The sequence below is a fragment of the Rathayibacter sp. AY1F2 genome, assembly GCF_002930885.1.
Lineage (GTDB): Bacteria > Actinomycetota > Actinomycetes > Actinomycetales > Microbacteriaceae > Rathayibacter.
In genome coordinates this window covers 173015-228686 of sequence record NZ_PSVG01000004.1, presented here as the reverse complement: position 1 = coordinate 228686, position 55672 = coordinate 173015, and the positions used below count along the sequence as shown (strand labels likewise).

Genomic DNA, 55672 nt, shown 5'->3' with positions numbered 1-55672 from the left:
GCAGGAACTGCAGGCTGTGGATCACGCCCTCCATCGTGAGGTGGAAGTGCGTCGCGATGAGGTCGGACGAGGCGGCGGCCCAGAGGACGGCGTAGAAGCTGACTCCGGCGGCGCCGATCGCGGTGCGGGTCGCGGCGTTGCGCGGGCGGTCGAGCAGGTGGTGCTCGCGCTTGTCACCGGTGATCCACGCCTCGAGGAACGGGTAGAGCATGACCACGGCGATGAACAGTCCGAGACCGACGAGCGGGATCAGGATGTTGAACGACAGGGTTCCGATGCCCGGGATGGCCCACTCGAGTCCCGGCGGGACGAGGCGCAGGGCGCCGTCGGCGAAGCCGATGTACCAGTCGGGCTGGGTTCCCGCGGAGACGGGCGAGGGGTCGTACGGGCCGTAGTTCCAGATCGGGTTGATCGTGAACAGCGAGGCGATGAGGACGACGACGCCGAAGACGATGAAGAAGAATCCACCGGCCTTCGCGGCGTAGACCGGCAGCACCGGGTAGCCGACGACGTTCTGCTCGGTCTTGCCCGCACCGGGGAACTGGGTGTGCTTGTGGACGACCACGAACACGAGGTGCAGGGCGATGAACGCGAGCACCAGCGCCGGCAGCAGCAGGATGTGCAGCGTGTAGAGGCGGCCGACGATGTCGGTGCCCGGGAACTCGCCGCCGAAGAGCAGGAACGAGATCCAGGTGCCGACGATCGGGATGCCCTTGACCATGCCGTCGATGATGCGGAGGCCGTTGCCCGAGAGCAGGTCGTCGGGGAGCGAGTAGCCGGTGAAGCCCTCGGCCATCGCGAGGATGAAGAGGACGAAGCCGATGACCCAGTTGAGCTCGCGGGGCTTGCGGAACGCACCGGTGAAGAAGATGCGCAGCATGTGCAGGCCGATCGAGGCCACGAACAACAGCGCCGCCCAGTGGTGGATCTGCCGCATCAGCAGGCCGCCGCGGATGTCGAAGGAGATGTCGAGCGAGGACGACATCGCCGCCGACATCTCGATGCCCTTGAGGGGCAGATAGCTGCCCTCGTAGTGCGTCTCGACCATCGAGGCCTGGAAGAAGAAGGTGAGGAACGTGCCCGACAGCAGGATGATGACGAAGCTGTAGAGCGCGACCTCGCCGAGGAGGAAGGACCAGTGGTCGGGGAAGATCTTGCGACCGAACTCCTTGACGACCGCGGAGATGCTCGTGCGCTCGTCGATGTAGTTCGACGCCGCTCCGACGTACCCCTTCTGGAACTTGCCGGATCCGAGGATGACGCCGTCCTCGGGCTCCGCGGGGGAGCTGGAGGGGCGTGAGGGGGTGGTGGTGGACATGTGAGTCATCGCTCCCAGAAGGACGGTCCGACGGGCTCCGTGAAGTCGCTTCTGGCGACCAGGTAACCCTCGGCGTCGACGGTGATGGGGAGCTGCGGAAGCGGACGCTTCGCCGGGCCGAAGATGACGGCGGCCTCGCGCGTGATGTCGAATTGCGACTGGTGGCACGGGCACAGCAGGTGGTGGGTCTGCTGCTCGTACAGCGCCACGGGGCAGCCGACGTGCGTGCAGATCTTGGAGTAGGCGACGATTCCGTCGTAGTTCCAGGTCTCGCGACCCTCACTGACGATGAGGTCCTCCGGCTTCAGGCGCATCAGGAGGACGGCGGCCTTGGCCTTCTCCTCCAGCTTGCCCTCGGCGTCGTTGAGGCCCTCGGGGATGACGTGGAAGGCGGATCCGAGGGTGACGTCCGATGCGAGGATCGGCGCTCCCGACGGGTCCAGGGTGAGCCTCGTGCCCTCTTCCCACAGGGTGGTCTTGAGGAGGGCGACGGGGTTCTGGTCCTGCGGGCCGAGGCCCCGGAACAGGATCACGGCGGGCAGGGGGAACACGACGAGGGAGGCGATCAGGCTGTTCCGGACGAGGGAGCGGCGGCCGAAGCCGGACTCCTTGTCGGACTGGTCGAAGATCTCGAGCGCACGGGCGCGGGTGGGCTCCGCGCTGCGGACGGGGTGGCGGATGTCGATGCCCTCGTGGTCCGACATCAGCTGCTTGCCCCAATGGACGGCGGCGATGCCGATGCCCAGGAGCGCGAGGGACATGCCCAGGCCGATGAACAGCGTGTTCAGCCGGACCGACGCGACGTCCTCGGTGATCGGGAACGCCATGTAGGCGGCTACCGCGAAGATCGAGCCCGCGAAGGAGAGGTAGAAGAGCGTGTACACCGTGCGCTCGGCACGCTTCTCGACCTTGGGGTCGAGGTCGGTCATCCGGGGGCGGTGCGGCGGGAGGCCCGGGTCCTGGACGCGGTCCCGCGTCACGACCGCGGTGCCGGCCGGAGCCGTTCCGTGCCCGGTGGCCGACGAGGTGGCGAGGTCCGTGCCACCCTCATCGTGCTCTGCCATGGTTCTCCTTTTCACGCCGTGTCGGCACCAGTCGGTGCCGTGGGTCAGTCGCGCCCGTCAGGGCGCTGCAGTCGTCTAGTTGGATCGGGCGGTGATCCACACCGTCAGGGCCACGATCGCGCCGAGGCCGAAGATCCAGAGGAACAGGCCCTCTGCGACCGGCCCGAGGGAGCCGAGCGCGAATCCGCCCGGGGACGGGTTGGCCTCGATGTACTTGAGGTACGAGATGATGTCGCGCTTGTCCTCGGGCGAGATGTTCAGGTCGTTGAAGACCGGCATGTTCTGCGGGCCGGTGACCATCGCCTCGTAGATGTGCGCCTCGGTCACGCCGCCCAGCGGGGGAGCGAACTTGCCCTCCGTGAGCGCGCCGCCGGCTCCGGCGACGTTGTGGCACATCGCGCAGTTGATGCGGAACAGCTCGGCGCCGTTCGCCGCGTCGCCCTGTCCGTCGAGGACCTCGCCCTCGGGGATCGCGGGGCCGGGGGCCAGCGACGCGACATAGGCGGCGAGCTCGCCTACCTGCTCGTCGGTGAACTGCACCGGCTTCTCGAGCGCCTGGGGGCCGTGCATCTGCATCGGCATGCGTCCGGTGCCGACCTGGAAGTCGACCGACGCCGCGCCCACTCCGATGAGGGAGGGAGCGTTGTCGGTGCCCGCGGCGTCGAGGCCGTGGCAGGTGGCGCAGTTCGCGGCGAAGAGCTTCGAGCCCTCGTCGATCGTCTGCTGGCTGGTGGACGACGTCTCGGCGGAGGCGGACGTCGCGACGCCGACCGCGGCGTAGGTCCCACCGGTGAGCCCGAGGCCGATGGCGATCAGGGCCAGGGTGGCGAGCGGGTGGCGGCGACCCTTCTTGGCTCGGCTCTTCGTCTTCGGGGAGGCCATCGAGGCGTCCTTCCTGCGGGGGTCGGGAGTGGAGTGGGGCATCGGCGGGCGCGTCACTTGAGGAAGTAGATGACGGCGAACAGGCCGACCCAGACGACGTCGACGAAGTGCCAGTAGTACGAGACGACGATGGCGCTCGTCGCCTCCTTGTGGCCGAAGTTCTTGACCGCGAAGCCACGGCCGATGACGAGGAGGAACGCGATGAGGCCGCCGGTGACGTGCAGGGCGTGGAAGCCGGTCGTCAGGTAGAAGGCGGAGCCGTAGGCGTTGCTGGAGAGCGTGACGCCCTCGGAGACGAGGGTCGCGTACTCGAGCACCTGGCCGGAGACGAAGACCGCGCCCAGGGCGTAGGTGAGGAAGAACCACTCGACCATGCCCCACTTGAACGGGCTGAGGCCCGTCGCACGCGGCTGCAGGCGCTCGGCGGCGAACACGCCGAACTGGCAGCTGAACGACGAGGCCACGAGGATCACCGTGTTCACGCCCGCGTAGGGGACGTTGAGGATCTGGGTCTCGGCGCCCCAGAGCTCGGGCGAGGTGCTGCGCAGGGTGAAGTAGATCGCGAAGAGGCCCGCGAAGAACATGACCTCGCTGCCCAGCCAGACGATCGTTCCGACCGCGACCGGGTTGGGTCGGTTCACTACGGGCGCGGTGGCCGTGGGGGAGAGAGAGGTGCTCGTCACACAGACCATTATGGCCGATGGCAGGGGAGGGAAGTCGCACTAGCCGGGAGGCGATCCTCGTCGCATAATCTGGGAGCCATGTCGGAAACCCTGTCCTGGCCGCACGTTCTCAGCGCACTCCTCGAGTCCTCCGATCTGAGCGTCTCCGAGGCGACGTGGGCCATGGAGCAGGTGATGGAGGGCGCGGCGACTCCGGCGCAGCTCGCCGGACTGCTGGTGGCCCTCCGGGCGAAGGGCGAGACCGTCGACGAGATCGTCGGCTTCCGCGACGCGATCCTCGACCACGCGGTGCCGCTGGACGTGGACCCGATGGCCCTGGACATCGTCGGGACGGGCGGGGACCGCTTCGGGACCGTCAACATCTCCTCCACCGCGTCGATCATCGCGGCCGCCGCCGGCACGCCCGTCGTGAAGCACGGGAACAAGGCCGCGTCCTCCTCCTCCGGCTCCTCCGACGTGCTCGCGGCACTCGGGGTCGACCTCTCCCTCTCCCCCGAGCGGGTGGCCGAGGTGTTCCGGCGGACGGGGATCGCCTTCGTCTTCGCGTCCCTCTTCCACCCCGGCTTCCGGCACGCCGGTCCGGTGCGCGCCGAGCTGGGCGTGCCGACGGTGTTCAACTTCCTCGGCCCGCTCTGCAATCCGGCCCGTCCCGAGGCCTCTGCGGTCGGGGTGGCGCACCTCGACCGGGTGCCGCTGGTCGTCGGCGTGTTCCGGACGCGCGGGGCGACGGCTCTGGTGTTCCGCGGGGACGACGGCCTCGACGAGCTCACGACCACGGGTCACAGCCACATCTGGGAGGTGTCGCGCGGCTCCGTGGTCGAGCACGACCTCGATCCGCGCGACCTGGGCCTGCCCCGCGCCCGGATCGACGAGCTGCGCGGCCGCGACGCCGCCTACAACGCGAGCGTGGTGCGCTCGGTGCTCGCGGGAGACGGCGGCCCCGTCCGCGACATCGTCCTTCTGAACGCGGCCGCGGGCCTCGCGGCGTTCGACCTGGCGCGCGACCCGGACCTGGTGCGCACGCCCGTCCTGGAGCGCCTGCGGACGTCGATGGACCGCGCGGCGGAGGCCGTCGACTCCGGGGCCGCCACGGCCAAGCTCGAGGAGTGGGTCCGCGAGACGCAGCGCGCCGTCGTCCCGCTGCCGTAGGCGCGAGCGCAGGGCGTAACGTGGGGCTGCTGTCCGCGACGGTGCGGGCGGCGATCCACCACGCGCCGGATCGCCCGCAGGTCACGGGACGCCCGAGTGGTGGCCCGATCCTGGAGGAGACCTCGATGAAGAAGCTCATCAACGACCCGAAGAACGTCGTCACGGAGTCGGTGGCCGGCTTCGGCCTGGCGCACGCCGACCTGGTCCGGGTGGTGTCGGATCCCCTGTTCGTGGTGCGGGCCGACGCGCCCCGCTCGGGCAAGGTGGGCATCGTCAGCGGAGGCGGCAGCGGGCACGAGCCGCTGCACGCGGGCTTCGTCGGATTCGGGATGCTGGACGCCGCCGTCCCCGGTCCCGTCTTCACCTCGCCCACGCCCGACCCGATCGTCGCGGCCACGCAGGCCGTCGACGGCGGCGCGGGTGTGCTGCACATCGTGAAGAACTACACGGGCGACGTCCTGAACTTCGAGACCGCGGCCGACCTCGCCGGCGCCGAGGGGATCGAGGTGCGCAGCGTGATCGTCGATGACGACGTCGCGGTGAAGGACTCGCTCTACACCGCGGGCCGCCGCGGCGTGGCCGGCACCGTGCTGGTCGAGCGGATCGCGGGCGCGGCGGCCGAGCGGGGCGACTCCCTCGACGAGGTCGCGACGATCGCCGAGACGGTGATCGCCAACGTGCGCTCGATGGGCGTCGCCCTCACGCCGTGCATCGTCCCGCACGCGGGCGAGCCGAGCTTCGAGCTGGGCGAGGACGAGATCGAGATCGGCATCGGCATCCACGGCGAGCCCGGCCGGGAGAAGATCGCGCTGGAGCCGGCCGACCGCATCGTCGACCGGATCCTCGGCCCGATCCTGGAGGACCTGCCGTTCTCCTCCGGGGACGAGGTGCTGCTCCTGGTGAACGGCATGGGCGGCACGCCGCAGATCGAGCTGTACCTCGCCTACCGCCGCGCAGCCGAGGCGCTGGCCGAGAAGGGGATCACCGTCGCACGCAGCCTCGTCGGCAACTACACGACGTCGCTCGAGATGCAGGGCTTCTCGCTCACCGTCCTCAAGCTCGACGACGCCCTGACCGAGCTGTGGGACTCCCCGGTGCAGACCGCGGCGCTGCGGTGGGGACGCTGAGCGCCCGCGCGCACACCATGACCGGAACGACAGCCGCAGGAGCGGCCCACGAGGAGGAGACGACCATGCAGGACGCACAGGGAGCCGGGCTCGACGCGGCGTGGGCGACGGCGTGGATCCGCCGCGCCGCCGAGTCGATCGCGGAGCACCGGGTCGAGCTGATCACGCTCGACCGGGCGATCGGCGACGGGGACCACGGCGAGAACATGGACCGCGGCTTCCAGGCCGTGGTCGCGAAGCTGGACGGGGCGCCGGAGCAGGGGCTCCCGGCGGACGTGCTCAAGCTGGTCGCGACGACGCTCATCTCCACCGTCGGCGGCGCCTCGGGCCCGCTGTTCGGCACGGCGTTCCTGAAGGCCTCCGCCGCGGTCGCGGGCGAGGACGCGCTCGAGGGCGCTGACGTCGCAGCTCTCCTGGCCGCGGCGAGGGACGGCATCGTGCTCCGCGGCAAGGCCGAGGTGGGCGACAAGACGATGGTGGACGCGTGGACGCCGGCGGTCGACGCGGCCGCGGCCGCCGCCGAGGAGGGAGCGGCTCCGGCCGACGTCCTCGCCGCGGCGGCGGAGGCGGCGCAGAAGGGAGCGGAGTCGACGGACCCGCTGGTCGCCCGCAAGGGACGCGCCAGCTACCTCGGCGAGCGCGCCATCGGGCACCGAGATCCCGGCAGCGTGTCGACCGTTCTCCTGCTCCGCGCAGCAGCCGAGGCGGCGGCGTGAGCGTCGGGCTGGTCCTGGTCTCGCACAGCGCGCAGCTGGCGGAGGGGCTGGTCGAGCTCGCGGAGCAGATGGCGGCCTCGGTCGCGCTGGTCGCCGCGGGCGGGACGGACGACGGCGGCATCGGCACCAGCTTCGACCGCATCACGGCGGCCCTGGCGGAAGCGGACTCCGGCGAGGGGGTCGTCGTCCTCTGCGACCTCGGCTCGGCGATCATGACGGCGGAGACCGCGGTCGAGTTCCTCGACGACGACGCGCGCGCCCGGGTCCGGATCGCCGACGCCCCGCTGGTGGAGGGGGCGGTCGCGGCCGCCGTCGCCGCGGGCACGGGGGCGTCGCTCGACGAGGTGCTCGCCGCCGCGGAGTCGGCCCGGGTCGAGACGCTCGCTGCTCCCGCCGAGGAGGCCTCGCCCGGTGACGAGCGCGTGCAGCGCCGCGTCCGCCTCATCAACCCGAACGGCCTGCACGCCCGTCCCGCGGCCGACTTCGTCACGCTCGCCGCCACCTTCGACGCCCGGATCGACGCGAACGGCAAGGACGCCACGAGCCTGCTCGGCGTGATGTCGCTGGGGCTCGACCGCGGGGACGAGGTCGTCCTCTCGGCGTCGGGGCCGCAGGCCCACGAGGCGGTCGGCCGGCTCGGCGATCTGGTCGAGTCGGGCTTCGGCGAGGTGTAGCGCGCCGTCGACCGGTCCAGGGACCGCGGAGGCGCCTCCTCCTACGCTGAGCGCATGGCCCTCCGCGGAACCCGACCCCCGTCTGTCCTGCTCCGCCGACTCGTCACCGTCCCGCGCGTCGTGCGCCGGGCGGACGCTCGTGCGGCCCGGCGGCTGAACGCCCGTCGCCCGTCGCCCGTCGTCGACGGGGCGCTCGTGGGGCTCTCCCGGGCCGCGGACCACGGAGTCCTCTGGGCCGGCGTCGGCATCCTGCTGCTCCTGGCGGGCCGTCCCCGCGAGGCTCTGCGGGGGACCGCCTCGCTCGCCGCGGCCAGCGCGCTCGCGAACCTGGTCGGCAAGCGCGTGTTCGGCGGCGACCGGCCGCTCCTCGTCGACGTCCCGGTCGGCCGGCGCCTGGCGACGGTGCCGACGTCGGCGTCCTTCCCCTCGGGGCACGCGGCGAGCGCCGCTGCCTTCGCCGCCGGGGTCGCGCTCGAGTCGCCCCGAGTGGGGGCGGCGGTCGCCCCGCTCGCCGCCGCCGTGGCCTTCTCCCGCCTGCACGTCGGCGTCCACTGGCTCTCGGACGTCCTCGGCGGCGCGGCGCTCGGCGCGGCGGTCGCGGTCGTCGGCCGAGCCGTCCTGCCGGCCGAGCCGCGCCACGTGCCCGTCTCGGAGCGCGCGACCCGGCCCCCCGTCGACCGCAGCCCGCTGGGGGACGGCGCCGCCCTCCTCGTGGTCCTCAACCCCGGCGCGGGCCGGGACTCGCACCGCCCCGATCCCGAGCCGCTGGTCCGAGCCCGGTTCCCGAAGGCGCGCGTGCACCGGCTGACCGAGGGGGAGGACCTCGCCGACGTGGTGCGCGAGGCGCGCTCGGGGGACTCTCCGCCCCGGGTGCTCGGGATCTACGGCGGGGACGGGACCATGTCGGTCGGTGCCGCTCTCGCCCGCGCCGAGGGGATGACGCTGCTCGTGCTGCCGGGCGGGACCATGAACCACTTCGCGAAGGCGCTGGGGCTGCTCACCGTCCAGGACGCGCTCGACGCGGCGACGATCGGCGAGCGCCGCGACGTCGACGTGGCCGAGGTCGTCGCGGACGGGGGAGACCCGGTCACGGTGCTCAACACGGTCTCGATCGGCGTCTACCCGGAGTTCGTCGCGGCCCGCGAGAAGCGCGAGAAGCGGATCGGGAAGCCGCTCGCCGCCGTGATCGCGGCCCTCTCGGTCGTGCGGCGCACCGATCCGTTCGAGCTCCGGCGCGACGGGCGCACGCAGCTCGTCTGGTCGTACTTCGTCGGGGTGAACCAGGAGCACCCGCGCACGGCCGCCCCGCTCGCCCGGCGTCGGCTCGACGACGGCCACCTCGACGTGCGCATCCTGCACTCAGGACGGACTCCTCGCACCCGGGGAGCGTTCTCGCTCCTGCTCGGCCGTACGGCGACCCCGGTGGTCGGCCGTGTGCCCGGCTGGCGGGCACCGGTGGTGGAGTCGTTCTCGACGCCGGAGATCACCGTCGGCGCGCGCCGACCCGCGGGGGACGACCCCGAGTGGGCGCACGACGGCGAGACCGAGCGCTTCGACGGCTCCCGCGACGGATTCGACGAGGCCGTGGTGCGGATCGTGCCGCTGGGCCTGCGGGTCTACGCGACCGCGGACTAGGGGGCGGTGCCGGCCCGGTCCCCGCCGTCCGGATCCGCCAGCAGTTCGGCCAGCGCGTCGAGGGCGGCGACCTGCCCGGCCACCACCAGCGAGCGGGCCTCGTCGAGCGGGTGCCACCGGGCGTCCTCCAGCTCGGGGAAGCTGCGCAGCACGCCGGAGCCCCGCGGCCACTCCAGCTCGAAGGTGTTGCTCGCGACGAAGGCGGTGTCCGCGTGTCCGCGCCCGGCGAAGACCGTGACGGTCTTGGCCGCGCTCTGCCGGAACGCGCCGAGGAGGGTCAGCTCACCGACGGGCGGAGGAGCGCCGGTCTCCTCCTCGAACTCGCGGCGCGCGGCGTCCAGCGGCGTCTCGTCGCCCGTGTGCACGCCCTTCGGGATCGTCCACGCGCGGGGGCGCCGGGTCCAGAAGGGGCCGCCCATCCGCCCGAGGAACACCTCGGTGCCGGAGGGGCCCTCGCGGTGCAGCAGGATCCCCGCGCTCGTCACCGCGGCCATCGCGTCTCTCCGGTCATCCCGCCATCCTGCCCCGCGCCCGTGGAAGGATCGGAAGGACCCGCCCGCGACCGCACGGAGTGAACCATGCACGACCAGGAGATCCTCCGACAGCTGCGCGACGCGCTCGGCGACGCGGTCCTGACCGAGGGCCCCGGGTTCGAGGCCGTGCACACCGACAAGTCGGGCTTCTCCGCACCGGGTCGCGCGCTCGCGCTCGTCGCTGCCCGCTCGGTCGAGGACGTGCAGGCGGCGCTGCGCATAGCGACGGAGCACCGGCTCCCGGTCGTGCCGCGCGGAGCGGGAACGGGCCTCGCTGCCGGGGGAGTGGCGAGCGAGGGGGCGCTCGTCCTCTCGACCGCCGCGATGGACCGCATCCTCGAGGTGTCGCTCGAGGACGAGCTGGCGGTCGTCGAGCCCGGGGTCATCAATCAGGCGCTGTCGGACGCCGTCGCTCCACACGGCCTCGTCTTCTCGCCCGACCCCGCGAGCCGCGCGATCTCGAGCATCGGCGGCAACATCGCGACGAACGCCGGGGGGCTGCTGTGCGCCAAGTACGGCGTGACCCGGGAAGCGGTGCTCGGGTTGACGGTCGTCCTCCCCGACGGACGCCTGCTCCGCACCGGCCGCCGCAGCGTGAAGGGAGTCACCGGGTACGACCTCACCGCGCTCCTGACCGGCTCCGAGGGGACGCTGGGCGTCATCGTGGAGGCCACCGTGAAGCTCCGCCCGATCCCGACCGGGCGCGTGATCACGGTCGGCGCGTACTTCCCGAGCGTCGTCGCCGCGGCCGCCGCCTCCGCCGCGATCACCGCCGCGCGGCTCCGTCCCGCGGTGATGGAGCTGATGGACGAGGCGGCGCTCGCCGCGATCTCGCGCTACACCGGAGCGAGCCTGGACCGCGGTGCCGCCTACCTCCTCGTCCAGACGGACGGCGGAGGAGCGGCGGAGGAGTCGCAGCGGGTCCTCGAGATCGTGACCGCCTCCGGGGGCGCCGCCGAGGCGACCGAGGACCCGGCCGAGGGCGAGGCTCTGCTGGCCGTCCGCCGGGCCTTCCACCCGGCGCTCGAGGCGGAGGGCCGGGTGCTGATCGAGGACGTCTGCGTGCCCCGCTCGGCGCTGCCGGCGATGTTCGCGGCGATCCGCGGCATCGAGGAGCGGACGGGGCTCAGCATCCCCACCGTCGCCCACGCGGTGGACGGGAACCTCCATCCGAACTTCGTGCTGCCCGCGGGGGACGGACCCGTGGGGGAGGACGTCTGGGGCGCCGCGGCGGAGCTCTTCCGCACGGCCCTGGCCCTCGGCGGCACGCTCACGGGCGAGCACGGCGTGGGACTGCTCAAGCGGCGCTGGCTGGCGGAGGAGCTGGGCGAGGACTCGCTGGCGCTCCAGCGCGGGATCAAGGCCGTGTTCGACCCGCTGGGGATCATGAACCCGGGGAAGGTCTTCTGAGGAGGGCGCCCCGGGCTACAGCAGCTCGGCCGTGATCATCGAGGCGGTGAGCACGATCGTCGCCGCGGACATCAGCCAGTAGAGGACCGTCTCGCGCCAGGACCCGGCGGAGCCCAGCACGGGCAGCGCGGCGTAGCCGCCGGTGGTCCAGACGTGGCGCAGCGGTGTCCGGCGCAGGCGCCGCGGCAGGCGCACGCGCAGCGGCCACAGCCAGTTGATCCCGCCGGTCGTGAGGGCGTCGCCGGCCACGTGCACGAGGTAGCCCAGCGTCGCGGCGACCCGGAGCCACGCCCAGGTGCCGTCGGCGAGCGCGACGAGCAGGACCGTGACGACCGTCGCCCCGGCCCAGGCGCTGCGCCAGGAGGGGGCGGCCCGGACGGCCTTCGCGGCGAACGCGAGGGCGGGCAGCGTGAGCACGGCGGCCACGGCGACGGGGCCGACGACCGGCACCGGGAAGCGCAGCGCCGTGAGCACCGGCACCAGGTACCAGACGACGGCGACCGCGAGCAGCGAGTGCATCCCGTGCCGGTGCCCTCCGCTGATCCGGCCCGCGGTCGCCGTGAGCAGGGAGGCGCCCGGCGCCGAGCGGGAGACGGTCGCGCTCGCGTGGTCCGCGTCGGGCACCAGGGCCCAGCCGGCGGCGACTCCTAGGCCGACCAGTCGGAGGTCGAGCGGGAGACCCGCGAGGCCGAGGGGCCCGGCGACGGCGGGCACGGAGGCGGCGACGGCCCAGGCGAGCGCACCGGAGACGGCGTGCGAGCGGCCCATCATCGCGGGTCGGCTCCTTCGACTGGGCGCTGCGAGGCCGGAGGACGACCGCGGCGGCACGAGAGAACCCCCGGCCGAGTGCGTGAGCACGGACCGGGGGTGAGGGTGGGCGATACCGGACTCGAACCGATGACCTCTTCCGTGTGAAGGAAGCGCGCTACCAACTGCGCCAATCGCCCAGGGGGACGTGCTGGACGACCCGAGAGACGATCGTAGCGGATCCGCGGGGCCCGGATGCACCGCCGACGCCCGCCACGCCCGGGTGAACGGACGGCGACGAGCCGGTTTCGCGCGGAAAGACGCGGATCGGACTCCGAGCGGCGGGATCGGCGTCCGCTCGATTTGGATTCCGGCGCCGCTGTCGTATACATTCTTCTAGGTCGAGCCGGGCAGCGAAAGCGCCGGACAGACAGCAAGACAGCACGGCACGCAAAACGGCAACACCAGTACGACCTACATGCGGATGTGGCGCAGCGGTAGCGCATCACCTTGCCAAGGTGAGGGTCGCGAGTTCGAATCTCGTCATCCGCTCGAACACCGGTCCTCGGACCGGCGTCATCGGGACGGCACCCTCGGGTGCCTCCCACCTGGTCGGCCCTCGGGCCGCCGACACCGAATCCCGTACACGGTGGATTGGCCGAGAGGCGAGGCAGCGGCCTGCAAAGCCGTATACACGGGTTCGAATCCCGTATCCACCTCGATCGTTCACCGAACGAGGCGCTCCGCACGGAGCAACGGGCGATTGGCGCAGCGGTAGCGCGCTTCCCTGACACGGAAGAGGTCACTGGTTCGATCCCAGTATCGCCCACCACGAGAACCCCCGGCCCCTGGCCGGGGGTTCTGTCGTTCCCGGCTCCGGCGCTACCCTCGCAGGATGCCCGCCCCGATCCCCGTCGACGACCAGGGCACCCTCCTGCGGCTCGTCTCGCGGGACGACGGACCTGCCCTCGCCGCCGCGTACCGGCGCAACCGCCGGCACCTCACGCCCTGGGAGCCGACGCGCTCGACCCGCTTCTTCGAGGCGGGGGGCCAGACCGACGCCGTCGCCGACGCACTCGCCGCGCACCGGGCCGGCAGCGTCCTCCCGCTCGTCCTCGACGCGGGCGGCGTGATCGTCGGTCGGCTGACTCTCGCGAACATCGTCCGCGGCGCCTTCGACAGCGGCGATCTCGGCTACTGGCTCGACAGCGGTCTGCAGGGCCGCGGCGTGATGACCCGCGCGGTCGGAGCCGTCCTGCGCACCGCGCGGGAGGATCTGGGGCTGCACCGCGTGCAGGCCGGGACGCTCCTCCACAACGTCGGATCGCAGACAGTGCTGCAGCGCAACGGCTTCGAGCGGATCGGCGTCGCGCGGCGCTACCTGCGGATCGCCGGGGAGTGGCAGGACCACGTCCTCTTCCAGGCGCTGCTCGAGGGCGGCCCGCTCCAGCCTCCGCCGACTCCGCTCGTCTAGGGTGAGCGGCGCCGGCCTTCTCCCGGCGCTCCGAGCGGGAGGGACGCGCCCATGACCACGCGGCACATCGGCGGACGAGAGTTCGACTTCGAGCGGCAGGTGGCCGTGATGGCGGTCGTGAACCGCACACCCGACTCCTTCTACGACAAGGGCTCCACCTTCGCCCTGGACAGCGCCATCGCGGCCGCCGTGCGCGCCGCGGAGCTCGGCGCCGACTGGGTGGACATCGGCGGAGTGCCGTTCGGCCGCGGCCCCGCTGTCACGCTCCAGGAGGAGCTCGACCGGGTCGTCCCCGTCGTGGCGGGCATCGCGGAGCGGAGCGACGTGGTCGTCTCGGTGGACACGACGAGCGCCGAGGTCGCGCGCGCGAGCATCGCCGCGGGCGCCTCCGTCATCAACGACACGAGCGGGCTGCACGACCCCCGGATGCTCGAGGTCGTCGCCTCCTCCTCCGCTCAGCTCGTCATCACCCACAGCGTGGGCGCTCCCCGCAGCGAGCCGGAGAGACCCGAGTACGACGACGTCGTGGCGACGGTGGTCGACTACCTGCGGAGCCGCGTCGATCGCGCGCTCTCGGGTGGAGTGCCTGCCGGGAGGATCATCGTCGATCCGGGTCACGACCTGAACAAGAACACCCTGCACACGCTCGAGCTCACCCGCCGGCTGGGCGAGGTGGCCGCGCTCGGCCTCCCGGTGCTCGCCGCGGTCTCCAACAAGGACTTCATCGGCGAGGCGCTGGACCGGCCGCAGGGGGAGCGCCTCGAGGGCTCCCTCGCCGCCGCGGTGATCTGCATCCTGAACGGTGCGCGGATCGTGCGCATGCACGACGTGCGCCAGGCGGTGGACGCCGTGCGGATGACGGAGGCGGTGTTGGGCTGGCGAGCGCCCGTCTTCCTTCGCCACAACGTGGAGCCGGCGGCGTGAGCGCCCGCATCGACGGCCTGTCGCCGGCCGGGCAGGACCTGTCCGACCAGGCTCTGCTGGCCCTCTACGCGGACGGGGCCGGCGAGCAGTGGCTCCGGGTCAACTTCGTCGCGAGCGTCGACGGAGCGGTCACCCGCGACGGCGTCTCGGGCGATCTCGGGGGCGCGGCGGACCTGCGCGTGTTCGACCTGCTCCGCCGGCTCGCCGACGTCGTGCTCGTCGCGGCCGGCACGGTGCGGACCGAGGGCTACGGCCCGATGGTGCTGAGCGACGAGTCCGTGCGGGCGCGGCTCGGCACCGGGCTCGCCCCGCAGCCCGTCTTCGCGATCGTCTCGGGGTCGCTCGACCTCGATCCCGCCTCGCGGATCTTCACCGAGGCGCCGGTGCGCCCGACCGTCGTGACCACCGGCTCCTCGCCGGCCCGCCGCCGCGCGGAGCTCGCCGAGGTCGCCGACGTGCTCGTCTGCGGCGACGCAGAGCTCGACGCGACGCGGATGCGGGCGCAGCTCGCGGAGCGGGGGCTCGGCAGGATCCACTGCGAGGGCGGTCCGTCGCTGCTCGGGACCCTCCTCGCCGCGGACGCCGTCGACGAGCTCTGCCTGACCGTCGCTCCGACGCTCGAGGCGGGGGACTCCGGGAGGCTCGCCCGCGGCGACGTCCCCGGACCGCGCCCGCAGCACCTGGCGCACGTGCTCAGCGCCGGCGACACGCTGCTCCTGCGCTACCTCCGCCGGCGCTGACCCGCCCTACTCGCGGCGCCGCTCGTTCCCGTCGCGCTTGGCCTCGGAGGCCGGACGGGCGGCGATCACGGGGTGGGCGCCGGTGAAGCCGTCACGGGCGGACGCGATCGCCAGGATGCGCGGCTTCGCGACGTGCCAGCCCACGATCAGGGCGGGCACGCCGACCACCGCGACGATCCCCACGGTCCAGGTGCCGGTCGGGAAGTCGACGGCGATGAGGACCACCACGATCACCAGGAACGCCAGGGTGAGCCACGAGGTCACCGGGGCGCCGGGCATCCGGAAGGACGGGCGCTCCAGGCGCCCCTGGGCCGCCCAGCGCTGCAGCTGCATCTGGCAGAGGACGATCATGCCCCAGCCCGTGACGATGCCCAGCGCCGAGACGTTGAGGACGATCTCGAAGGCCTCGGACGGCACGAAAAGGTTCAGCACGATCCCGATCAGGGTGATGCTCGCCGTGAGCAGGATGCCGCCGTAGGGGACGCCCTGCTTGTTCATCCGGCCGGTGAAGGCGGGGGCGGAGCCGTTGAGCGCCATGGAGCGGAGGATGCGGCCGGTCGAGTAGAGCCCGGCGTTGATGCTGGAGAGCGCGGCCGTCAGCACGACGAAGTTCATGATCGATCCGGCGATCTCGCCCGAGGAGCCGTCGCCCAGCGAGCTGAAGAACGTGACGAACGGGCTCTCGCCCTTCGAGTAGGCCGTGTAGGGCAGCAGCAGCGTCAGCAGCAGCACCGAGCCGACGTAGAAGACTGCGATGCGCAGGATGACCGAGTTGATGGCGCGCGGGATGACCTTCGCCGGCTCCGCGGTCTCGCCCGCCGCCGTGCCGACCAGCTCGACTCCGGAGTAGGCGAACACCACGCCCTGGACGACCAGGACGCTGGCGATCAGGCCGCCGGGCAGGATGCCGCCGTTGTCGTTCCAGAGGCTGATCCCGGGGTCCACGGCGACGCCGCCGGACTGCAGCGGCCAGCCCGCGGCGAGCACGACGACGCCGATCACCAGGAAGACCACCAGCGCCGTGACCTTGATCAGCGCGAACCAGAACTCCAGCTCCCCGAAGACCTTGACCGAGACGAGGTTCAGCGAGAGCACGACGACCAGGGCGATGAGTGCGAGGAGCCACTGGGGCACGGAGGAGAAGAGCGACCAGTACTTCACGTACAGGGCCACCGCGGTGACGTCGGCGATCGCGGTCATCGCCCAGTTCAGGAAGTACATCCATCCGGCGACGAAGGCGGCCTTCTCGCCCAGGAACTCGCGGGCGTAGGAGATGAAGGAGCCCGAGCTCGGCCGGTGCAGGACCAGCTCGCCGAGCGCGCGGAGGATCAGGTAGGCGAAGACGCCGCAGACCGCGTACACGACGACGAGCGAGGGACCGGCGGTGGCGAGTCGGCCGCCCGCGCCGAGGAAGAGGCCGGTGCCGATCGCGCCGCCGATGGCGATCATCTGCAGCTGCCGGGGCTTGAGCCCGGGACGGTAGCCCTCCTGCTCCTTCGAGAAGTCGGGCTGCACGGGCCCGCGGTCGTCGTCGCTCTGCGTCACGGGGGCTCCCTCGTCACCGGATCGCGCCGGGCGGCTGCTCCGACACGCCCGTCAGGGTAAGGGCGCGCTGCTCGGAGGAGGCGGGTGGCGCGGTCCGCGGCATGCGGATCCTCTCAGGATCGGGGCGCCTACCCTGGAGGCATGAGCGGTCCCGACCTCGCACGGCAGTCCTCGCTCGAGGGCGTCCGGATCCCGTCGCCGGCGAGGTGCCTGAACGGCGGCACCGATCCGGCGCTCGTCTGGCGCAACGAGCTCGACGGGCTGACCTTCCGCGTGGACGCCGGGTATCTGAAGTGGAATCCCCGGTCCACGGGCGTCGACCTCCGTCGCGAGATCGCGCGTCTGCGCTGGCTGGAGGGGCGGATCGACGCGCCCCGGATCCTGGAGGCGGGCGAGGACGAGGAGGGGCAGTGGCTCCTCACCGCACCGCTGCCCGGGCGGAGCGCCGTCGATCCGAAGTGGACAGCCCGGCCGGAGGAGGCCGTCCGCGCGATCGCGGCCGGCCTGCGGGCGGTCCACGCGCTCCCCGTCGACGCGGTGCCCGAGGAGCTGCGCGGCGACTCCTGGTTCGCGCGCCGGCCGTCGGCGCTCGGCGCGGCTCCGGAGCTCGTGGACCCCGTCGTGGTGCACGGCGACGCGTGCGCTCCGAACACGCTGGTCGACGACGACGGACGCTGGAGCGGCACGGTCGACGTCGGCGACCTGGGCGTGGGCGACCGCTGGGCGGATCTGGCGGTCGCCGCGGTCAGCCTCGGCTGGAACTACGGCCCCGGCCACACCCCGCTGCTCCTCGCGGAGTACGGAGCGGATCCGGACGACGAGCGCGCGGCCTACTACCGCGCGCTCTGGTCGTCCGAGTCCTGAGTCATTTCTTCTTCGCGGCCTCGTCGTCCTGGGCCGCGCCCTCGTCGCTGCGGTTCTCGCTCGCCAGGCGCAGCCAGCGTCCGTCGCGGACGTCCTTCTCGTGCACGGCCGCCTTCTTGTCGCTCGCGGCGGTGTCGCGCGGGGGGAGCTGGATGGTCTCCTCCGCCTCGATGCCCGCCTGCAGCTCGCGTCCGCGCTCGAGCTCGGCGTCGAACTCCGCGCCGAAGAGCAGGGCGATGTTGGTGATCCAGATCCAGAGGAGGAAGACGATCACCGCGCCGAGCGAGCCGTAGGTCTTGTTGTAGTTGGAGAAGTTGGCCACGTAGAACGCGAAGCCGGTCGAGGCGATCAGCCAGATCGCCAGGGCGACGATCGATCCGATGCTGATCCAGCGGAACTTCGGCTGGCGGATGTTGGGCGCCCAGTAGTACAGGGTCGCGACGATCACGATCGCGATGACCACGAGCACCGGCCATTTCGCGATGTTCCACACGGTGAGGGCGGCGGGGCCGAGGCCCACGACGTCGCCGACGGCGGTCGCGACCGGTCCGCTGAGGACGAGGATGAGCGCCGCGATCACGATCAGGACGACCGTCACCACGGTCACGCCGAGCATCGTCGGGCGGAGCTTCCAGAAGGGGCGCCCCTCGTCGATCTGGTAGACGCGGTTCATCGCGCGGCCGAAGGCGCCGACGTAGCCGGAGGCGGACCAGATCGCTCCGACGACACCGGTCACGAAGGCGAGACCCGCGGCGGAGGAGCTGGTCAGCGCCTGGATCGGGTCGCGCAGCAGGTCGACGACCTCGCTCGACGCGAGGTTCCCGATCAGGTCGAGGACCAGATCGGTGGTGGCCTGCGCCTGGCCGAAGAGCCCCAGCACCGACACGATCGCGAGCAGGGCGGGGAAGAGCGCGAGCACGGCGTAGTAGGTGAGCGCGGCGGCGAGGTCGGTGCACTGGTCCGCGCCGAACTCGCGGGCCGTCTTCTTGAGGACGTAGAACCAGGAGCGCTTGGTGATGTCGGTGACGTCGTCGGGCTTCCGGGAATCGTCGGGATCGGGCGCTGTCTTCTCGCGGGTCGTGCTCTGCTCGGCCATGCGGACACGCTACGGGGCCGACAGTCGTCGGACGGCCCCCTTGACGGCGCGGCCGGTCGTGTCGCGGGTCAGGCCCGGCGCTGGCGCGCGGCGGCGAGGGTGCCGAAGAGGAGGAAGGAGCAGGTCGCGGCGAGGACGGTCAGCAGGGGAGCCTCCCAGCCGCCGCTCGCGTCGTGCGCGAAGCCGATGACGGTCGGGGCGGTGGCGGCCACGGCGTAGCCGATCCCCTGCACCGTGGCCGAGAGCCGCGACGCGTGGGCGTCGGAGCGGGAGAGCCGCACGACGAGCACGAAGACCACCGTGAATCCTCCGCCCTGGGCCGCGCCGCCCAGCACGCACCAGAGCGCCCAGAGCTGCGGCGCGAGCAGCAGCCCCGCCGGCACCGTGCACCAGAGGAGGCCGACGAGCACGATGCTCCCCAGCGGTCCGAGCCTCCGGACCAGGAGCGGGACGCCGAGGGCGCCGGCGACCGCGGCGAGCTGGAACACCGAGGCGCTCGCGCCCGCGGTCGCGATCGAGAAGCCGTTGCGGTCGACGAGCAGCGAGGGGAGCCACGCCGTCACTCCGTAGTACGAGAACGCCTGGCTCGAGAAGCAGAGCGCGAGCGCCAGCACGGTCGCGCTGCGGAAGATCCGCGGAGCCGGTGCGGCCGGTGCGCGGTCGGCGCGGGACGGGCGGGGAGTCGGACGCAGGGCCGCCCGAGGCCCCACGGCCACGAGCCAGCCGCCCAGAGCGAGGGCGTTGAGGGCGAGCCAGACGAGCAGGGCGCCGCGCCAGCCGAGCGCCAGAGCGAGCGGAGCGGTGCCGAGCGAGGTGATCGTCGAGCCGATGTTGAGGGCTGCGGTGTAGACGCCCGTCGTGAGGTCGACGCGCTCGGGAGCGACGTCCCGCCGGATCACGACGGGGAGGACGACGTTGCCGATCGTGATGGAGACGCCGATCAGGATGGTGCCCGCCACGGCCGGTCCCACGTCGCCGATCGATCGGACGATCGTGCCGAGCGCGACGCCGATCACCGTGACGGTCACGGCGGCGTCGGGTCCCGCGCGGCGGATCACCAGGAGGGCGAGCGGAGTCGCCAGGGCGAAGCAGAGCACGGGGATGCTGGTGAGGATCCCCGCCTGGCCCGCGGACAGCGCGAGGTCCTCGCGCACCGCGTCGATGATGGGCGCGACGGCGACGATCGGACCGCGCAGGACCAGCGCGACCAGGGCGACCGCCACGACGAGGAGCCAGGGAGCGCTCCGGCGCGCGGTCATCGGGGCGTCGAGGGCCGCGGCACCCCGGTCAGCCGGCCAGGCCGGGGACCCCGGCCGAGAGGTTGCCGACGATGGTGAAGACGCCCGACACCAGACCGAGGATCCCGGTGACGAGTCCTGCCGTCGCGAGCCCGCGACCGCCTCCGACGACCGGTGCGGCCGCCCGGCCCTTCGCCGAGAAGACGATGGCGAGGATCGAGGGGATCAGCAGCGGATTGATCAGCAGGCTCAGGACGCCGAGCACGAGGCTCGCGATCGCCATCGGGTTGCGGCCCGCCGCGGAGGACGGGGCGGACGGATAGGCGTACAGCTCCTGCTCCGGAGCGCCCGGGGGCGTGCCGTAGGCGGGAGCGGGCGCCGAGGAGGACGGGCGGGACCGGTCGGTCCACGCCGCGCCGTCCCAGTAGAGCTCCGAGCCGAGGTCGGCCGGGTGCGGGTACCACCCGGGCGCGGGCAGCGGAGCGGAGTCGTCGGGCATGGGGCGAGTCTAGAGCGGCGCCGATCAGCTCTTGGGCTGCTCGATGCCGAGCGCGTTCCCGTCGGGATCGAGGATCCAGGACGCCCAGACGCTGCCGCGGTCGGCCACGCCGTTCTCGGTGCGCAGCTCGTCGCTGTCGTAGTCCTCCGGAGCCACGCCCCGAGCCGCCAGCGCGTCCAGCTCGGCGCGCAGGTCGGCCACCCGCCAGGCGGCCTTGGTCTGCTCGTCCTTCGAGCCCGTGGTGCTGGCGGTGACGGTGAGCCGCGTGCCGCCGCAGGAGTAGGCGATCGCCGACTCGCTCTCCTCGAGGACCTCCAGTCCCAGGGAGCCTGCGTAGAAGGCGCGGGAGGCGGCGAGGTCGCGGGAGAGCAGAACGGGGCCGATGGGGGAGTCGGAGAGCACGGTGAGTCCTTTCGTCGGTGGGCCTCCAGTCGACGCCCGCTGCGGCCCGGCGCGGAAGGGGTTGCCACCGGGCCGGCCGGAGGGAGCTGGCGCGGCAGAATGGCCTCGGCCGTGCCCGCCGCGCGGCCGGGAGGAGCCCTCATGAGCTGGACCATCGACGAGGTGGCGTGGACCCACCCGGACGCCGAGCGTCTGCGCGACGCGCAGCGGTGCGAGCTCGACGAGCGCTACGGCAACGACGACCACGAGCCCGGCACGCCGCCCTCGGCCGACGACGTGCCCGTCTTCCTCGTCGCCCGCGACGCGAGCGGCACGGCGGTGGCCTGCGGCGGACTGCGGCCTCTCGACGACGACGTCCTCGGACCGGGGGCGATCGAGGTGAAGCGGATGTTCGCCGACCGCGCCGCCCGCGGCACCGGAGCGGCCACGGCCGTCCTGCGCGCGCTCGAGGCGCGGGCGGCCGCTCTGGGCACGACGCGCCTGGTGCTGGAGACCGGGACGCTCCAGCCCGACGCGATGCGGTTCTACCTCCGGGAGGGCTACCACGCCATCCCGCCGTTCGGCGCCTACATCGGGTCCGAGCACTCGGTCTGCTACGCCCGCGATCTCGCTCCCGGCGCCTGAGCGTCAGCGGCGCAGGGTCTCCACCGGGTACTCGCCGAAGCGGCGGTGGTACGCCCCCGAGAAGCGGCCCTGGTTGAGGAAGCCCCAGCGCGCGGAGACGGCGCGCACGGTCTCCTCGCCCGGAGCGCCCTCGCGCAGCTCGACGCGCGCCCGGTCGAGACGCACGCCGCGCAGGTAGCCGAGCGGAGTGTCGCCGAAGTGCCTCCGGAACGCGGCCTGCAGCGCCCGCGGAGTGAGCCCCGCCGCTGTCGCGATGTCGGACACGGTGACGGGCGACGCGGCGAACGCGTGCAGGAACTCGGCGGCACGCAGCAGGTGCTCGAGCCCCGGCCGCAGCACCTGCGCCGGAACGACGACCGGCCGGTGCGCGAAGGTCGCGAGCAGGTGCAGAGCGACGCCGCGCTCGGCCGCCACGAGCTGCAGCGCTGTCGCCTCGCGCCCCGACCGGAGGACGCCCGCGAAGTCGTCGACCGCCCGCCACCAGCCCGGGAGTGCCGACGCGGAGGCGATCGAGCGGTGGTCGAAGACGAGCGGCAGCGGCACGCCGTCGCCGGCCTCGGACGCGACCTGCTCGAGGAGGCCGGCGGCCACGTGCACGAGCCGCTGCTGGAAGTCGCGGCTGACGAACTCGAACGGACGCGCGCTGGGGAACACGACCGGCCGCCCCGGCAGGTGGACGATCCGATCGCCCTCCGGGTCCACCACGCTCGTGCCGGAGAGGAACCACGAGACGACGTACTCGCCCGCCGGACGCAGCCCCCCGGACACGGAGCCCCGGAACACAGACGTCCGCAGGCTCACGCCCTCGCTCCCGGAGACGTCGTAGCGGAAGGAGAAGGGCCGCTCGACCGGTTCCGTCCGGAATCCCGACCCGCCGTAGCCGTCCGAGTAGAAGCGCCGCGCCTCCTCCAGGTCGGCCCCGGAGCGCGTGAAGCGCTGCAGCGCAGGACCGGCACCCATCGGACCAGGATGCCACCTGGACGGATTGCGCACCGGTCGCCCCCGCGCCCCTCTCCGGGGCACGTCCTGTCGGCAGGGTGACGGGATCGGACGACACGGACGGAGACGCATGGAGATCAGCGCACGCAGACTCGCGGCACGCGACGCGGTGGCCGTCGTCGCCGTGCTCGCCGCACTCGAGGGGGCGCTCGCCGTGGACTCCCTGCCGCCCGGCCTGGAGGAGGTCCTCCTGCACCAGCTCGAGCGCAGCTCGCTCGTGCTCCCCGGCGCCGACCGGGACGAGCTCGCCTCCGCTCTGCGCGCGCTCGGCGTCCGCGTGCGCGACGCGCTCGGGTAGAGGCCGCCGCCGACTACAGTCGAGGGGTCAACCGAGCCCGAGGAGTGCCCGCACGTGTCGAACGAACCGTCGAATCCCGCAGAGAACGAGTCCCACTCGGTCGTCACCGAGGCGGGCACGGGATTCACGCACTTCACCGACCGGGCCGTGGTCGCGATCCGCGTCAACGGGGAGCTCAAGGACCTCGCCGCCGACGTCGTGCCGGGCGACCGCATCGAGCCGGTGCTCATCTCCTCGCCGGACGGGCTGAACATCCTCCGCCACTCCGCGGCCCACGTGCTCGCGCAGGCGGTGCAGCAGATCAACCCGGAGGCGAAGCTGGGCATCGGCCCGCCCGTCACCGACGGCTTCTACTACGACTTCGACGTCGAGGAGCCCTTCACGCCCGAGGCGATGAAGGCGCTCGAGAAGGCGATGGACCGCATCGTCCGCCAGGGCCAGCGGTTCGTGCGCCGCGTCGTCTCCGAGGAGGAGGCGCGCGCCGAGCTCGCCGGCGAGCCCTACAAGCTCGAGCTGATCGGGATCAAGGGAGGGGGAGCCGAGGACGAGAGCGTCGAGGTCGGCGGCGCCGAGCTCACCATCTACGACAACGTCGACCCGCGTTCCGGCGAGACGGTCTGGAAGGACCTCTGCCGCGGTCCGCATCTGCCCAACACCCGCATGATCGGCAACGGCTACGCCCTGACCCGCAACGCTGCCGCCTACTGGCGCGGCTCGGAGAAGAACCCGCAGCTGCAGCGCGTCTACGGCACCGCGTGGCCCACGAAGGACGAGCTGCGCGAGCACCAGGCCCGCCTCGAGGAGGCGGCGCGCCGCGACCACCGCAAGCTCGGCAACGAGCTCGACCTGTTCTCCTTCCCGGACGAGATCGGCTCCGGCCTCGCGGTCTTCCACCCCAAGGGCGGGATAATCCGCTACGAGATCGAGCAGTACATGCGCGAGCAGCTGCTCGCCCACGACTACGAGCTCGTCTACACGCCGCACATCACCAAGGGCGACCTGTTCCTCACGAGCGGGCACCTGCAGTGGTACTCCGAGGGGATGTTCCCCCCGATGCACCTCGACGAGCTGCAGGACGAGGACGGCAACGTCACCCGCCAGGGCCAGGACTACTACCTCAAGCCCATGAACTGCCCGTTCCACAACCTGATCTTCCGCTCGCGCGGCCGCAGCTACCGCGAGCTCCCGCTGCGCCTGGCCGAGTTCGGCACCGTGTACCGCTACGAGAAGAGCGGCACCCTGCAGGGCCTCACCCGCGTGCGCGGCCTGACCCAGGACGACGCCCACATCTACGTCGCGCAGGAGGACGTGTCGGCCGAGCTGACCCGCAACCTCGAGTTCGTGCTGCAGGTGCTGCGCGACTACGGCCTCGACGACTTCTACCTCGAGCTGTCCACGAACGAGGAGGGCAACCCGAAGTTCGTCGGTGCGCCCGAGCAGTGGGAGGAGGCGATCGAGTCGCTGCGCGCGGTCGCCGTCGCCTCCGGTCTCGAGCTGGTTCCGGATCCGGGAGGAGCGGCTTTCTACGGTCCGAAGATCTCGGTGCAGGCGCGCGACGCCATCGGCCGCACCTGGCAGATGTCGACCATCCAGCTCGACTTCAACCAGCCCGAGCGCTTCGAGCTCGAGTACACGGCCTCGGACGGCTCGAAGAAGCGGCCCGTGATGATCCACCGCGCGCTCTTCGGCTCCATCGAGCGCTTCTTCGCGATCCTCACCGAGCACTACGCCGGGGCGTTCCCGGTCTGGCTGTCGCCGGTCCAGGTCGTGGGCATCCCGATCGCCGACGAGTACCTGCCCTACCTCGAAGAGGTCGTCGGCGAGCTCAAGCGGTCGGGCATCCGCGCCGAGATCGACTACTCCAGCGACCGGATGCAGAAGAAGATCCGCAACGCCACGCTGCAGAAGGTGCCCTTCCAGATGATTGTGGGGGAGAAGGACCGCGACGCCGGAGCCGTCAGCTTCCGCTTCCGCGACGGCACGCAGGAGAACGGGATCCCGGTCGCCGACGCCGTCGCGCGCATCCGCGAGGCCGTCGCCTCGAAGGCGCAGGTCTGAGCGTGAGCGACGGCTGCGCGCCCGAGGGGGCGGAGGGCTCGGCGCACCTCGCCGGGGTTCCCGACGAGTTCCAGCGCCTGTGGACGCCGCACCGGATGGTCTACATCCAGAAGGGGCAGCCCGGAGCCGACGACTGCCCCTTCTGCGTGGCGCCGACGCTGAGCGACGAGGAGGCCCTCATCGTCGCCCGCGGGGAGCACGCCTACGTCCTGCTGAACCTGTTCCCGTACAACTCCGGCCACCTCCTGGTCTGCCCGTACCGGCACATCCCGCTCTACGACGAGGCCACTCCCGAGGAAGTGGCCGAGATCGGAGCGCTCACGCAGACGGCGATGCGCGTCGTCCGCTCGGTCTCGAACAACGACGGCTTCAACCTCGGGATGAACCAGGGCGCGGTCGCGGGAGCGGGGATCGCCGCGCACCTGCACCAGCACGTGGTTCCGCGCTGGGCGACCGACGCGAACTTCTTCCCGATCATCGCCCGCACGAAGGCGCTCCCGCAGCTGCTCGGCGACGTGCGGGCGAGCCTCGCGGCGGCCTGGCCGAGCCTCTAGACCGCCGCCCGGCCCCCTGTCCAGCGCCGCGGACGGCGGGCGCCGTCTCGTAGACTCGGAGCTGCCGTCGGCGGAAGTCGCCGCACAGAACAGGACTCGCGAACATGACCGACACCACCACTCCGTCCTCGTCCGCTCCCGAGCAGTTCGGCTCGAGCCGCGTCAAGCGCGGTCTCGCCGAGATGCTCAAGGGCGGCGTCATCATGGACGTCGTCGACGCCGATCAGGCCCGCATCGCGGAGGACGCCGGCGCGGTCGCCGTCATGGCGCTCGAGCGCGTCCCCGCCGACATCCGCTCGCAGGGCGGCGTCGCACGCATGAGCGACCCCGACCTGATCGACGGCATCGTCTCCGCCGTGTCGATCCCCGTCATGGCGAAGGCGCGCATCGGCCACTTCGTCGAGGCGCAGATCCTGCAGGAGCTCGGCGTCGACTACATCGACGAGTCCGAGGTCCTCTCGCCCGCCGACTACGTGAACCACATCGACAAGTGGAACTTCACCGTCCCCTTCGTCTGCGGAGCGACCAACCTGGGCGAGGCGCTGCGCCGCATCACCGAGGGCGCAGCGATGATCCGCTCGAAGGGCGAGGCCGGCACCGGCGACGTCTCCGAGGCGACCAAGCACATCCGCACGATCTCCGGCGAGGTCAACCGCCTGAAGGCGATGACCAAGGATGAGCTCTACGTCGCCGCGAAGGAGCTGCAGGCCCCCTACGACCTGGTCGTAGAGATCGCCCGGACCGGCAAGCTCCCCGTCGTTCTCTTCACCGCCGGCGGGGTCGCGACCCCGGCCGACGCGGCGCTGATGATGCAGCTGGGCGCCGACGGCGTGTTCGTCGGCTCCGGCGTCTTCAAGTCGGGCGAGCCCGCCAAGCGCGCGGCCGCGATCGTGAAGGCGACCACCTTCTTCGACGACGCGAAGGTCGTCGCGGAGGCCTCGCGCGGCCTGGGCGAGGCGATGGTCGGCATCAACGTGGCCGACGTGCCCGCGCCGCACCGCCTCGCCGAGCGTGGCTGGTAGCGCCGACGCGCCGCTCGCCGGCGCAGGATCGACGCGGGAGTCCCTCGAGGGGCTCCGCGTCGGGGTCCTCGCGCTGCAGGGCGACTTCCGCGAGCACGCGCACGTCCTGCGCGAGCTGGGCGCCGAGGTGGTGCTGGTGCGACGCCCGGAGGAGCTCGCCACCGTCGCGGGGCTGGTCATCCCGGGCGGCGAGTCCACGGTGATGGACAAGCTGTCGCGCCTCTTCGGCCTCGCGGAGCCGGTCGTCGAGGCGATCAGTGCGGGGATGCCCGTCTACGGGACCTGCGCCGGGCTGATCATGCTCGCCGACCGGGTCCTCGACCGCATCGACGGCCAGAGCAGCTTCGGCGGCCTGGACGTGTCGGTCCGGAGGAACGCGTTCGGCAACCAGCTCGACTCCTTCGAGACCGATCTCGACGTGCCGGCCATCGGCGATCCGCCGGTGCACGCGGTCTTCATCCGCGCACCGGTCGTGGAGGAGCTGGGCGAGCGGGCGACCGCGCTCGCCAGTGTCGCCGACGGGCGGGTGGTCGCGGTCGAGCAGGGCAACCTCCTCGGGACGGCGTTCCATCCCGAGATCACCGGCGACTACCGGTTCCACGAGCTGTTCCTGCGGAAGGTCGCGGCGACGCGCTTCGGCGACTGACCCGCTGCCGTCCCCTCCGCCAGGGGTGGACGGTGCGGGACCCGCGGGCCAGGGTGGTCGCATGCCCGAACTCCCCGAGGTCCAGGCCCTCGCCCTCGATCTCGACGCGCGCCTGGGCGGACGCGTCCTCGAGCGGCTCGACGTGTTCGCGATCTCCGCGCTCAAGACCGTCGCCATCCCGCCGTCGGCTCTGTCCGGCGAGACCGTCCACGGAGTATCGCGGCACGGCAAGTTCCTCGACATCGCAGTCGGCGAAGCCCACGTCCTCCTGCACCTCGCCCGCGCCGGCTGGGTCCGCTGGCGGCCCGAGCGGCCGACGGCGCCGGCGAAGCCCGGCCGGGGACCGCTCGCCGCGCGGCTCGTCCTCGACGACGGGTCGGGGTTCGACGTGACGGAGGCCGGCACCAAGAAGAGCCTCGCGCTCTCGATCGTCGCCGATCCGCTCGACGTCCCGGGCGTCGCCCGGCTGGGTCCCGATCCGCTGGACCCGGAGTTCACCGAGGAGATCCTCGGCGCGATCCTCGCCACGGCGGGCAGGGCGCAGGTGAAGGGCGTCCTCCGCGACCAGTCCCGCATCGCCGGCATCGGCAACGCCTACTCCGACGAGATCCTCCACGTGGCGCGCATGTCGCCCTTCAAGCCCGCCGCGCTCACCGCCGACGAGCTGGACCGCCTCTATGCGGCCCTCCGCTACACACTCGAGGAGGCGCTCGCCCGCGCCGAGGGCCTGCACGCGGCCGACCTCAAGCGCGAGAAGAAGCTCGGCATGCGCGTCCACGGCCGCACAGGAGAGGCGTGCCCCGTCTGCGGCGACACGATCCGCCAGGTGGTCTTCCACGACTCCACGCTCCAGTACTGCCCCACCTGCCAGACCGACGGCAGGATCCTCGCCGACCGGCTGCTGTCGCGGCTGATCAAGTAGCGAGCCGGTCCCTGCCCGGCTCGCCGCGGTCGGCTTTCGGAGATGGCGGGGCGGGTGGAGCGGGTCGCGTTCGCCTACAGCGATCCGCTGGCACGCGGATCACTGGTTCGGCTGTGCTTGTGGCGAGCCGGTCCTCGCCCGGCTCGCCGCGGTCGGCTTCCGGAGATGGCGGGGCGGGTGGAGCGGGTCGCGTCCGCCTACAGCGGTCCGCTGGCACGCGGATCACTGGTTCGGCTGTGCTTGTGGCGAGCCGGTCCCTGCCCGGCTCGCCGCGGTCGGCTCTCGGGGGTGGCTGGGTGGGTGGAGCGGGTCGCGTCCGCCTAGCGCGATCCGCTGGGACGCGGATCGTGCGTTCGGCGGTGCTTGTGGGAGCCGGTCCCTGCCCGGCTCGCCGCGGTCGGCTCTCGGAGTTGGCGGGGCGGGTGGAGCGGGTCGCGTCCGCCTACAGCGATCCGCTGGCACGCGGATCACTGGTTCGGCGGTGCGGGGGCTGCCGAGACGGCGGCTCGTCTCCGGCGAGGAGGGTGTGGAAGTCTCGGTGCTCGGGCCGAGACGGGCGCGGACCGGCTCTCGAATAGACTGGCCCCTGCCATCAGCGGCGCCCTCGGGGGCCGCACGCAACGAGATTTCCGAGGGAGCACCGTGTCCGGGCATTCCAAGTGGGCCACGACCAAGCACCAGAAGGCGATCAAGGACTCGCGCCGCGCGAAGTCCTTCGCCAAGCTGATCAAGAACATCGAGGTGGCCGCCAAGATCGGCGGCGCCGACCTCTCCGGCAACCCGACGCTCGTCGACGCCGTGCAGAAGGCGAAGAAGACCTCGGTGCCGAACGACAACATCGACCGCGCGATCAAGCGCGGCGCCGGCCTCACCGGCGAGGTCATCGACTACACGACGATCATGTACGAGGCCTACGGCCCCAACGGCATCGCCCTGCTCGTCGAGTGCCTCACCGACAACAAGAACCGCGCCGCGGCGGACGTCCGCACCGCGATGACCCGCAACGGCGGCACCATGGCCGACCCGGGCAGCGTCGCGTACAACTTCGCGCGCAAGGGCGTCATCTCCGTGCCCCACGGAGAGAGCGTCACCGAGGACGACGTGCTCGGCGCGGTCCTCGACTTCGGTGTCGACGACGTGCTCGACCACGGCGAGAGCTTCGAGGTCCGCGTCGAGCCGAGCGAGCTCGTCCCGGCCCGCTCGGCCCTGCAGGAGGCGGGCATCGACTACGACTCCGCCGACATCGAGTTCGTCGCCTCCCTCCAGGTCGAGGCCGACGCCGAGACGGCCCGCAAGGTCTTCCGCCTGATCGACGCGCTCGAGGACTCGGACGACGTGCAGAACGTCTACACCAACCTCGACATCACGGCCGAGGTGCGCGCCGAGCTCGAGAACGAGGAGTGACGCGGTGAGCCCGGCCCGATCCTGGAGGGCGGCCTGATGCGCGTCCTCGGGATCGACCCCGGGCTCACCCGCTGCGGCGTCGGCATCGTCGACGTCTCGCGCGACCGCCGCGCGACCCTCGTGCACGTGACGGTCCTCCGGACACCGCCCGACGACGCGCTGGAGCGCCGCCTGCTGGCCCTGGGCGACGGGCTCGAGGCGCTGCTCGACGAGCACCGCCCCGACGCCGTCGCGATCGAGCGGGTCTTCGCGCAGAACAACGTCAGCACCGTGATGGGCATCGCGCAGATCAGCGGCGTAGCCCTCGTCGCGGCGGCCCGGCGCGGGCTCCCGGTCGGGATGCACACGCCGAGCGAGGTGAAGGCCGCCGTCACCGGTTACGGAGCCGCGGACAAGCGCCAGGTCACCGCGATGATCCAGCGCGTCCTCCGGCTCGACGCCCCGCCGCGGCCGGCCGACGCGGCCGACGCCCTCGCCCTGGCCGTCTGCCACGCCTGGCGGGCGCCTCTCGCGCGGTCCTCCGGGTCGGCGGGAGCCGGTGCCGACGGAGCGGCGGGCGGCACAGCAGCGCAGCGGGTGTGGCGCGCCGCCGAGGCCGCGAGTCGAACGCCTGTTCGAGCATCTAGACTGACGCGGTGATCTCCTCCCTCCGCGGCACCGTCCTCTCCGCCCGCGGGAGTCTCGCCGTCCTCGACGTTCACGGCGTCGGCTACGCGGTGAACGTGACCCCGCAGCACGCGCTCGAGATGCGCGTCGGCGACGAGACCACGGTCAGCACCGTGCTCGTCGTCCGCGAGGACTCGCTCACCCTCTACGGCTTCCCCGACGAGGAGCAGCTCGAGATCTTCGAGCTGCTGATCGGCGTGACCGGCGTCGGCCCGAAGTCCGCGCTCGGCGTGCTCGGCGCGGTCGAGCCGGACCGGATCGCGCAGGCGGTCGCCGACGAGGACGACGGGGTGTTCCGGAAGGTCAGCGGCATCGGCCCGAAGACGGCCAAGCTGATCATCCTGTCGCTCGCCGGCAAGGTGACCGTCCGTCCGCGCGCCGCCCGCGGCTCCGGTCCCGCCGCCACCGCCGCGCAGAACGTGCTCGCGGCGCTCGTCGGCCTGGGCTGGCCCGAGCGCACCGCGGCCGATGTGGTCGACGAGATCCTGCTCGACGCGCAGGCCTCCGACGCCGCGAACGTGCAGGCGCTGCTCCGGCTCGCCCTCGCCCGCCTCGGTCCGGCGGCCCGCTCGTGAGCGACGAGGTGCTGGGCGCCGCGGTCGCATCGGAGGCCGAGGTCGCCTTCGAGGGCGCCCTGCGGCCCAGGAACCTCAGCGAGTTCGTCGGCCAACGCAAGGTGCGCGGCCAGCTCGAGCTGCTGCTCAAGGCCGCGGCCATGCAGGGCCGGACCCCCGACCACATCCTCCTGGCGGGCCCGCCCGGTCTCGGCAAGACGACCCTCGCGATGATCGTGGCGGAGGAGAGCTCCTCGCCCCTGCGGCTCTCCAGCGGCCCCGCGATCCAGCACGCGGGCGACCTCGCCGCCGTCCTCTCCTCGCTGCTGCCCGGCGAGATCCTCTTCATCGACGAGATCCACCGCATGGCGCGCTCCGCGGAGGAGATGCTCTACCTCGCGATGGAGGACTTCCGGATCGACATCATGGTCGGCAAGGGGGCGGGAGCGACGTCCGTCCCGCTGGATCTCGCCCCGTTCACGCTCGTCGGCGCCACGACCCGCTCCGGCCTGCTGCCCAATCCGCTCCGCGACCGCTTCGGCTTCACCGCGCACCTCGAGTTCTACGCGGAGGACGAGCTGCGGCAGGTGCTCGCCCGGGCGGCACGGCTGCTCGAGCTCGACATCGACGCGGACGCGATCGCCGAGATCGCCGGCCGCTGCCGAGGCACCCCGCGCATCGCCAACCGCCTGCTCCGGCGGGTGCGGGACTTCGCCCTGGTCCACGGCGGACGGGCCGACGTGACCGCCGTCCGCGCGGCGCTGGAGCTCTACGACGTCGACGCGATCGGACTCGACCGGCTCGACCGCGCGGTGATGGAGATCGTGCTGACCCGCTTCGACGGCGGGCCGGTCGGCCTGAACACCCTCGCCGTGTCGGTGGGGGAGGAGGCGGAGACGGTCGAGGCCGTCGTCGAGCCGTTCCTCGTGCGGATCGGATTGCTGACCCGGACGCCGCGCGGCCGCGTGGCGACCCCCGCCGCCTACCGCCACTTCGGCATCGACCCCCGGGGGACGGCGGCTCAGCCGCCCCTGTTCCCCGATGATCTATGATTCTCTAGGCCCGACGGGCCGCTCGATCCGCTCCGCCTCGACCTGAGGCCGCGCGGCGGATCGCCCATCCACTCCGGAAGGCCCACCCATGGATCCGACGATCATCCTGCTCGTCCTGCTGCTCGCCGTGATGATCATCTTCATGTTCCGCAACAACAAGAAGCGCCAGCGCGACGCGGAGAGCATGAAGAACAACCTCCAGCCGGGGGTGGAGCTCATGACCGGCTCCGGCCTCTTCGGCACCGTCGTGTCGATCGACGACGAGGCGAACAAGATCGTCATCGAGTCGACCCCCGGCACGCTGCTGACCATCCACCGTCAGGCGATCGCCCGCCTCATCGACCCGAGCGAGAACGCCGTCGCCGTCGACACCGAGGACGAGGCCGACCCGCTGACCGCGACCGGCTCGCCCGAGTTCGGCGAGCGCGACTCCGCGCACCGCGACCCGCTGGTGGACCCGGTCGAGCGCGACCGCCGCCCCGACGCGCAGTAGTCTCCTGGTCGGGCCGGGCGCATCGGCGCCCGCCCGCCCTTCTCCACGCCCGGGCGACCCCGGGCCGATCACCGTCGACCGAAGAGAAAGCTGAGCCCTGGGTGGCCGCATCAACCCCCGTCCGGAAGGCCCGCCGCTCCCTGAGCTGGCTCGGTGTCCTGATCCTCGCTCTCGTCGGACTCAACACGGCGGCCGTCCTCTGGGGCGGCGGCTCCTGGACGCCGAAGCTCGCCCTCGACCTCGAGGGCGGCACGCAGATCGTCCTGCAGCCGCAGCTGAACGACGGCGACACCGTCTCGTCGGAGCAGCTGACGCAGGCCGTCTCGATCATCCGCCAGCGCATCGACGCGTCCGGCGTCTCCGAGGCCGAGATCACGACCCAGGGCTCGAGCAACATCGTCGTCTCGATCCCGGGCACGCCCGACGACGAGACGCTCCAGCGCATCGAGGCCTCGGCGAAGCTCGACTTCCGCCCGGTCCTCGTCGCGAGCCAGGCCACCAACAGCTCGGTCGGCGGCGACGCGACGTCCTCGCCCACGCCGACGCCCGTCGACCCGTCGCTCGCGACGGAGCCGACCGCCTCGCCGACGAACGCGAGCGACCTCGCCTACCTCACGCCGGCGCTCGAGGCCCAGTACACCTCGTTCGACTGCGCGTTCCTCAACGGCCAGGACCCGAACCTCGCCCCGGCCGACCAGCCGCTCATCACCTGCGACGACAGCGGGACGGTGAAGTACGTCCTCGGCCCGGTGGAGATCACCGGCGAGGACATCTCGGACGCCTCGAACGGCCTGATGACGACCTCCTCCGGCGCCAGCACCGGCACCTGGGCCGTCAATCTCTCGTTCGACGACCAGGGCACGCAGGCCTTCGGCGACGTGACCTCGCGCCTCGTGGCGCTGCAGGGTGCGCAGAACCAGTTCGCGATCGTCCTCGACGGCCGGGTCATCTCGGCCCCGTCGACGAACGCCGCCATCACCGACGGCAACGCGCAGATCTCGGGCTCCTTCACCCAGGAGTCGTCGAAGACGCTCGCCGACCAGCTCAAGTACGGCGCGCTGCCGATCGGCTTCCAGGTCCAGAGCTCGGACAGCATCTCGGCGACGCTCGGCTCCGCCCAGCTCGCCAGCGGCCTGCTCGCCGGCCTCATCGGCCTGATCCTCGTCATCGTCTACTCCATCGCGCAGTACCGCGTGCTCGGAGCCGTCACGATCGCCTCGCTGCTCGTCGCGGCGATCGTCACCTACCTCGTCGTCACGCTGCTGTCCTGGCGGGAGGGACTGCGCCTCTCGCTCGCAGGAGTCGCGGGTCTCATCGTCGCGATCGGCATCACGGCCGACTCGTTCATCGTGTACTTCGAGCGCATCCGCGACGAGCTCCGCGACGGACGCGGCCTCGAGTCCGCCGTCGAGTCCGGCTGGCGGCGCGCGCTGCGCACGATCTTCGCGTCCGACATGGTGAACCTGCTCGCCGCGGTGGTCCTCTTCCTCCTCGCCGTCGGCAGTGTCCGCGGCTTCGCGCTCACCCTCGGGATCACGACGATCATCGACCTGATCGTGGTGGCGCTGTTCACCCACCCGATCCTGCAGCTGATGGCCACGAGACCGTTCTTCGCCGAGGGGCACAAGGCCTCGGGCCTGGATCCCCGGGCGCTCGGGGCCGTCTACCGCGGCCGAGCCGCCTTCCGTCCGCAGGACCAGGTGGTCGCCGGCAAGCGCGCCTCCGCGTCCCGTGAGGCGGCCAAGCGCCAGACCATCGCCGAGCGGAAGGCCGCCGAGGCGGCCGGCCTGCGCGACTCCAACGACTCGAACGGGAAGGACGCGTGATGGCCAGCTTCTCGCAGTTCGGAAACGACCTCTACACCGGTGCGCGATCGATCGACTTCGTCGGCCGGCGCCGCACGTGGTACCTCGTCTCGCTCGCCCTGATCCTGATCACGCTGCTCGGTACGGTCGCCCGCGGCGGCTTCAACTTCGGCATCGAGTTCACCGGCGGCTCGCAGTTCACGGTGTCCTCGCCGTCGAGCCTCGAGCAGGCGACGGCGACGGACGCGGTCACCTCGGTCGCTCCGGAGACCGTGCCGCGCGTGTCCATCGTCGGCGACGACTCCATCCGCGTGCAGACCGGCCAGCTCTCGACCGACGAGTCGACCGCGGTGCGGAACGCCCTGTCGGAGGCCTACGACGTGCCCACCGACCAGGTCGCCTCCTCCTTCATCGGAGCGGCGTGGGGCAACGACGTGACCCAGCAGGCCCTGCGCGGCCTGGTGATCTTCGTGGTCCTCGCGGCCCTGGCCATGTGGGCGTACTTCCGCACCTGGAAGATGTCGCTCGCGGCGATCGTCGCGCTCCTGCACGACCTCGTGATCGTGGCGGGCGTCTACGGCATCACCGGCACCGAGGTGTCGCCGGCGGCGGTGATCGGACTGCTGACGATCCTCGGCTACTCGCTCTACGACACGGTCGTGGTCTTCGACAAGATCCGCGAGAACACCGTGGAGGCGCTCGGCAGCACGACCCGCACCTTCTCCGAGACGGTGAACCTGGCCGAGAACCAGACTCTCGTGCGCTCCATCAACACCTCGATCGTCGCCGCCCTCCCGGTGGCCGCGATCCTCGTGATCGGTGCGTTCGTCCTCGGCGCGGGCACGCTCCGCGACATCTCGCTCGCCCTGCTGATCGGCATCATCGTCGGCACGTACTCGACGATCTTCGTCGCGGCGCCGCTGTACGCCCAGCTGCGCAGCCGGGAGCCCGAGATCTCCAAGCACGACAAGCGCGTGGAGTCGGCCCGGGCGAAGGCGACCGCGCCGGCCGCGCCGGCCGTGCAGGGCTGAGCCGTGGCCGACTACGCACAGGTCACGGCGGCCGACGCCGTCGGACTCGTCGAGCGCGACGAGGTCTGGCTGCTCGACGTCCGGGAGCCGCACGAGTGGGCGGCGGGGCATGCTCCGGCCGCCCACCACATCCCGATGGGGGAGATCGGCGCCCGGCAGGACGAGCTCCCGGCCGACACGGCGATCCTGGTGGTCTGCCACTCCGGAGTCCGCTCCGCGATGGTGACGCAGGCCCTCGACGGCGCCGGCTACGAGGTCGCCAACGTCGACGCCGGCATGACCGCCTGGGCCGCGGCGGGCGGCGACGTGGTCGACGGCGAGGGGCGCCCGGGACGCATCGGCTGACGCCGGCGCCGTCCGCCCCGGGCGGAACGGTCATCGGCGCCGTCCGCACGGGCGATAATGGGGCGATGGAGATCCTCGCGTGACGGAAACGACGACGACGTCCTCGACCGCTGCCCTGCGCAGACTGGTCCCGCGGATCTTCTCGCGCGCGCAGCCCTCCGGTGCTGTCGACACCCTCGTCCGCACCGTCCGGATGCACCATCCGAAGAGCGACATCGCGCTGATCGAGCGCGCGTACTCGGTCGCGGAGCGGGCGCACGCGAACCAGAAGCGCCGCAGCGGCGAGCCCTATATCACTCATCCGCTGGCCGTCGCGCAGATCCTCGCCGACCTCGGCATCGGCTCGAAGACGATCGCCGCCGCGCTGCTGCACGACACCGTCGAGGACACCGACTACCAGCTCGACGAGCTCCGCGCGGACTTCGGCGACGAGGTCGCGATGCTCGTCGACGGCGTCACCAAGCTCGACAAGGTCAAGTACGGCGACAGCGCGCAGGCCGAGACCGTCCGCAAGATGATCGTGGCGATGTCGAAGGACATCCGCGTCCTGATCATCAAGCTCGCCGACCGCCTCCACAACGCGCGGACCTGGGGCTTCGTCCCCGCCGAATCCGCCGCCCGCAAGGCCACCGAGACTCTCGAGATCTACGCGCCGCTGGCGCACCGCCTCGGCATCCAGGCGATCAAGTGGGAGCTCGAGGACCTGTCCTTCGCGGTGCTCTACCCCAAGATCTACAACGAGATCGAGAGCCTGGTGAAGCGGCGGACGCCGCAGCGCGAGGAGTTCGTGCAGAACGTCATCGACCTGATCAGCGAGGACCTGCGGGCCGGGCGGATCCGCGGTCGTGTCGTCGGCCGGCCGAAGCAGTATTACTCGATCTACCAGAAGATGGTCGTCCGCGGTCGCGAGTTCGACGAGATCTACGACCTGGTCGGCATCCGCGTCCTCGTGAACTCGGTGCGCGACTGCTACGCCGTGCTCGGCTCGATCCACGCCCGCTGGACGCCGATGCCGGGCCGGTTCAAGGACTACATCGCCACTCCGAAGTTCAACCTCTACCAGTCGCTGCACACGACGGTCGTCGGGCCGAAGGGGCGTGCGGTCGAGATCCAGATCCGCACCAACGAGATGCACCAGCACGCGGAGTTCGGCATCGCGGCGCACTGGAAGTACAAGGAGCAGATGGCCACCGGCAAGGTGCCCACCTCCGGATCGAACGACACCGACCTCGCCTGGCTCGCGCACCTCTCGGACTGGCAGTCGGAGACCACAGACCCGAACGAGTTCCTCGACTCCCTCCGCTTCGAGATCGGCGCCAAGGAGGTCTACGTCTTCACCCCGAAGGGACGCGTGATCGGCCTGCCGACCGGTGCGACCCCGGTCGACTTCGCCTACGCGGTGCACACCGAGGTCGGGCATCGGACGATGGGCGCCAAGGTCAACGGGCGCCTCGTGCCGCTGGAGTCGGCTCTGACGACGGGCGACGTGGTCGAGGTCTTCACCTCGAAGAACCCCGACTCGGGACCGAGCCAGGACTGGCTCCACTTCGTGCAGAGCCCGCGGGCCCGCAACAAGATCCGGCAGTGGTTCACCAAGGAGCGGCGCGACGAGGCGATCGAGCAGGGCAAGGACTCCATCGCCCGGGCGATGCGGAAGCAGAACCTGCCGCTGCAGAAGCTGATGAGCCAGGACACTTTCACCGAGGTGGCCAGCCAGCTGCGCTACAACGACGTCGAGGCGCTCTACGCGGCCGTCGGCGAGGGCCACGTCTCGACCCAGTCGGTGCTCGAGAAGGTCGTCTCCTCCATCCAGGGCGATCCGGAGTCGGACGAGAACGAGGTCACCCTCCCGCGCTCGCCCCGGCCGCGGAGCCGGAGCAGCGAGTCGGGCGTCCTCGTGAAGGGCGCGCCGGACATCCTCGTGAAGCTCGCGAAGTGCTGCACTCCGGTTCCGGGCGATCAGATCGTCGGATTCGTGACGCGGGGAGCCGGCGTCTCCGTGCACCAGGCGAGCTGCCACAACGTGCAGGAGCTGCTGAAGGAACCGGAGCGGATCGTCGACGTCGAGTGGGCGCCGTCCTCCAAGAGCATCTTCCTCGTGCAGATCCAGGTCGAGGCGCTGGACCGCTCGGGCCTGCTGAGCGACGTGACGCGCGTGCTCTCGGAGCACCACGTCAACATCCTCTCGGCGACGGTCTCGACCTCGAGCGACCGGCTGGCGATCAGCCGGTTCGTCTTCGAGATGGGCGACACCACCCACCTGGACCGCGTGCTGAACGCCGTGCGCCGGATCGACGCCGTCTACGACGTCTACCGGGTGAACGCGGGCTGATCCCCGGGCGGCGCCTCGCCGAGCGCCGCCCGCAGCCGTCGTCCGACGATCCTCCGTCCGGCGACGGCGCTGCCCTCCTCCAGCCTCGCGAGGACGGCGTCGAGGCCGGTCCGGGTGCTCCGAGAGAGCGCCCGGAGGATCGCGCCCGCGTCCTCCGTCCGGGCGAGGTCGATCAGCGTGCGAGCAGGCGACGTGACCGGCGCGCCGCCGAGGAGGACGACGTCGTCCTCGTCGAGCAGGACCTCGTGGCAGCGCAGGCGGGGGTTCGACGGCGCCTGTCGGCGCTTCCGCCGGTCGATCGAGGCGCTGTGCACCGGCGGCGGGCCGTGCGTCGCCCCGTGCACCCATGCGGCGGAGAGACGATCGGCGACGGCGCCGCGGGGGAGCAACGAGCGCAGGGAGGCGGCCCGCTCGGACGCCCCCAGGGGCAGGTCCGCGACGAGGAAGCCCTCGTCGAGCGCGACCAGCTCGCCGTCGAGGCGGGCGGCGCACAGCTCCGCGAGAGGGAGGTGCCCGGGGAGGAGCACGGAGGGGAGGCGCATCCGGCCATGCTGGCCGATGCGCCTCCCCTCCGGAGCGTCGCGAGCGGATCTGTGGAGGGATCCGCCGGCGCGGGTCTAGCCGATCGCGTCGAGCCAGACCTTGCGGGCGTCGAGCGCCTCCTGAGCCTGGGCGATCGCGTCGCGGTCGCCGCGCGCCTTCGCCTCGTCGAGCTCGTCCTGGAGCTTCTGGATCGCGGCGGTCAGCTGCGAGGCGAGACCCTCGGAGCGGGCCTTGCGCTCCGGGTTGCTGCGGTTCCAGTGCTCCTCGTCGAGCTTGCGGACGTGCGCCTCGACCTTGCGGAGGCGGTCCTCGACGGTGCGCACCTGCTCGCGCGGCACGCGGCCGACGGCGTCCCAGCGCTCCTGGATCGAGAGCAGCACCCGCTTGGCCTTCTCGCGGTCCTGCTCCTGCAGGAGCGGCTCCGCCTCCTCGAGGAGGGCGAGCTTGAGGTCGAGGTTCTCGGTATACTCGACGCTCTCCTGCGCGACGATCTCGGCCTTGGCGCCGTAGATCGCGTCGCCGGCGGCCTTGAAGCGCGCCCAGAGCGCGTCGTCGAACCGCTTGCCTGCGCGGCCTGCGACCCGCCAGCGCTCCAGGAGCGCGCGGTAGTCCGGGATGGCATCGGCGCCCTGCGGCACCAGCGCCTCGGCCTGGTCGATGAGCGCCTGCTTGGCCTGCTTGGCCTCGCGGTGCGCGGAGTCGAGGTCGGCGAAGAACGCCTTGCGGTTCTGCTCGATCGTGGTGCGCGCTCCGCGGAACCGGCGCCACAGCTCGTTCGCGTCGTTCTTGGGAAGGCGCGGGCCCTGCTGCTGGTGGTTCTGCCAGCGGGCGAAGAGGTCGTCGATCGCGGCGCTGGCCTGCTTCCACTGCGTCTTCGCCGGGTCGACCGCCGCCAGGGCCTCGGCCTCGGCGACGATGGCCTCGCGGTGGGCGAGGGCCTCGGACAGCGCGGCCTTCGACTCGGCCGCCTGCTGCTCGGTCAGATCCTCGACGGAGCCGCTCAGCGCGTCGACCCGGGTCTGCAGCGACTCGAGGTCGCCGACGGCGTTCGCCTGCGCGATGGCCGCGGACAGCGACTGCACCGTGCGGGCGACGTCTCCGGCGGGTGCGCCCCGCTTGGCGCGCTGCTCGAGCAGGGAGACCTGCCCGGCGAGCTCCGTGTACTTGCGCTCGTAGTAGGCGAGCGCCTCCTCGGGAGTCGCATCGGGGTACTGGCCGACCTCTCGCTCCCCGTCGCCGACGCGGACGTAGACCGTCCCGTCGTCGCCGACCCGTCCCCACGGCTGCTGGTCACTCATCGCTCGGAGCCTCACCTTGCTGTTCGATGTCGTGCTTCTCGGTGCCCGTCGCGTCGTCGGCCGGTGGGGCTCGACGGCCGGAGGGCCGAAGACCGCGCTCGGCCGCGAACGGGCAGTGACGACAAGCCTATTGCACTCCCCGCGCGGGCGGACCGTGACGACGCCGCGGGTGCGGCTACTGGACGGAGACGGAGGTGATGGTCACGGGCTCGGCGGGGGCGCCGTCACCCGATCCGTCGGCCGTGCCCTTCGACACGACGTCGCTGACGAGGGCGTCGAGTCCCGAGGTGACCTGCCCGAGCACGGTGTACCCGCCGGCCGCGTCGGCGGGCAGGGTCGTGTCCTGGTAGACGACGAAGAACTGGCTTCCCTGGCTGTAGCCGTTGCCGCCCTGGCGGGCCATCGCGATGGTCCCGGCCGGGTAGACGCCGTCCTCGGGCGCGTTCTCGACGGGGCCGTAGCTGTAGCCGGGGCCGCCGGTGCCGTCGCCGTTCGGGTCGCCGCATTGGAGGACGTAGAGGCCCTCCGTGGTGAGGCGGTGGCAGGAGACGCCGTCGTAGAAGCCGGACTGCGTCAGCGAGATGAAGGAGGACACCGCCTGCGGGGCAGCGGCGCCGGCGAGCGTGATGCCCAGCGGGTCCTCGCCGATCGTGAGCGTGCCCGTCCAGTCGCGGCCCTCGGCGATGTCGGAGGAGGGGACGTCGCCGGTGTTCGCCCCCGTCGCCTCGGGCGTCGGGGTCGCGGAGGAGGAGGACGTCGGCTCGGCGACCGGGGTGCCGGGGCCGCCGGAGAAGTAGAGGATCTGGGCGACGACCGCGAGCCCGATCACGACGACGGCGGCGATCGCCGCGATCACGTTGTCGCGCACGCGCCGCTTCTGCCTCGAGCGGTGGAGGCTCTGACGGGCCTGGTAGGCCCGGAGCCGGGTGCGCGCCTCGCGGTCGTTCGACTTGCCCTGGGCCACGTGTTCCTCCGACGTCCTCGTCCGCGCGGCTTCGGCGCGGCGGCCCGCGCACGCAGGCCGCGTCGAGCCTACGAGAACCGCCGGAGGCACGACAAACGCCGCTCCGTCGCGCCGGGCAGTCGGGCCGGGGCTCTGTCGGAGGCCGTCGTTACGCTGGGGGCATGACCATGCAGCAGGCCGGACTCCGCTCCGGGGCGACTCCGCTCGCCGTGCGGATGCGGCCGCGCAGCCTCGAGGAGGTCGCCGGCCAGCGCCACCTCCTGACGCCCGGCTCGCCCCTGGTCGCCCTCGCCGCCGACACGACGGGGGAGCGGGGAGCGGTGTCCGTGATCCTCTGGGGCCCTCCCGGCACGGGCAAGACCACGCTCGCGCAGGCGGTGGCCCACTCCAGCGGCCGCCGCTTCGTCGAGCTCTCCGCCGTCACGGCGGGCGTGAAGGACGTGCGGCAGGTGATGGAGGAGGCACTCTCCACCCGCGACCTCTACGGCACGTCCACCGTGCTCTTCCTCGACGAGATCCACCGCTTCACCAAGGCGCAGCAGGACGCACTGCTGCCCGGGGTCGAGAACGGGTGGGTCATCCTCATCGCGGCCACGACCGAGAACCCCTCGTTCTCGGTGATCGCGCCGCTGCTCTCGCGCTCGCTCCTGCTGACCCTCGAGCCGCTCAGCGACGACGACCTGGGCGTCCTGGTCGACCGCGCCCTGCACGACGAGCGGGGTCTGCGCGACTCGGTGACGCTGGAGGAGGAGGCCCGGGCGAGCATCGTGCGGCTCGCCTCCGGAGACGCCCGGCGGGCGCTGACCGCGCTCGAGGCCGCCGCCACCTCCGCCCGCTCGGAGGCCCGCGAGGCCGACCGGGTCGCCCGCGCCGCCGCCGCGGAGGACCCGGACGAGGAGGACGAGGACGACGAGGGCGCTCCCGTCGAGGCCGCCGCCGAGGAGCCCGCGCTCCCCGTGATCACGACCGAGGTCGTCGCGCGCGCCGTCGACCGCGCCCTGCTGCGCTACGACCGCAACGGCGACGAGCACTACGACGTCATCAGCGCCTTCATCAAGTCCATCCGGGGCTCGGACGTCGACGCGGCGCTGCACTACCTGGCCCGGATGATCGAGGCGGGGGAGGATCCGCGGTTCATCGCCCGCCGCATCATCGTCTCCGCGTCCGAGGACATCGGCATGGCCGACCCGCAGGCGCTCGTCGTCGCGATCGCCGCGGCCGACGCCGTGCAGTTCATCGGCATGCCGGAGGGGCGCATCCCGCTCGCCCAGGCGGTCGTGCACCTGGCGACCGCCCCGAAGTCGAACGCGTCCTACTCCGCCATCGACGCGGCCATCGCGGACGTGCGCGCGGGCCGCGCGGGTCGGGTGCCGGCGCACCTGCGCGACGCGCACTACCCCGGCGCCAAGAAGCTCGGCCACGGGAAGGGCTACCGGTACCCGCACGACGCCGACCTCGGCGTCCTCGAGCAGCAGTACCTCCCGGACCCGCTCCAGGGCGCGCGGTACTACCGGCCCACCGAGCACGGCAACGAGCGCGACGTCTCCGCACGACTGGCGAAGCTCCTGCGCATCATCCGCGGCGACCGGGGCTGACCGCGCCGACCGCGAGCTCGCGCGACCCGCACGGGAGGCCGTGGCCTGATAGTCTTGCGAGGTTGCCCACCGCTCTGTAGCCGAGCGGAGCAGCGCATCCCTCTGAATCGCGCAGCCCGCCACTGCGGTCACCCTTCCCCCGCACCCGCGGAGGACACGACCGCGGCGTCCGCCCTCCTCCCGGAGCCGGCGGTCGAGAGCTGCGACCGAACCTCTCAGACCTTGGAAGGACCACTGTGTCGACCACGTCCCGTACCCGCTCGAAGACGCGCCTCTCGCGCGCCCTCGGCATCCCCCTGACCCCGAAGGCCGCCCGCTACCTCGAGAAGCGTCCCTACGCTCCCGGCGAGCACGGCCGCTCGAAGCGCAAGGCCGACTCCGACTACGCGGTCCGCCTGCGTGAGAAGCAGCGTCTGCGCGCCCAGTACGGCATCCGCGAGAAGCAGCTCCGCATCGCCTTCCAGGAGGCGCGCCGCACCCAGGGCCTGACCGGTGAGAACCTGGTCGAGCTCCTCGAGATGCGCCTCGACGCCCTCGTCCTGCGCTCGGGCTTCGCCCGTACCACCGCGCAGGCCCGCCAGTTCGTCACCCACCGCCACATCATGGTGGACGGCAAGACGGTCGACCGCCCCTCCTTCCGCGTGAAGCCGGGCCAGGTCATCCACGTCAAGACCCGCTCCGAGGGCACCGAGCCCTTCCAGGTCGCCGCCGCCGGTGGACACGTCGACGTCCTCCCCAAGACCCCGGGCTACCTCGAGGTCGAGATCGACAAGCTGCAGGCGACGCTCCTGCGCCGCCCGAAGCGCGCCGAGGTCCCCGTGACCTGCGAAGTGCAGCTCGTCGTCGAGTACTACGCGGCCCGCTGAGTCCAGCCCCGCAGAGAAAGGCCCCGGTGTGCGCACCGGGGCCTTTCCCGTTCCCGGGGTCGCGATCCGGAGTGCCCGCCGCGCTCCGAGAGTCCCGCGCTGCGCCCGATCCGGCCGTCGCGCCCGAGCCGAGCGCCCGTCCCCGCGTCCGACCCTCTCGCGGGCCGTCGGTAGGCTGGAGTGCCGCGCTGGGCGGCATCGAACGGAGGTCACCGTGACCGGTGGAGACATCGCAGGGCTCATCGCCGCGGGGGTGTTCGCGATCCTGGTGGCGATCACCGCCGTCCCGCTCTGGAAGCTCGGGCGCGTCTTCGACAGCACGAGCGAGGCCATCAAGCAGGCCAGCGACGGCCTGACGCCGATCCTCGACGAGTCGGCCTCCACCCTCCGCGAGGCCAACCACCAGCTCGCGCGGGTGGACACGATCACCAAGGACGTCGCCGAGGTCACCGGCAACGTCAACGCGCTCGTCGCTCTCACGGCCGCGACCGTCGGCGGTCCGCTCATCAAGCTCGCCGGCTTCACCGCCGGAGTCCGCGCCGTGCTCGTCGCCGGACGGACGGCCGACAAGGCCGGAGCCGCGGTCGGCCGCTCCGCCGCGAAGCGCACGAAGCGCCCGCGCTCGAAGTAGCGCCGCGCCCGCGCCCTAGAATCGAACGGGTCGTCGCGCCGTCGCGCCCGCCCCGCCGCTGTGGAAGGACACCCCGTGAAGAACATCCTCCTGATCGTCATCGGGATCGGCCTCGGATTCGCGGTCGCCCACCAGGTCTCGCGCACCGAGGCGGGCGCCCGGCTCTTCGCCGACATCAACCGCACCGCGAAGGAGCTCGGCGAGGCCGTCTCCGAGGGCTACCACCAGCGCGAGGCCGAACTGAAGGCCGCCATCGGCGAGGGCTGACGCCCCGCCGCCCGACATCCGCGTCGTCACCGACCGAACCGTAACGGAACCCATGCAGACCGCAGACATCCGCAACCGCTGGCTCGACTTCTTCGGGAGCCGCGGCCACACCGTGGTCCCCTCCGCCTCCCTCGTGAGCGAGGACCCGAGCCTCCTCTTCACCGTCGCCGGCATGGTGCCGTTCGTGCCCTACCTCACCGGAGTGGTCCCCGCGCCCTACCCGCGTGCCACCAGCGTGCAGAAGTGCATCCGCACCAACGACATCGAGGAGGTCGGCAAGACGCCTCGTCACGGCACCTTCTTCCAGATGAACGGCAACTTCTCCTTCGGCGACTACTTCAAGGAGGGGGCGATCGGCTACGCCTGGGAGCTGCTCACCGGCGCCGAGAGCGACGGGGGACTGGGCTTCGACGAGAAGGACCTCTGGGTCACCGTCTACAAGGACGACGACGAGGCGATCGCGCTCTGGAAGACGATCGCGGGACTGCCGGACGAGCGCATCCAGCGCCTGGACAAGGACACCAACTACTGGTCGACCGGCCAGCCCGGCCCCGCGGGCCCCTGCTCCGAGATCTTCTTCGACCGCGGCCCCGCCTACGGGATCGACGGCGGCCCGGCGACGGACGACGACCGCTACGTCGAGATCTGGAACCTCGTCTTCATGCAGTACCTCCGCGGCGAGGGCACGAGCAAGGTCGACTTCGACATCCTCGGCGAGCTGCCGCGCAAGAACATCGACACCGGCATGGGCCTCGAGCGCGTCGCCTTCCTCAAGCAGGGCGTCGAGAACATGTACGAGATCGACCAGGTCCGTCCGGTCCTCGATCGCGCCGCCGAGCTCTCGGGCCGCCGCTACGGAGCCGTCCACGAGGACGACGTCCGCATGCGCGTCATCGCCGACCACGTGCGCTCCTCGCTGATGCTGCTGTCGGACGGCGTGACGCCGTCCAACGAGGGGCGCGGCTACATCCTCCGCCGCCTGATGCGCCGCACGGTGCGCGCCATGCGCCTGCTCGGAGTGGACACCGCGACGTTCCCCGAGCTCTTCGCCGCCTCGCGCGACGCGATGGCGTCGGCCTACCCCGAGGTGTCCACGGAGTTCGAGCGCCTCTCGACCAGCGCCTACGGCGAGGAGGAGGCGTTCCTGCGCACCCTCGCGGCCGGCACCGAGATCCTCGACCTCGCGGTCCTGAAGACGAAGAAGGCCGAGTCGCCGACGCTGCCGGGCGACACCGCGTTCCTCCTGCACGACACCTTCGGGTTCCCGATCGACCTCACCCTCGAGATCGCCGAGGAGTCGGGTCTGACGGTCGACCGCGAGGCGTTCGATTCCCTCATGACCGCGCAGCGCACGCGTGCGAAGGCCGACGCGAAGTCGAAGAAGTCGGCGCTGGCCGATCTCTCGGTCTACGCCGACTTCCGCGCCCACGGCGAGACGCTGTTCACCGGCTACGACGTGCTCGACACCGAGACGCGCATCCTCGGCCTCATCGTCGGCGGGCACTCCGTCACGAAGGCGGTCGCGGGCGACATCGCCGAGGTGATCCTCGAGGCGACCAGCCTCTACGCGGAGTCGGGCGGCCAGGAGGCCGACGCCGGCCGCATCGTCGGCTCCGGCTTCGATCTCGAGGTCCTCGACGTGCAGAAGCCCGTCAAGGGGCTCATCAGCCACAAGGTCCAGGTCGCCAGCGGCGAGGTCGGAGTGGGCGACGCCGCCACCTCCGTCGTCGACCGCGACTGGCGCCGGGGCGCCACGCAGGCGCACTCGGGCACGCACCTCATCCACGCCGCGCTGCGCCAGGTGCTCGGTCCGCAGGCGCACCAGTCCGGCTCCTACAACAAGGCGGGCTACCTGCGCCTGGACTTCTCGTGGAACCAGGCCCTCTCGCTCGAGACCCGCAGCGAGATCGAGGAGATCGCCAACACGGCGATCCGTGACAACCTCGAGGTCGTCACGCGCGAGCTCCCGATCGACGAGGCGAAGGCGCTCGGCGCGATGGCCCTCTTCGGCGAGAAGTACGGCGACGTCGTCCGCGTGGTCGACATCGGCGGGCCCTGGTCGCGCGAGCTCTGCGCGGGCACCCACGTCGGGCGGTCGTCCGAGGTCGGCGTGATCAGCCTGGTCAGCGAGTCCTCGGTCGGATCGACCAACCGCCGCGTCGAGTCGCTCGTGGGCCGCGAGGCCTTCCAGGAGCTCGCCGCCGAGCGCGCCCTCGTCAGCACGATCTCGTCCTCGCTGAAGACCCCGCGCGAGCAGCTCCCCGAGCGGATCGGCGAGCTCGTCGCGAGCCTCAAGGCCGCTGAGAAGCGGATCGCCGCGTTCGAGGCCAAGGCCCTCGCCGACCGGGTGCCCGCCCTCGCCGCGACCCGCCGCACCGTGGGCGGCACGACCGTCGTCGCCGAGAGCATCGGCTCCGCCGGATCGACCGACGAGCTGCGCTCCCTCGTGACCTCCGTCCGCGAGCGGCTCGGCCAGGAGCCGGCCGTCGTCGCGCTCGCCGCCGACGTCTCGGGCAAGCCCGCGGTGATCGTCGCCACCAACCAGGCCGCCCGCGACCAGGGCCGCCGCGCGGGTGCGCTCGCCAGGCGCGCCGCCGGGATCCTCGGTGGCGGCGGAGGCGGCAAGGACGACCTCGCCCAGGGCGGCGGCTCCGACGTCTCCGCCATCGGCGCGGCGCTCGAGGCCGTGGTGCAGGAAGCGACCAGCTGAATGAGCCGGTTCGGCGTCCGGCTCGGCATCGATGTGGGCCGTGCCCGCATCGGGGTCGCCCGCTGCGACGCCGACGGCCTGCTCGCGGTGCCCGTCGAGACGGTCGCGCGGGCGGGCACTGACGGCGGATCCTCGGACGTCTCCCGGATCGCTCACCTCGCCGCCGAGTACGATGCCCAGGCGATCATCGTCGGACTGCCGTTGTCGCTGTCGGGGGCCGAGACGGCCTCGACGGAGGACGCGCGCGGATTCGCTCGACTGCTCGCCGAGGCGGTGCCCACCGCTCCGGTGCGGCTCGTCGACGAGCGGCTGTCGACGGTCACCGCTCAGAGCGCCCTGCACCGCTCCGGACGCACCACCCGCGGCTCCCGAGCCGTGATCGACCAGGTCGCCGCCGTGGTGATCCTGCAGCACGCCATCGATTCCGAGCGCTCGGCCGGCACCCCGGCCGGAGTCCTGCTCGAACCGAACGAAGGACCTCCCCGTGACCGACGTCCCCCCGAGCCGCCGCGACGCCCGCGCCGCCGAGCAGGCGCAGCCGACTCCGCCCGACCCGACTCCGGAGCAGCAGCCCGCGCCGACTGAGGCGCACGATCCGCTGGGCCGCCTCTTCACCGGGCCCGACGTGCCCGAGCCCCGCGGCCGCGACGACGCGGCCGCGTTCGACCCGGACGCGCGCCCGAAGCGTCGCCGCGCGGCTCGCGCGACGGGCGGCGCGAGGAAGCGCCGCAGCCGCCGCGGGCTCATCGGCGGGCTTCTGGCCTTCGGCGTCTTCGCCGCGCTCGTCGCCATCGCAGTCACGATCTTCCTCGAGCCCGTGCGCGGCCTGTTCGCCGAGCCCGAGCCGACCGACTTCACCGGCACCGGCTCGAGCGAGGTGCTGTTCACGATCCACCAGGGCGACGGCGGCAGCGACATCGCCAACAACCTCGTCTCGGACGGGGTCATCAAGTCGTACGACCCCTTCTACGACCTGCTCCTCGCCCAGAGCCCGGAGCCCGTCTTCCAGCCCGGCGCGTACTCGCTCAAGGCCGAGATGAGCGCCAAGGCCGCACTGTCGGCGCTGCTCGACTCCGAGTCGACGCGCCTCGCGAACACCTTCGTCATCCCCGAGGGGACGGCGCTCAAGGAGGCGCTGCCGCTCATCGCGGACGGCACCGGGGTCGCGCTGACGGACCTCGAGGCGGCCGCCGCCGACTGGGGCTCGTTCGGGCTCCCGGCCGGGGCGACGAGCCTCGAGGGGTTCCTGTTCCCCGCGACCTACGACATCGACCCGTCGACGCCGGCGCACGACATCCTGAAGACCCTGGTCGACCGGATGTACCAGTCGCTCGACCAGGCCGGCGTGCCGGTGGACGACCGCTACCGCGTCGTGGTGTTCGCGTCCCTCGTGCAGCGCGAGGCCCGCGTCGCCGAGGACTTCCCGAAGGTCGCGCGCGTGTTTCAGAACCGCCTCGACCAGGGGTGGCGCCTGCAGTCGGACGCGACCGTGGCGTACGGCACCGGCGCGACCGACCGCGTCTCGACCACGGACGCCGAGCGGAACGACGCCGGCAACGTCTACAACACCTACCAGCGCGACGGCCTGCCGCCCGCGCCGATCTCGAACCCGGGCGACGTGGCGATCGACGCGGTCATGCACCCCGCGGACGGCACCTGGATGTACTTCGTCACGGTGAACCTCGAGACGGGCGAGACGGTCTACTCCACCACCGACGCCGAGCACAACGCGGCCGTCGACCAGTGGCAGGCCTGGATGCGGGACCACCCGGAGTACCAGTGACGGCCGCCGGGTACCGCCTCGCGGTCCTCGGCGCGCCGATCGCGCACTCGAAGTCGCCCGCGCTGCACGCGGCCGCGTACCGGGTGCTCGGACTCGACTGGAGCTACCGCGCCGTCGAGACGACGGAGGCGACCCTCTCCGACGTCGTGTCCGGTGAGCCCTGGCACGGCCTGTCGCTGACCATGCCGCTCAAGCACGCGGTGCGCCCGCTGCTGGCGGAGGAGGACGCGGTCGCCCGGGCCACCGGCGCGGTCAACACCGTGCTGGTCGACCGCTCCGGCCCGGCACCCCGCCTCCGCGGGTTTAACACCGACGTCGCGGGCATCGTGCGCGCCCTCGCCGAGGCGGGCGTCGTCTCGGCGGAGCGCGTCCAGGTGCTCGGCGGGGGAGCGACCGCCGCCTCCGCCCTGGCCGCCGCCGCCGAGCTGGGCGCGACGCGGGTCGACCTCGTCCTGCGGACGGCGTCGAGGGCCGTCGAGCTCGCTCCGATCGCGGAGTCGCTCGGCGTCCCGCTCTCTGTCCGCTCCTTCGCCGACTGGTCCACCGGAGCGCCGCTGGTGATCTCGACGCTCCCCGGCGGAGCGGCGGACGGCCTCGACGTGCCCGACGCGGCGGTCGCGGGCTCGACCCTGTTCGACGTGGCGTACTCCCCGTGGCCGAGCGCGCTCGCCCGGCGCTGGGAGCAGGGCGGCTCCCCGATCGTCTCCGGGCTCGGGATGCTGCTCCACCAGGCACTCGTGCAGGTGCGGATCTTCGTCGGCGGCGACCCCTCCCTGCCTCTCGATCGCGAGGACGAGGTGCTCGCGGCGATGCGCCGAGCCGTCTCGGCGGGTCCGGCGCACTGACCTCGTGTGCCAGAATCGGAGGATGCTCCGTTGGCTCACGGCCGGGGAATCCCACGGTCCCGAACTCGTCGCCGTCCTCGAAGGACTGCCGGCGGGGGTCCCCGTCTCCCTCGACGACATCCGCGCCGATCTGGCGCGCCGGAAGCTCGGCTACGGCCGCGGAGCCCGGATGAACTTCGAGCAGGACGAGCTGACGATCTCCTCCGGCGTCCGGCACGGAGCGACGATGGGCAGCCCCATCGCCCTGCGCATCGGCAACACGGAGTGGCCGCGCTGGGTCGACGTCATGTCGGCGGAGCCCCGCGACCCCGAGAGCCTGCCCAAGGGCCGCGGCGCCGCGCTCACCCGGCCCCGCCCGGGCCACGCCGACCTCGTCGGGATGCAGAAGTACGGCTTCCCCGAGTCCCGCAACGTGCTCGAGCGCGCCTCCGCCCGCGAGACCGCGGCCCGCGTCGCCCTCGGCGCCGTCGCCCGCCGCTTCCTCGGCGAGCTCGGCGTCTCGCTCGTCAGCCACACCCTCGCCATCGGGCCGGTCCGCGTGCCCGAGGGCTCGCCGCTGCCCGGCCCGGCCGACGTCGCCGCCCTGGACGCGGATCCGCTGCGCTGCCACGACGCCGCGACCAGCGCCCTCATGGTCGCCGAGGTGGACCGCGCCCACGACGACGGCGACACCCTCGGCGGCGTGGTCGAGGTCCTTGCGTACGATCTCCCGCCCGGACTCGGCTCCTACGTGCACTGGGACCGTCGTCTCGACTCCCAGCTCGCGGCGGCCCTGATGGGGATCCAGGCGATCAAGGGCGTCGAGGTCGGCGACGGCTTCCTCACCACCACCCGCCGCGGCTCGGAGGCGCACGACGAGCTGTTCCAGTCCGCCGCCGGGATCTCCCGGTCCAGCGACCGGGCCGGCGGCACCGAGGGCGGGATGAGCACGGGGACCGTGCTGCGGGTCCGCGCCGGCATGAAGCCGATCGCGACCGTGCCGCACGCGCTGCGCACCGTCGACGTCGCCACCGGCGAGGCGGCCGGCGCTCACCACCAGCGCTCCGACGTCTGCGCGGTGCCGGCGTCCGGTGTCGTCGCGGAGGCGATGGTCGCCCTGGTGCTCGCGAACGCCGTGCTCGAGAAGTTCGGCGGCGACAGCGTCACCGAGACCCGCCGCAACCTGCAGGGCTACCTCGCCGCCATCCCCGACGAGCTCCGCACGGCCGCCGCGAGCGACCCGGGTCTCGGGCTCGCCTGATGGCCGCGTCCTCGGCGGCCCGCTGATGGCGGGTCACGATACCGGCGCGGCCCGCGCCCGCCTCGTCCTGATCGGCCCGATGGGCGCCGGCAAGACGACGATCGGCAAGCGGGTCGCGAAGGCGCTGAGCGCCGGGTTCGTCGACTCCGACGCGGAGTTCGTGCGCACCCACGGCCCGATCGCCCCCTACTTCGACGCCCACGGCGAGCCGGCCTTCCGCCGGGAGGAGCGCCGTGTCGTCGAGCGCGCCGTCCGTCGCGACGTGGTGCTGAGCCTCGGCGGGGGAGCGGTGCTCGATCCCGCGACGCGCGCCGACCTCGCGGACGTGCCCGTCGTGCTCCTCACCACCACGGCCGAGGCCGTCCGCGACCGGCTCGGCTCCGGCTCCCGCCCGCTGGTGCGCGGCGGGGTCGGCGACTGGGTCCGCATCTTCGACGAGCGGCGCCCGGTCTACGAGTCCCTCGCGGACACCGTGGTCGACACCTCCCGGCGGCCGATCACCCTGATCGCCGCCGAGATCGCGGAGTGGGTGCGCGCGCAGCGCCCCTCCGCCACCCCTGCACCATCGGACCCGGCGGCCACGAGCCGCCCGAGCGGAAGACAGTCATGAACGACGGCACCACCGCCATCCCCGTCGCCGGAGAGAACGGCTACGACATCCACGTCGGGCGCGGACTCCTCGACGGCCTCGCCGACGCGATCGGCCCCCGGGCCGCGAAGGTGCTCATCGTGCACCCGCCGACCCTCGCGGTCCTCGCCGCCGAGATCCGCGAGAGCCTGCTCGAGTGCTACGAGGTGCTGCTCGCCGAGGTCCCGGACGCCGAGGCCGCGAAGCGCGTGGAGGTGGCGGCCTTCTGCTGGCAGGTGATGGGGCAGTCGGACTTCACCCGCACGGATGTGGTCGTCGGCTTCGGCGGCGGCGCGATCACCGACCTGGCCGGCTTCGTCGCCGCCACCTGGCTCCGCGGGGTCGAGCTGGTGCAGGTGCCGACCACCGTGCTCGGGATGGTCGACGCGGCCGTCGGGGGGAAGACCGGCATCAACACGGCCGAGGGCAAGAACCTCGTCGGCGCCTTCCACGCGCCGCGGGCGGTCGTCGCCGACCTCGACGTGCTGACCAGCCTCCCGCGCAACGAGATCCTGGCCGGCTTCGGCGAGATCGTGAAGTACGGGATGATCGCCGAGCCGCGCATCCTCGACATCATCGAGTCCGACATCGACCTGGCCACGGACCCGACGTCGGAGGAGTTCCGCAGCCTGGTCGAACTGTCGATCGGGATCAAGGCGCGGGTCGTCGGCGAGGACTTCACCGAGAAGGGCCTGCGCGAGATCCTGAACTACGGGCACACCCTCGGGCACGCGGTCGAGCACGCCGAGCGCTACCAGTGGCGCCACGGCGCGGCCGTCTCCGTCGGGATGATGTTCGCGGCCGAGCTCTCGCGCCTGACCGGATCGCTCAGCGACGCGGTCGTGGACCGCCAGCGCCGGGTCCTCGAGTCGCTGACCCTGCCGACGAGCTACCCGCTCGGACGGTGGGAGACGCTCCTCGCCGCGATGCAGCGCGACAAGAAGACCCGTGCGGGGATGCTCCGCTTCGTGGTCCTCGACGACATCGCCCGCCCGAGCATCCTGCAGGGGCCGGAGACGTCGCTGCTGTTCGCGGCGTACCAGGAGATCGGATCGTAGGTCCGGCTCGGCTGAGCCCGGGCGGCGCCGTTGGGGCGATTCGCATGCGGCGTCCAGACTCCTCTGCCGACGGGGCCGCGTCGACTACACTCGACGGGTCAGCCGGACCGGCCGATATCGCCGCGCCCGCGTACCGGGCTCGCCGGCGCAGACTTCCACCGAAACGGATCCCCCTTCGCATGGCCTCTACCACCGACATCAAGAACGGCACCGTCCTCAGCATCGACGGCCAGCTCTGGAACGTCATCGACTTCCAGCACGTCAAGCCGGGCAAGGGCGGCGCCTTCGTCCGCACCAAGATGAAGAACGTCCTCACGGGCAAGGTCGTCGACAAGACCTTCAACGCGGGCGCCAAGATCGACACGGCCAACGTCGACCGCCGCGACTTCCAGTACCTCTACCGAGACGGCGCGGACTTCGTGTTCATGGACACCAGCGACTACGACCAGATCACCGTCCCCGAGGCGGTCGTCGGCGACGCGGCGAACTTCATGCTCGAGAACCAGAACGTGACCCTCGCCCTGCACGACGGCGACCCGCTCTACATCGACCTCCCCGCCTCGGTCGTCCTCGAGATCACCTACACGGAGCCGGGCCTCCAGGGCGACCGCTCGACCGGCGGCACCAAGCCCGCGACGGTCGAGACCGGCTACCAGATCCAGGTCCCGCTCTTCCTCGAGCAGGGCACGAAGGTCAAGGTCGACACCCGCACGGGCGACTACCTCGGCCGCGTCAGCTGAGCCGGGCCTCCCGTGAGTGCTCGCACGAAGGCGCGCAAGCGCGCCCTCGACATCCTCTACAACGCCGACGTCCGGCAGATCAGCTTCGCCCAGTCGCTGCGCGCCGAGGCCGAGCGAGCGGCGAACGAGCCGGCCCGTGAGGCCTCGTGGCTCTACGCCCGCGAGATCGTCGACGGGGTCATCGACCACGCCGACGAGATCGACGAGATGATCGCCCGGCTCGCCCAGGGCTGGACACTCTCGCGCATGCCGCTGGTCGACCGCGCGATCCTCCGGATCGGGGTGTGGGAGATCCTGCACAACGACGCGGTGCCCGACGGCGTCGCCATCTCGGAGGCCGTCGAGGCCGCCACGTCGCTGTCGACCGACGACTCGGCGGGCTTCATCAACGGGCTCCTCGCCTCCGTCGCGGAGTCCCGCACGACGGCCTGACCCGCCCCGGAGACCTGCTCGGCCCGCCGGATCCCCGTGATCGGGCGGGCCGAAGTCGTTCCCGGGCTGCCCGTCCGGCGGGCCGCGTGACGGCCCCTATACTCGACACGGCTTTTCCTTTAACAGCCGTCCTGTGAGGCGGGGAAGGAGGTCGGTGTGACGGCACGAATCGTGCTCAACGGCGCTGACATCACGCGAGCGCTCACGCGCATCGCCCACGAGATCCTCGAGTCGAACCGCGGCCCCGAGTCGCTGGTCGTCCTCGGCATCCCGACGCGCGGCGTCGCCCTCGCGAGGCGCATCGCCGAGACGATCGCGCGGATCGAGCCGGACGGTCCCCCCGTCTTCGCCGGCTCCCTCGACGTGACCATGTACCGCGACGACCTCTCCCGGCACCCGGTCCGCACCCCCGCGCGCACCGCCGTCCCCGCGAGCATCGACGGCCGGACCGTGGTCCTCGTCGACGACGTCCTCTTCTCGGGCCGCACCATCCGCGCCGCCCTGGACGCCCTCAGCGACATCGGCCGTCCGCGAGCCGTGCGGCTGGCCGCGCTGGTCGACCGCGGACACCGCGAGCTCCCGATCCGGGCGGACTTCGTCGGCAAGAACCTGCCGAGTAGCCTGAGCGAGCGGATCAACGTCCGGCTCGTCGAGACGGACGGTGAGGACCTGGTCGCGATCGAGTCGCAGGCCACCGGCGAGGAGACGGCTCCGTGAAGCACCTGCTCTCGACCCGGGACCTCGACCGCGCGAGCGCGATCGCACTCCTCGACATCGCCGAGGACATGGCGGACGTGCAGAACCGCGAGGTCAAGAAGCTGCCGACCCTGCGCGGGAAGACCGTGGTCAATCTCTTCTTCGAGGACTCCACCCGCACGCGGATCTCGTTCGAGGCGGCGGCGAAGCGGCTCTCGGCCGACGTCATCAACTTCAGCGCGAAGGGCTCCAGCGTCTCCAAGGGCGAGAGCCTGAAGGACACCGCGCAGACGCTCGCCGCGATGGGCGCCGACGGCGTGGTCATCCGCCACAGCGCCTCCGGAGCCCCCGCAGTTCTGGCGGCGAGCGGCTGGATCGACGCGTCGATCCTCAACGCCGGTGACGGGACCCACGAGCACCCGACCCAGGCGCTCCTGGACGCGTTCACCATCCGCCGGCGCCTGCACGGCGCCTCCGCGTCCCGCGGCAAGAGCCTCGACGGCGTCGCGGTCACGATCGTGGGCGACGTCCTGCACTCGCGGGTGGCGCGCTCGAACGTCTGGCTGCTGACGGCGCTGGGCGCCGAGGTGACCCTGGTCGCACCGCCGACCCTCGTGCCGGTCGACACGCGCGACTGGCCCGCGACCATCCGCTTCGATCTGGACGAGGCGATCGACACCGGGCTCCCCGACGTCGTGATGCTCCTGCGCATCCAGCTCGAGCGGATGTCGAGCGGGTTCTTCCCCAACGGCCGGGAGTACGCGCGGATCTGGGGCCTCGACGACGAGCGGCTCGCCCGGCTGGGTCCCGATACCATCGTCATGCACCCCGGACCCATGAACAGGGGCGTCGAGATCTCCTCGGCGGCCGCCGATTCGAGCCGCTCCACGGTGCTCGAACAGGTCACGAACGGAGTGTCCGTCCGGATGGCCGCGCTCTACCTGCTGCTGTCCGGCGAACGGGAGGTCCACTGATGAGCACTGCCCAGCCGCTTCAGAGCACGGCGCCGGAGCGGATCCTGATCTCGGGAGCGACGCTCGCCGACGAGTCGACCGCCGACCTGCTGATCGATGGGGGCGTGATCGTCGAGATCGGCGCCGACCTCGACTCGCGCGGGGCCCGCGTGATCGACGCCGACGGCCTGCTGGCGCTGCCCGGCCTGGTCGACCTGCACACGCACCTGCGCGAGCCGGGGTTCGAGCAGAGCGAGACGATCCTCACCGGCACGCGAGCTGCGGCCGCCGGAGGCTTCACCGCCGTCTTCGCGATGGCGAACACCTCGCCGGTGCAGGACACCGCGGGCGTGGTCGAGCAGGTGCAGAGCCTGGGCGAGGACGCCGGCTACGCGACGGTCCGCCCGATCGGCGCGGTGACCGTGGGTCTGGCGGGGGAGTCGCTCGCCGAGCTCGGCGCGATGGCCCGCAGCCGCGCGGCCGTGCGGGTCTTCTCGGACGACGGGAAGTGCGTCTCGGACGCGCTGCTGATGCGCCGCGCTCTCGAGTACGTCAAGGCGTTCGACGGAGTCGTCGCCCAGCACGCGCAGGAGCCGCGGCTCACCGTCGGCGCGCAGATGAACGAGGGCGCCGTCTCCAGCGCCCTCGGCCTGCAGGGCTGGCCCGCCGTGGCCGAGGAGGCGATCATCGCCCGCGACGTGCTCCTCGCCGAGCACGTGGGCTCCCGCCTGCACGTCTGCCACGTCTCGACCGCGGGCTCGGTCGACGTCATCCGCTGGGCGAAGGCCCGGGGGATCGACGTGACCGCCGAGGTCACCCCCCACCACCTGCTCCTCACCGAGCAGGCCGTCGCCGGCCAGGACGGGCCGAGCTACGACGCCCGCTTCAAGGTGAACCC

Annotated in this window: 56 protein-coding genes, 4 tRNA genes and 1 pseudogene (2 of these 61 cut by a window edge); 45 read left to right on the top strand and 16 right to left on the bottom strand. The window is 72.2% G+C overall.

Annotation, left to right across the window (positions count from 1 at the left end; genetic code table 11):
• From C5C54_RS05450 to C5C54_RS05435, 4 genes are all read right to left on the bottom strand, one after another.
• Nucleotides 1-1318, bottom strand: partial view of a ubiquinol-cytochrome c reductase cytochrome b subunit gene (locus tag C5C54_RS05450; RefSeq protein WP_104224650.1) — the 5' portion only. It extends 338 nt beyond the left edge of the window; the window shows 1318 of its 1656 coding nt (coding positions 1-1318); its start codon is at nt 1316-1318; its stop codon lies beyond the left edge, outside the window.
• 5 nt (nt 1319-1323) lie between these two features.
• Entirely contained in the window at nt 1324-2382 is a 1059-nt protein-coding gene (locus C5C54_RS05445) for a ubiquinol-cytochrome c reductase iron-sulfur subunit (RefSeq protein ID WP_104225358.1), read from the bottom strand.
• 75 nt (nt 2383-2457) lie between these two features.
• Nucleotides 2458-3264: a c-type cytochrome gene (locus C5C54_RS05440; RefSeq protein WP_104224648.1), complete on the bottom strand. Its 807-nt coding sequence runs from the start codon at nt 3262-3264 to the stop codon at nt 2458-2460.
• A 53-nt stretch (nt 3265-3317) separates the two neighbouring features.
• The gene (locus tag C5C54_RS05435; protein ID WP_104224647.1) at nt 3318-3956 is read right to left on the bottom strand and encodes a heme-copper oxidase subunit III; all 639 of its coding nucleotides are present in this window, start codon (nt 3954-3956) and stop codon (nt 3318-3320) included.
• A 69-nt stretch (nt 3957-4025) separates the two neighbouring features.
• On the opposite strand from C5C54_RS05435, the gene trpD reads away from it, so the two are divergent.
• The 5 genes from trpD to C5C54_RS05410 all read left to right on the top strand — a co-directional run bounded on the left by trpD (nt 4026) and on the right by C5C54_RS05410 (nt 9248).
• On the top strand, nt 4026-5096 hold the full coding sequence (trpD, locus tag C5C54_RS05430; RefSeq protein ID WP_104225357.1) for an anthranilate phosphoribosyltransferase: 1071 nt from the start codon (nt 4026-4028) through the stop codon (nt 5094-5096).
• 125 nt (nt 5097-5221) lie between these two features.
• Nucleotides 5222-6223, top strand: coding sequence for a dihydroxyacetone kinase subunit DhaK (gene dhaK / locus C5C54_RS05425; RefSeq protein WP_104224645.1), 1002 nt, complete (start codon nt 5222-5224; stop codon nt 6221-6223).
• Nucleotides 6224-6288: 65 nt separating this feature from the next.
• Nucleotides 6289-6939, top strand: coding sequence for a dihydroxyacetone kinase subunit DhaL (gene dhaL, locus C5C54_RS05420; RefSeq protein WP_104261619.1), 651 nt, complete (start codon nt 6289-6291; stop codon nt 6937-6939).
• Nucleotides 6936-7613, top strand: coding sequence for a dihydroxyacetone kinase phosphoryl donor subunit DhaM (gene dhaM / locus C5C54_RS05415; RefSeq protein WP_104261615.1), 678 nt, complete (start codon nt 6936-6938; stop codon nt 7611-7613). The genes dhaL and dhaM overlap by 4 nt, the downstream gene beginning before the upstream one ends.
• Before the next feature lie 54 nt (nt 7614-7667).
• Nucleotides 7668-9248 (top strand): bifunctional phosphatase PAP2/diacylglycerol kinase family protein, encoded by a 1581-nt coding sequence (locus tag C5C54_RS05410; protein WP_104287935.1) that lies wholly within the window; start codon nt 7668-7670, stop codon nt 9246-9248.
• Here the strand turns inward: C5C54_RS05410 and C5C54_RS05405 are convergent.
• The gene (locus tag C5C54_RS05405) at nt 9245-9742 is read right to left on the bottom strand and encodes an NUDIX domain-containing protein (protein ID WP_104246759.1); all 498 of its coding nucleotides are present in this window, start codon (nt 9740-9742) and stop codon (nt 9245-9247) included. The two genes, C5C54_RS05410 and C5C54_RS05405, sit on opposite strands and share 4 nt — an antisense overlap.
• 84 nt (nt 9743-9826) lie before the next feature.
• Here C5C54_RS05405 and C5C54_RS05400 point away from each other — a divergent pair, with 84 nt between their 5' ends.
• Nucleotides 9827-11191, top strand: a complete 1365-nt coding sequence (locus C5C54_RS05400; protein WP_104287934.1) for an FAD-binding oxidoreductase — start codon at nt 9827-9829, stop codon at nt 11189-11191.
• 15 nt (nt 11192-11206) lie between these two features.
• Here C5C54_RS05400 and C5C54_RS05395 read toward each other — a convergent pair whose 3' ends face one another.
• Together C5C54_RS05395 and C5C54_RS05390 are read right to left on the bottom strand one after the other, a co-directional pair.
• Nucleotides 11207-11962: a metal-dependent hydrolase gene (locus C5C54_RS05395; RefSeq protein ID WP_104287933.1), complete on the bottom strand. Its 756-nt coding sequence runs from the start codon at nt 11960-11962 to the stop codon at nt 11207-11209.
• Between the two features lie 103 nt (nt 11963-12065).
• Nucleotides 12066-12138, bottom strand: a tRNA-Val gene (locus tag C5C54_RS05390).
• A gap of 280 nt (nt 12139-12418) precedes the next feature.
• Here C5C54_RS05390 and C5C54_RS05385 point away from each other — a divergent pair.
• The 6 genes from C5C54_RS05385 (at nt 12419) to C5C54_RS05360 (ending at nt 15076) form a co-directional block, all read left to right on the top strand.
• Nucleotides 12419-12490 (top strand) — tRNA-Gly (locus tag C5C54_RS05385).
• A gap of 96 nt (nt 12491-12586) precedes the next feature.
• A tRNA-Cys gene (locus C5C54_RS05380) sits at nt 12587-12657 on the top strand.
• Nucleotides 12658-12695: 38 nt separating this feature from the next.
• Nucleotides 12696-12770, top strand: a tRNA-Val gene (locus C5C54_RS05375).
• A gap of 63 nt (nt 12771-12833) precedes the next feature.
• Nucleotides 12834-13412 (top strand): GNAT family N-acetyltransferase, encoded by a 579-nt coding sequence (locus C5C54_RS05370; RefSeq protein ID WP_104287932.1) that lies wholly within the window; start codon nt 12834-12836, stop codon nt 13410-13412.
• Nucleotides 13413-13463: 51 nt separating this feature from the next.
• Nucleotides 13464-14336, top strand: a complete 873-nt coding sequence (folP, locus tag C5C54_RS05365; protein WP_104287931.1) for a dihydropteroate synthase — start codon at nt 13464-13466, stop codon at nt 14334-14336.
• Nucleotides 14333-15076 carry a pyrimidine reductase family protein gene (locus C5C54_RS05360; protein ID WP_104256167.1) on the top strand — a complete coding sequence of 248 codons (744 nt, stop codon included), beginning with the start codon at nt 14333-14335 and terminating at the stop codon, nt 15074-15076. Before folP ends, C5C54_RS05360 begins: the two co-directional genes overlap by 4 nt.
• Before the next feature lie 6 nt (nt 15077-15082).
• Here the strand turns inward: C5C54_RS05360 and C5C54_RS05355 are convergent, their stop codons facing one another.
• A complete protein-coding gene (locus tag C5C54_RS05355) occupies nt 15083-16621 on the bottom strand; it encodes an amino acid permease (RefSeq protein WP_244229624.1) in 1539 nt (512 codons plus the stop codon).
• Nucleotides 16622-16762: 141 nt separating this feature from the next.
• Here C5C54_RS05355 and C5C54_RS05350 point away from each other — a divergent pair, with 141 nt between their 5' ends.
• A complete protein-coding gene (locus tag C5C54_RS05350) occupies nt 16763-17485 on the top strand; it encodes an aminoglycoside 3'-phosphotransferase (RefSeq protein ID WP_104287930.1) in 723 nt (240 codons plus the stop codon).
• A gap of 1 nt (nt 17486) precedes the next feature.
• Here C5C54_RS05350 and C5C54_RS05345 read toward each other — a convergent pair whose 3' ends face one another.
• From C5C54_RS05345 to C5C54_RS17885, 4 genes are all read right to left on the bottom strand, one after another.
• Nucleotides 17487-18581, bottom strand: coding sequence for a YihY/virulence factor BrkB family protein (locus tag C5C54_RS05345; protein ID WP_104225345.1), 1095 nt, complete (start codon nt 18579-18581; stop codon nt 17487-17489).
• Nucleotides 18582-18649: 68 nt separating this feature from the next.
• Nucleotides 18650-19840 carry a CynX/NimT family MFS transporter gene (locus C5C54_RS05340; protein ID WP_104287929.1) on the bottom strand — a complete coding sequence of 397 codons (1191 nt, stop codon included), beginning with the start codon at nt 19838-19840 and terminating at the stop codon, nt 18650-18652.
• A gap of 28 nt (nt 19841-19868) precedes the next feature.
• On the bottom strand, nt 19869-20318 hold the full coding sequence (locus C5C54_RS05335) for a DUF2510 domain-containing protein (protein WP_104274259.1): 450 nt from the start codon (nt 20316-20318) through the stop codon (nt 19869-19871).
• A 24-nt stretch (nt 20319-20342) separates the two neighbouring features.
• Nucleotides 20343-20720, bottom strand: a complete 378-nt coding sequence (locus C5C54_RS17885; protein WP_104224632.1) for a VOC family protein — start codon at nt 20718-20720, stop codon at nt 20343-20345.
• A gap of 141 nt (nt 20721-20861) precedes the next feature.
• Between C5C54_RS17885 and C5C54_RS05325 the strand changes: the two genes are divergently transcribed.
• On the top strand, nt 20862-21344 hold the full coding sequence (locus C5C54_RS05325; protein WP_104225442.1) for a GNAT family N-acetyltransferase: 483 nt from the start codon (nt 20862-20864) through the stop codon (nt 21342-21344).
• Between the two features lie 3 nt (nt 21345-21347).
• Here C5C54_RS05325 and C5C54_RS05320 read toward each other — a convergent pair whose 3' ends face one another.
• Nucleotides 21348-22304 (bottom strand): AraC family transcriptional regulator, encoded by a 957-nt coding sequence (locus C5C54_RS05320; protein ID WP_104327523.1) that lies wholly within the window; start codon nt 22302-22304, stop codon nt 21348-21350.
• Nucleotides 22305-22413: 109 nt separating this feature from the next.
• Here C5C54_RS05320 and C5C54_RS05315 point away from each other — a divergent pair, with 109 nt between their 5' ends.
• The 15 genes from C5C54_RS05315 to C5C54_RS05245 all read left to right on the top strand — a co-directional run bounded on the left by C5C54_RS05315 (nt 22414) and on the right by C5C54_RS05245 (nt 37525).
• A complete protein-coding gene (locus C5C54_RS05315) occupies nt 22414-22641 on the top strand; it encodes a hypothetical protein (protein WP_104225342.1) in 228 nt (75 codons plus the stop codon).
• 147 nt (nt 22642-22788) lie between these two features.
• Nucleotides 22789-24699 carry a threonine--tRNA ligase gene (thrS, locus tag C5C54_RS05310; RefSeq protein ID WP_258063232.1) on the top strand — a complete coding sequence of 637 codons (1911 nt, stop codon included), beginning with the start codon at nt 22789-22791 and terminating at the stop codon, nt 24697-24699.
• Between the two features lie 2 nt (nt 24700-24701).
• Nucleotides 24702-25253, top strand: coding sequence for an HIT domain-containing protein (locus C5C54_RS05305; RefSeq protein WP_258063230.1), 552 nt, complete (start codon nt 24702-24704; stop codon nt 25251-25253).
• Between the two features lie 104 nt (nt 25254-25357).
• On the top strand, nt 25358-26275 hold the full coding sequence (pdxS, locus tag C5C54_RS05300) for a pyridoxal 5'-phosphate synthase lyase subunit PdxS (protein WP_104224629.1): 918 nt from the start codon (nt 25358-25360) through the stop codon (nt 26273-26275).
• A gap of 73 nt (nt 26276-26348) precedes the next feature.
• Complete coding sequence (pdxT, locus tag C5C54_RS05295; RefSeq protein ID WP_244229657.1) at nt 26349-26921, top strand: pyridoxal 5'-phosphate synthase glutaminase subunit PdxT; 573 nt, start codon at nt 26349-26351, stop codon at nt 26919-26921.
• A gap of 61 nt (nt 26922-26982) precedes the next feature.
• Nucleotides 26983-27843, top strand: a complete 861-nt coding sequence (locus tag C5C54_RS05290) for an Fpg/Nei family DNA glycosylase (RefSeq protein WP_104267372.1) — start codon at nt 26983-26985, stop codon at nt 27841-27843.
• Nucleotides 27844-28485: 642 nt separating this feature from the next.
• Nucleotides 28486-29247: a YebC/PmpR family DNA-binding transcriptional regulator gene (locus C5C54_RS05285; protein WP_104224772.1), complete on the top strand. Its 762-nt coding sequence runs from the start codon at nt 28486-28488 to the stop codon at nt 29245-29247.
• 36 nt (nt 29248-29283) lie between these two features.
• Complete coding sequence (gene ruvC / locus C5C54_RS05280; protein ID WP_104287927.1) at nt 29284-29886, top strand: crossover junction endodeoxyribonuclease RuvC; 603 nt, start codon at nt 29284-29286, stop codon at nt 29884-29886.
• A complete protein-coding gene (gene ruvA, locus C5C54_RS05275; RefSeq protein WP_104225337.1) occupies nt 29883-30488 on the top strand; it encodes a Holliday junction branch migration protein RuvA in 606 nt (201 codons plus the stop codon). Before ruvC ends, ruvA begins: the two co-directional genes overlap by 4 nt.
• Nucleotides 30485-31519 carry a Holliday junction branch migration DNA helicase RuvB gene (gene ruvB, locus C5C54_RS05270; protein ID WP_104273292.1) on the top strand — a complete coding sequence of 345 codons (1035 nt, stop codon included), beginning with the start codon at nt 30485-30487 and terminating at the stop codon, nt 31517-31519. The genes ruvA and ruvB overlap by 4 nt, the downstream gene beginning before the upstream one ends.
• Before the next feature lie 88 nt (nt 31520-31607).
• Nucleotides 31608-32012, top strand: a complete 405-nt coding sequence (gene yajC, locus C5C54_RS05265) for a preprotein translocase subunit YajC (protein WP_104224768.1) — start codon at nt 31608-31610, stop codon at nt 32010-32012.
• A 101-nt stretch (nt 32013-32113) separates the two neighbouring features.
• Entirely contained in the window at nt 32114-33838 is a 1725-nt protein-coding gene (gene secD, locus C5C54_RS05260) for a protein translocase subunit SecD (protein ID WP_104246772.1), read from the top strand.
• Complete coding sequence (gene secF, locus C5C54_RS05255) at nt 33838-34848, top strand: protein translocase subunit SecF (RefSeq protein WP_104233316.1); 1011 nt, start codon at nt 33838-33840, stop codon at nt 34846-34848. Before secD ends, secF begins: the two co-directional genes overlap by 1 nt.
• A 3-nt stretch (nt 34849-34851) precedes the next feature.
• Nucleotides 34852-35193, top strand: a complete 342-nt coding sequence (locus tag C5C54_RS05250; protein ID WP_104224765.1) for a rhodanese-like domain-containing protein — start codon at nt 34852-34854, stop codon at nt 35191-35193.
• A gap of 79 nt (nt 35194-35272) precedes the next feature.
• Nucleotides 35273-37525 (top strand): bifunctional (p)ppGpp synthetase/guanosine-3',5'-bis(diphosphate) 3'-pyrophosphohydrolase, encoded by a 2253-nt coding sequence (locus C5C54_RS05245; RefSeq protein ID WP_104261518.1) that lies wholly within the window; start codon nt 35273-35275, stop codon nt 37523-37525.
• Here C5C54_RS05245 and C5C54_RS05240 read toward each other — a convergent pair.
• From C5C54_RS05240 to C5C54_RS05230, 3 genes are all read right to left on the bottom strand, one after another.
• Entirely contained in the window at nt 37504-38067 is a 564-nt protein-coding gene (locus tag C5C54_RS05240; RefSeq protein WP_104225333.1) for a type IV toxin-antitoxin system AbiEi family antitoxin, read from the bottom strand. The genes C5C54_RS05245 and C5C54_RS05240 overlap by 22 nt on opposite strands.
• 75 nt (nt 38068-38142) lie before the next feature.
• Entirely contained in the window at nt 38143-39366 is a 1224-nt protein-coding gene (locus C5C54_RS05235; protein WP_104233314.1) for a DUF349 domain-containing protein, read from the bottom strand.
• A 175-nt stretch (nt 39367-39541) separates the two neighbouring features.
• Complete coding sequence (locus C5C54_RS05230) at nt 39542-40330, bottom strand: peptidylprolyl isomerase (protein WP_104267370.1); 789 nt, start codon at nt 40328-40330, stop codon at nt 39542-39544.
• Between the two features lie 161 nt (nt 40331-40491).
• Here C5C54_RS05230 and C5C54_RS05225 point away from each other — a divergent pair, with 161 nt between their 5' ends.
• From C5C54_RS05225 to C5C54_RS05150, 16 genes and pseudogenes are all read left to right on the top strand, one after another.
• Nucleotides 40492-41925, top strand: coding sequence for a replication-associated recombination protein A (locus C5C54_RS05225; RefSeq protein ID WP_104225330.1), 1434 nt, complete (start codon nt 40492-40494; stop codon nt 41923-41925).
• A 236-nt stretch (nt 41926-42161) separates the two neighbouring features.
• Nucleotides 42162-42791 (top strand): 30S ribosomal protein S4, encoded by a 630-nt coding sequence (gene rpsD, locus C5C54_RS05220; RefSeq protein ID WP_068210518.1) that lies wholly within the window; start codon nt 42162-42164, stop codon nt 42789-42791.
• Nucleotides 42792-43005: 214 nt separating this feature from the next.
• Nucleotides 43006-43422, top strand: coding sequence for a DUF948 domain-containing protein (locus C5C54_RS05215; protein ID WP_104224759.1), 417 nt, complete (start codon nt 43006-43008; stop codon nt 43420-43422).
• Between the two features lie 75 nt (nt 43423-43497).
• A complete protein-coding gene (locus tag C5C54_RS05210) occupies nt 43498-43689 on the top strand; it encodes a hypothetical protein (protein ID WP_104225329.1) in 192 nt (63 codons plus the stop codon).
• A gap of 52 nt (nt 43690-43741) precedes the next feature.
• Nucleotides 43742-46399 (top strand): alanine--tRNA ligase, encoded by a 2658-nt coding sequence (gene alaS, locus C5C54_RS05205; RefSeq protein ID WP_104261517.1) that lies wholly within the window; start codon nt 43742-43744, stop codon nt 46397-46399.
• Nucleotides 46400-46873 (top strand): annotated as a pseudogene (gene ruvX / locus C5C54_RS05200) (Holliday junction resolvase RuvX); the annotation flags it as partial.
• Nucleotides 46874-46883: 10 nt separating this feature from the next.
• The gene (gene mltG / locus C5C54_RS05195; RefSeq protein ID WP_104287926.1) at nt 46884-48182 is read left to right on the top strand and encodes an endolytic transglycosylase MltG; all 1299 of its coding nucleotides are present in this window, start codon (nt 46884-46886) and stop codon (nt 48180-48182) included.
• Nucleotides 48179-49027 carry a shikimate dehydrogenase gene (locus C5C54_RS05190; RefSeq protein WP_258063229.1) on the top strand — a complete coding sequence of 283 codons (849 nt, stop codon included), beginning with the start codon at nt 48179-48181 and terminating at the stop codon, nt 49025-49027. Before mltG ends, C5C54_RS05190 begins: the two co-directional genes overlap by 4 nt.
• 22 nt (nt 49028-49049) lie before the next feature.
• Nucleotides 49050-50267 carry a chorismate synthase gene (aroC, locus tag C5C54_RS05185; protein WP_104251091.1) on the top strand — a complete coding sequence of 406 codons (1218 nt, stop codon included), beginning with the start codon at nt 49050-49052 and terminating at the stop codon, nt 50265-50267.
• A 25-nt stretch (nt 50268-50292) separates the two neighbouring features.
• Nucleotides 50293-50877 (top strand): shikimate kinase, encoded by a 585-nt coding sequence (locus C5C54_RS05180; RefSeq protein WP_104225325.1) that lies wholly within the window; start codon nt 50293-50295, stop codon nt 50875-50877.
• Nucleotides 50874-51953 carry a 3-dehydroquinate synthase gene (gene aroB, locus C5C54_RS05175; protein ID WP_104287925.1) on the top strand — a complete coding sequence of 360 codons (1080 nt, stop codon included), beginning with the start codon at nt 50874-50876 and terminating at the stop codon, nt 51951-51953. The genes C5C54_RS05180 and aroB overlap by 4 nt, the downstream gene beginning before the upstream one ends.
• 179 nt (nt 51954-52132) lie before the next feature.
• Nucleotides 52133-52693: an elongation factor P gene (gene efp / locus C5C54_RS05170; RefSeq protein WP_068210208.1), complete on the top strand. Its 561-nt coding sequence runs from the start codon at nt 52133-52135 to the stop codon at nt 52691-52693.
• Between the two features lie 12 nt (nt 52694-52705).
• Nucleotides 52706-53125, top strand: coding sequence for a transcription antitermination factor NusB (gene nusB, locus C5C54_RS05165; protein ID WP_104287924.1), 420 nt, complete (start codon nt 52706-52708; stop codon nt 53123-53125).
• Between the two features lie 156 nt (nt 53126-53281).
• The gene (pyrR, locus tag C5C54_RS05160; RefSeq protein ID WP_104224750.1) at nt 53282-53842 is read left to right on the top strand and encodes a bifunctional pyr operon transcriptional regulator/uracil phosphoribosyltransferase PyrR; all 561 of its coding nucleotides are present in this window, start codon (nt 53282-53284) and stop codon (nt 53840-53842) included.
• Entirely contained in the window at nt 53839-54795 is a 957-nt protein-coding gene (locus C5C54_RS05155) for an aspartate carbamoyltransferase catalytic subunit (protein WP_104224749.1), read from the top strand. Before pyrR ends, C5C54_RS05155 begins: the two co-directional genes overlap by 4 nt.
• A protein-coding gene (locus C5C54_RS05150; RefSeq protein ID WP_104224748.1) for a dihydroorotase crosses the window boundary here: on the top strand, nt 54795-55672 show its 5' portion. Its footprint extends 499 nt past the window's final position; only the first 878 of its 1377 coding nucleotides appear in the window; its start codon is at nt 54795-54797; its stop codon lies beyond the right edge, outside the window. The genes C5C54_RS05155 and C5C54_RS05150 overlap by 1 nt, the downstream gene beginning before the upstream one ends.

Coding starts and splice junctions, on each gene's coding strand:
- C5C54_RS05445 (WP_104225358.1), bottom strand. CDS start 2,382: ATGGCAGAGCACGATGAGGGTGGCACGGACCTCGCCACCTCGTCGGCC.
- C5C54_RS05440 (WP_104224648.1), bottom strand. CDS start 3,264: ATGGCCTCCCCGAAGACGAAGAGCCGAGCCAAGAAGGGTCGCCGCCAC.
- C5C54_RS05435 (WP_104224647.1), bottom strand. CDS start 3,956: ATGGTCTGTGTGACGAGCACCTCTCTCTCCCCCACGGCCACCGCGCCC.
- trpD (WP_104225357.1), top strand. CDS start 4,026: ATGTCGGAAACCCTGTCCTGGCCGCACGTTCTCAGCGCACTCCTCGAG.
- dhaK (WP_104224645.1), top strand. CDS start 5,222: ATGAAGAAGCTCATCAACGACCCGAAGAACGTCGTCACGGAGTCGGTG.
- dhaL (WP_104261619.1), top strand. CDS start 6,289: ATGCAGGACGCACAGGGAGCCGGGCTCGACGCGGCGTGGGCGACGGCG.
- C5C54_RS05410 (WP_104287935.1), top strand. CDS start 7,668: ATGGCCCTCCGCGGAACCCGACCCCCGTCTGTCCTGCTCCGCCGACTC.
- C5C54_RS05405 (WP_104246759.1), bottom strand. CDS start 9,742: ATGGCCGCGGTGACGAGCGCGGGGATCCTGCTGCACCGCGAGGGCCCC.
- C5C54_RS05400 (WP_104287934.1), top strand. CDS start 9,827: ATGCACGACCAGGAGATCCTCCGACAGCTGCGCGACGCGCTCGGCGAC.
- C5C54_RS05395 (WP_104287933.1), bottom strand. CDS start 11,962: ATGATGGGCCGCTCGCACGCCGTCTCCGGTGCGCTCGCCTGGGCCGTC.
- C5C54_RS05370 (WP_104287932.1), top strand. CDS start 12,834: ATGCCCGCCCCGATCCCCGTCGACGACCAGGGCACCCTCCTGCGGCTC.
- folP (WP_104287931.1), top strand. CDS start 13,464: ATGACCACGCGGCACATCGGCGGACGAGAGTTCGACTTCGAGCGGCAG.
- C5C54_RS05350 (WP_104287930.1), top strand. CDS start 16,763: ATGAGCGGTCCCGACCTCGCACGGCAGTCCTCGCTCGAGGGCGTCCGG.
- C5C54_RS05345 (WP_104225345.1), bottom strand. CDS start 18,581: ATGGCCGAGCAGAGCACGACCCGCGAGAAGACAGCGCCCGATCCCGAC.
- C5C54_RS05340 (WP_104287929.1), bottom strand. CDS start 19,840: ATGACCGCGCGCCGGAGCGCTCCCTGGCTCCTCGTCGTGGCGGTCGCC.
- C5C54_RS05335 (WP_104274259.1), bottom strand. CDS start 20,318: ATGCCCGACGACTCCGCTCCGCTGCCCGCGCCCGGGTGGTACCCGCAC.
- C5C54_RS05325 (WP_104225442.1), top strand. CDS start 20,862: ATGAGCTGGACCATCGACGAGGTGGCGTGGACCCACCCGGACGCCGAG.
- C5C54_RS05320 (WP_104327523.1), bottom strand. CDS start 22,304: ATGGGTGCCGGTCCTGCGCTGCAGCGCTTCACGCGCTCCGGGGCCGAC.
- C5C54_RS05315 (WP_104225342.1), top strand. CDS start 22,414: ATGGAGATCAGCGCACGCAGACTCGCGGCACGCGACGCGGTGGCCGTC.
- pdxS (WP_104224629.1), top strand. CDS start 25,358: ATGACCGACACCACCACTCCGTCCTCGTCCGCTCCCGAGCAGTTCGGC.
- C5C54_RS05290 (WP_104267372.1), top strand. CDS start 26,983: ATGCCCGAACTCCCCGAGGTCCAGGCCCTCGCCCTCGATCTCGACGCG.
- ruvC (WP_104287927.1), top strand. CDS start 29,284: ATGCGCGTCCTCGGGATCGACCCCGGGCTCACCCGCTGCGGCGTCGGC.
- yajC (WP_104224768.1), top strand. CDS start 31,608: ATGGATCCGACGATCATCCTGCTCGTCCTGCTGCTCGCCGTGATGATC.
- secF (WP_104233316.1), top strand. CDS start 33,838: ATGGCCAGCTTCTCGCAGTTCGGAAACGACCTCTACACCGGTGCGCGA.
- C5C54_RS05240 (WP_104225333.1), bottom strand. CDS start 38,067: ATGCGCCTCCCCTCCGTGCTCCTCCCCGGGCACCTCCCTCTCGCGGAG.
- C5C54_RS05235 (WP_104233314.1), bottom strand. CDS start 39,366: ATGAGTGACCAGCAGCCGTGGGGACGGGTCGGCGACGACGGGACGGTC.
- C5C54_RS05225 (WP_104225330.1), top strand. CDS start 40,492: ATGACCATGCAGCAGGCCGGACTCCGCTCCGGGGCGACTCCGCTCGCC.
- alaS (WP_104261517.1), top strand. CDS start 43,742: ATGCAGACCGCAGACATCCGCAACCGCTGGCTCGACTTCTTCGGGAGC.
- aroC (WP_104251091.1), top strand. CDS start 49,050: ATGCTCCGTTGGCTCACGGCCGGGGAATCCCACGGTCCCGAACTCGTC.
- C5C54_RS05180 (WP_104225325.1), top strand. CDS start 50,293: ATGGCGGGTCACGATACCGGCGCGGCCCGCGCCCGCCTCGTCCTGATC.
- aroB (WP_104287925.1), top strand. CDS start 50,874: ATGAACGACGGCACCACCGCCATCCCCGTCGCCGGAGAGAACGGCTAC.
- efp (WP_068210208.1), top strand. CDS start 52,133: ATGGCCTCTACCACCGACATCAAGAACGGCACCGTCCTCAGCATCGAC.